The 47,657-nt window shown below is 54.6% G+C and carries 44 protein-coding genes, 1 tRNA gene and 2 pseudogenes; 18 read left to right on the plus strand and 29 right to left on the minus strand.

What is annotated here, in order from left to right:
* On the plus strand, positions 1 to 76 hold a 76-nt coding region (locus HMPREF1024_RS31690), incomplete at its 5' end, for a hypothetical protein (protein ID WP_225622900.1).
* Positions 77 to 115: 39 nt separating this feature from the next.
* Here the strand turns inward: HMPREF1024_RS31690 and HMPREF1024_RS20390 are convergent.
* The 6 genes from HMPREF1024_RS20390 to HMPREF1024_RS20365 all read right to left on the minus strand — a co-directional run bounded on the left by HMPREF1024_RS20390 (position 116) and on the right by HMPREF1024_RS20365 (position 7,695).
* On the minus strand, positions 116 to 889 hold the full coding sequence (locus tag HMPREF1024_RS20390; protein ID WP_009307867.1) for a Gfo/Idh/MocA family oxidoreductase: 774 nt from the start codon (positions 887 to 889) through the stop codon (positions 116 to 118).
* Positions 879 to 1,856, minus strand: coding sequence for a Gfo/Idh/MocA family protein (locus tag HMPREF1024_RS20385; RefSeq protein WP_009307868.1), 978 nt, complete (start codon positions 1,854 to 1,856; stop codon positions 879 to 881). The genes HMPREF1024_RS20390 and HMPREF1024_RS20385 overlap by 11 nt, the downstream gene beginning before the upstream one ends.
* A 14-nt stretch (positions 1,857 to 1,870) precedes the next feature.
* Positions 1,871 to 3,304, minus strand: coding sequence for a glycoside hydrolase family 1 protein (locus HMPREF1024_RS20380; RefSeq protein ID WP_009307869.1), 1,434 nt, complete (start codon positions 3,302 to 3,304; stop codon positions 1,871 to 1,873).
* A gap of 14 nt (positions 3,305 to 3,318) precedes the next feature.
* On the minus strand, positions 3,319 to 5,226 hold the full coding sequence (locus HMPREF1024_RS20375) for a beta-glucoside-specific PTS transporter subunit IIABC (RefSeq protein ID WP_009307870.1): 1,908 nt from the start codon (positions 5,224 to 5,226) through the stop codon (positions 3,319 to 3,321).
* 77 nt (positions 5,227 to 5,303) lie between these two features.
* Entirely contained in the window at positions 5,304 to 6,140 is an 837-nt protein-coding gene (gene licT, locus HMPREF1024_RS20370; protein ID WP_009307871.1) for a BglG family transcription antiterminator LicT, read from the minus strand.
* Between the two features lie 376 nt (positions 6,141 to 6,516).
* Positions 6,517 to 7,695, minus strand: coding sequence for an MFS transporter (locus HMPREF1024_RS20365; protein WP_223369819.1), 1,179 nt, complete (start codon positions 7,693 to 7,695; stop codon positions 6,517 to 6,519).
* 316 nt (positions 7,696 to 8,011) lie between these two features.
* On the opposite strand from HMPREF1024_RS20365, the pseudogene HMPREF1024_RS20360 reads away from it, so the two are divergent.
* The 3 genes and pseudogenes from HMPREF1024_RS20360 (at position 8,012) to HMPREF1024_RS20355 (ending at position 11,640) form a co-directional block, all read left to right on the plus strand.
* Positions 8,012 to 9,154 (plus strand): annotated as a pseudogene (locus tag HMPREF1024_RS20360) (IS3 family transposase).
* A 446-nt stretch (positions 9,155 to 9,600) separates the two neighbouring features.
* On the plus strand, positions 9,601 to 10,167 hold the full coding sequence (locus HMPREF1024_RS31540) for a hypothetical protein (RefSeq protein ID WP_009307875.1): 567 nt from the start codon (positions 9,601 to 9,603) through the stop codon (positions 10,165 to 10,167).
* Between the two features lie 342 nt (positions 10,168 to 10,509).
* Positions 10,510 to 11,640 (plus strand): hypothetical protein, encoded by a 1,131-nt coding sequence (locus tag HMPREF1024_RS20355; protein WP_009307876.1) that lies wholly within the window; start codon positions 10,510 to 10,512, stop codon positions 11,638 to 11,640.
* A gap of 109 nt (positions 11,641 to 11,749) precedes the next feature.
* Here the strand turns inward: HMPREF1024_RS20355 and HMPREF1024_RS20350 are convergent, their stop codons facing one another.
* From HMPREF1024_RS20350 to proB, 4 genes are all read right to left on the minus strand, one after another.
* Positions 11,750 to 12,919: an integrase arm-type DNA-binding domain-containing protein gene (locus HMPREF1024_RS20350; RefSeq protein ID WP_009307877.1), complete on the minus strand. Its 1,170-nt coding sequence runs from the start codon at positions 12,917 to 12,919 to the stop codon at positions 11,750 to 11,752.
* 163 nt (positions 12,920 to 13,082) lie between these two features.
* Positions 13,083 to 13,158: transfer RNA gene (locus tag HMPREF1024_RS20345), tRNA-Thr, on the minus strand.
* 113 nt (positions 13,159 to 13,271) lie between these two features.
* Positions 13,272 to 14,525, minus strand: coding sequence for a glutamate-5-semialdehyde dehydrogenase (gene proA / locus HMPREF1024_RS20340; protein WP_004147253.1), 1,254 nt, complete (start codon positions 14,523 to 14,525; stop codon positions 13,272 to 13,274).
* Between the two features lie 10 nt (positions 14,526 to 14,535).
* Positions 14,536 to 15,639 (minus strand): glutamate 5-kinase, encoded by a 1,104-nt coding sequence (gene proB / locus HMPREF1024_RS20335; RefSeq protein WP_004144574.1) that lies wholly within the window; start codon positions 15,637 to 15,639, stop codon positions 14,536 to 14,538.
* Between the two features lie 288 nt (positions 15,640 to 15,927).
* Between proB and phoE the strand changes: the two genes are divergently transcribed.
* Positions 15,928 to 16,980 carry a phosphoporin PhoE gene (gene phoE, locus HMPREF1024_RS20330; RefSeq protein ID WP_004144576.1) on the plus strand — a complete coding sequence of 351 codons (1,053 nt, stop codon included), beginning with the start codon at positions 15,928 to 15,930 and terminating at the stop codon, positions 16,978 to 16,980.
* 44 nt (positions 16,981 to 17,024) lie between these two features.
* Here phoE and HMPREF1024_RS20325 read toward each other — a convergent pair whose 3' ends face one another.
* Complete coding sequence (locus tag HMPREF1024_RS20325) at positions 17,025 to 17,591, minus strand: NlpC/P60 family protein (protein WP_004222859.1); 567 nt, start codon at positions 17,589 to 17,591, stop codon at positions 17,025 to 17,027.
* Between the two features lie 412 nt (positions 17,592 to 18,003).
* Here HMPREF1024_RS20325 and HMPREF1024_RS20320 point away from each other — a divergent pair, with 412 nt between their 5' ends.
* Together HMPREF1024_RS20320 and HMPREF1024_RS20315 are read left to right on the plus strand one after the other, a co-directional pair.
* A complete protein-coding gene (locus HMPREF1024_RS20320) occupies positions 18,004 to 18,873 on the plus strand; it encodes a DMT family transporter (RefSeq protein ID WP_009307878.1) in 870 nt (289 codons plus the stop codon).
* Positions 18,874 to 18,968: 95 nt separating this feature from the next.
* On the plus strand, positions 18,969 to 19,634 hold the full coding sequence (locus HMPREF1024_RS20315; RefSeq protein ID WP_009307879.1) for an HAD family phosphatase: 666 nt from the start codon (positions 18,969 to 18,971) through the stop codon (positions 19,632 to 19,634).
* A gap of 478 nt (positions 19,635 to 20,112) precedes the next feature.
* Here HMPREF1024_RS20315 and HMPREF1024_RS31125 read toward each other — a convergent pair whose 3' ends face one another.
* From HMPREF1024_RS31125 to phnC, 5 genes are all read right to left on the minus strand, one after another.
* A complete protein-coding gene (locus tag HMPREF1024_RS31125) occupies positions 20,113 to 20,283 on the minus strand; it encodes a LysR family transcriptional regulator (RefSeq protein WP_094986545.1) in 171 nt (56 codons plus the stop codon).
* A 543-nt stretch (positions 20,284 to 20,826) separates the two neighbouring features.
* Positions 20,827 to 21,711, minus strand: a complete 885-nt coding sequence (phnE, locus tag HMPREF1024_RS20310) for a phosphonate ABC transporter, permease protein PhnE (protein ID WP_009307881.1) — start codon at positions 21,709 to 21,711, stop codon at positions 20,827 to 20,829.
* Positions 21,708 to 22,580 (minus strand): phosphonate ABC transporter, permease protein PhnE, encoded by an 873-nt coding sequence (gene phnE, locus HMPREF1024_RS20305; protein ID WP_002890001.1) that lies wholly within the window; start codon positions 22,578 to 22,580, stop codon positions 21,708 to 21,710. The genes phnE (HMPREF1024_RS20310) and phnE (HMPREF1024_RS20305) overlap by 4 nt, the downstream gene beginning before the upstream one ends.
* Positions 22,581 to 22,646: 66 nt before the next feature.
* On the minus strand, positions 22,647 to 23,585 hold the full coding sequence (gene phnD, locus HMPREF1024_RS20300) for a phosphonate ABC transporter substrate-binding protein (RefSeq protein WP_002890002.1): 939 nt from the start codon (positions 23,583 to 23,585) through the stop codon (positions 22,647 to 22,649).
* A 22-nt stretch (positions 23,586 to 23,607) separates the two neighbouring features.
* On the minus strand, positions 23,608 to 24,450 hold the full coding sequence (gene phnC / locus HMPREF1024_RS20295; protein ID WP_004177295.1) for a phosphonate ABC transporter ATP-binding protein: 843 nt from the start codon (positions 24,448 to 24,450) through the stop codon (positions 23,608 to 23,610).
* 848 nt (positions 24,451 to 25,298) lie between these two features.
* Between phnC and HMPREF1024_RS20290 the strand changes: the two genes are divergently transcribed.
* The 6 genes from HMPREF1024_RS20290 (at position 25,299) to HMPREF1024_RS20265 (ending at position 32,093) form a co-directional block, all read left to right on the plus strand.
* Entirely contained in the window at positions 25,299 to 25,841 is a 543-nt protein-coding gene (locus tag HMPREF1024_RS20290; protein WP_004144585.1) for a helix-turn-helix transcriptional regulator, read from the plus strand.
* Positions 25,842 to 25,915: 74 nt separating this feature from the next.
* Complete coding sequence (gene ecpA, locus HMPREF1024_RS20285; protein ID WP_002890053.1) at positions 25,916 to 26,503, plus strand: common pilus major fimbrillin subunit EcpA; 588 nt, start codon at positions 25,916 to 25,918, stop codon at positions 26,501 to 26,503.
* Between the two features lie 58 nt (positions 26,504 to 26,561).
* Complete coding sequence (locus tag HMPREF1024_RS20280) at positions 26,562 to 27,230, plus strand: fimbrial chaperone EcpB (RefSeq protein WP_004144586.1); 669 nt, start codon at positions 26,562 to 26,564, stop codon at positions 27,228 to 27,230.
* 25 nt (positions 27,231 to 27,255) lie between these two features.
* Positions 27,256 to 29,781, plus strand: a complete 2,526-nt coding sequence (locus HMPREF1024_RS20275; RefSeq protein WP_009307882.1) for a fimbrial biogenesis outer membrane usher protein — start codon at positions 27,256 to 27,258, stop codon at positions 29,779 to 29,781.
* Positions 29,771 to 31,414: a fimbrial adhesin EcpD gene (gene ecpD / locus HMPREF1024_RS20270; protein ID WP_009307883.1), complete on the plus strand. Its 1,644-nt coding sequence runs from the start codon at positions 29,771 to 29,773 to the stop codon at positions 31,412 to 31,414. The genes HMPREF1024_RS20275 and ecpD overlap by 11 nt, the downstream gene beginning before the upstream one ends.
* Entirely contained in the window at positions 31,383 to 32,093 is a 711-nt protein-coding gene (locus HMPREF1024_RS20265; protein WP_009307884.1) for a fimbria/pilus periplasmic chaperone, read from the plus strand. Before ecpD ends, HMPREF1024_RS20265 begins: the two co-directional genes overlap by 32 nt.
* A 3-nt stretch (positions 32,094 to 32,096) precedes the next feature.
* Here HMPREF1024_RS20265 and HMPREF1024_RS20260 read toward each other — a convergent pair whose 3' ends face one another.
* The 4 genes from HMPREF1024_RS20260 to HMPREF1024_RS20245 are packed head-to-tail and all read right to left on the minus strand — an operon-like array spanning position 32,097 to position 35,154.
* On the minus strand, positions 32,097 to 32,786 hold the full coding sequence (locus tag HMPREF1024_RS20260; protein ID WP_004178714.1) for an amino acid ABC transporter permease: 690 nt from the start codon (positions 32,784 to 32,786) through the stop codon (positions 32,097 to 32,099).
* Positions 32,776 to 33,528, minus strand: a complete 753-nt coding sequence (locus HMPREF1024_RS20255; protein ID WP_009307885.1) for an amino acid ABC transporter permease — start codon at positions 33,526 to 33,528, stop codon at positions 32,776 to 32,778. Before HMPREF1024_RS20255 ends, HMPREF1024_RS20260 begins: the two co-directional genes overlap by 11 nt.
* The gene (locus HMPREF1024_RS20250; RefSeq protein ID WP_004151355.1) at positions 33,525 to 34,343 is read right to left on the minus strand and encodes an amino acid ABC transporter ATP-binding protein; all 819 of its coding nucleotides are present in this window, start codon (positions 34,341 to 34,343) and stop codon (positions 33,525 to 33,527) included. Before HMPREF1024_RS20250 ends, HMPREF1024_RS20255 begins: the two co-directional genes overlap by 4 nt.
* Position 34,344: 1 nt before the next feature.
* The gene (locus tag HMPREF1024_RS20245) at positions 34,345 to 35,154 is read right to left on the minus strand and encodes an ABC transporter substrate-binding protein (RefSeq protein WP_002890106.1); all 810 of its coding nucleotides are present in this window, start codon (positions 35,152 to 35,154) and stop codon (positions 34,345 to 34,347) included.
* Between the two features lie 334 nt (positions 35,155 to 35,488).
* On the opposite strand from HMPREF1024_RS20245, the gene HMPREF1024_RS30505 reads away from it, so the two are divergent.
* A complete protein-coding gene (locus HMPREF1024_RS30505) occupies positions 35,489 to 35,659 on the plus strand; it encodes a hypothetical protein (RefSeq protein WP_002890108.1) in 171 nt (56 codons plus the stop codon).
* A gap of 116 nt (positions 35,660 to 35,775) precedes the next feature.
* Here HMPREF1024_RS30505 and HMPREF1024_RS20235 read toward each other — a convergent pair whose 3' ends face one another.
* Genes HMPREF1024_RS20235 through HMPREF1024_RS20215 form a run of 5 tightly spaced genes read right to left on the minus strand, consistent with a single transcriptional unit; the run spans position 35,776 to position 40,307 of the window.
* Positions 35,776 to 36,471, minus strand: coding sequence for an ABC transporter ATP-binding protein (locus HMPREF1024_RS20235; protein ID WP_002890126.1), 696 nt, complete (start codon positions 36,469 to 36,471; stop codon positions 35,776 to 35,778).
* Complete coding sequence (locus HMPREF1024_RS20230) at positions 36,464 to 37,246, minus strand: ABC transporter ATP-binding protein (protein WP_004183132.1); 783 nt, start codon at positions 37,244 to 37,246, stop codon at positions 36,464 to 36,466. The genes HMPREF1024_RS20235 and HMPREF1024_RS20230 overlap by 8 nt, the downstream gene beginning before the upstream one ends.
* Positions 37,233 to 38,282: a branched-chain amino acid ABC transporter permease gene (locus HMPREF1024_RS20225; RefSeq protein ID WP_004144594.1), complete on the minus strand. Its 1,050-nt coding sequence runs from the start codon at positions 38,280 to 38,282 to the stop codon at positions 37,233 to 37,235. Before HMPREF1024_RS20225 ends, HMPREF1024_RS20230 begins: the two co-directional genes overlap by 14 nt.
* Positions 38,282 to 39,181 carry a branched-chain amino acid ABC transporter permease gene (locus HMPREF1024_RS20220; RefSeq protein WP_002890128.1) on the minus strand — a complete coding sequence of 300 codons (900 nt, stop codon included), beginning with the start codon at positions 39,179 to 39,181 and terminating at the stop codon, positions 38,282 to 38,284. The genes HMPREF1024_RS20225 and HMPREF1024_RS20220 overlap by 1 nt, the downstream gene beginning before the upstream one ends.
* A 19-nt stretch (positions 39,182 to 39,200) precedes the next feature.
* Entirely contained in the window at positions 39,201 to 40,307 is a 1,107-nt protein-coding gene (locus tag HMPREF1024_RS20215) for an ABC transporter substrate-binding protein (protein WP_004147267.1), read from the minus strand.
* Here HMPREF1024_RS20215 and HMPREF1024_RS31130 point away from each other — a divergent pair.
* Positions 40,300 to 40,443 (plus strand): hypothetical protein, encoded by a 144-nt coding sequence (locus tag HMPREF1024_RS31130; protein WP_020804790.1) that lies wholly within the window; start codon positions 40,300 to 40,302, stop codon positions 40,441 to 40,443. The two genes, HMPREF1024_RS20215 and HMPREF1024_RS31130, sit on opposite strands and share 8 nt — an antisense overlap.
* 439 nt (positions 40,444 to 40,882) lie before the next feature.
* Here HMPREF1024_RS31130 and eutC read toward each other — a convergent pair whose 3' ends face one another.
* Genes eutC through eat form a run of 3 tightly spaced genes read right to left on the minus strand, consistent with a single transcriptional unit; the run spans position 40,883 to position 44,433 of the window.
* Complete coding sequence (eutC, locus tag HMPREF1024_RS20210) at positions 40,883 to 41,659, minus strand: ethanolamine ammonia-lyase subunit EutC (protein WP_004183137.1); 777 nt, start codon at positions 41,657 to 41,659, stop codon at positions 40,883 to 40,885.
* Positions 41,656 to 43,044: an ethanolamine ammonia-lyase subunit EutB gene (locus tag HMPREF1024_RS20205; RefSeq protein ID WP_009307886.1), complete on the minus strand. Its 1,389-nt coding sequence runs from the start codon at positions 43,042 to 43,044 to the stop codon at positions 41,656 to 41,658. The genes eutC and HMPREF1024_RS20205 overlap by 4 nt, the downstream gene beginning before the upstream one ends.
* Before the next feature lie 9 nt (positions 43,045 to 43,053).
* Positions 43,054 to 44,433 (minus strand): ethanolamine permease, encoded by a 1,380-nt coding sequence (gene eat / locus HMPREF1024_RS20200; RefSeq protein WP_009307887.1) that lies wholly within the window; start codon positions 44,431 to 44,433, stop codon positions 43,054 to 43,056.
* Between the two features lie 62 nt (positions 44,434 to 44,495).
* Between eat and HMPREF1024_RS31135 the strand changes: the two genes are divergently transcribed.
* The 3 genes from HMPREF1024_RS31135 (at position 44,496) to mmuM (ending at position 47,035) form a co-directional block, all read left to right on the plus strand.
* Positions 44,496 to 44,624 carry a hypothetical protein gene (locus HMPREF1024_RS31135; protein ID WP_048333111.1) on the plus strand — a complete coding sequence of 43 codons (129 nt, stop codon included), beginning with the start codon at positions 44,496 to 44,498 and terminating at the stop codon, positions 44,622 to 44,624.
* A gap of 82 nt (positions 44,625 to 44,706) precedes the next feature.
* Complete coding sequence (gene mmuP / locus HMPREF1024_RS20195; RefSeq protein ID WP_002890161.1) at positions 44,707 to 46,116, plus strand: S-methylmethionine permease; 1,410 nt, start codon at positions 44,707 to 44,709, stop codon at positions 46,114 to 46,116.
* The gene (gene mmuM, locus HMPREF1024_RS20190; protein WP_009307888.1) at positions 46,103 to 47,035 is read left to right on the plus strand and encodes a homocysteine S-methyltransferase; all 933 of its coding nucleotides are present in this window, start codon (positions 46,103 to 46,105) and stop codon (positions 47,033 to 47,035) included. Before mmuP ends, mmuM begins: the two co-directional genes overlap by 14 nt.
* 278 nt (positions 47,036 to 47,313) lie before the next feature.
* On the opposite strand, the pseudogene HMPREF1024_RS20185 reads toward mmuM, so the two are convergent.
* A pseudogene (locus HMPREF1024_RS20185) lies at positions 47,314 to 47,657 on the minus strand (IS1 family transposase); the annotation flags it as partial.

Raw genomic sequence — 47,657 nt, forward strand, 5'->3', positions numbered from 1 at the left:
ACTGGCGATGTTATTCACCCTGGCCAACCTGTTTCGGGTGGACCAAATGATACGTCAGTGGGAGAGATCTCAGTAAAAACCGGAAATAACGCCAGAAATGGTGGAAAAAAATAGCCTAAATAGGCTGATTCGATGTGTTTGCGGGAAAAAAATCGGCCCAGATCCGCGAAATTTTAATCAGCGAGTCAGCTTGGGAAGAAATGACCTGCTTATTCGCACCTTCCTTAAGCCTCTTGTACATCAAGTCGATATCAAAATAATCATTCATTCGACCGGGGCCAAGAAGCTGTCTGACATCAAAATGGACATTGTCAGGTTTTCCGAAGAGTGATATGACCTGATCCAGCGTATGACAGGCATGTCCGTAAAGATAGGAATGAGCTCGACTAAACGTGGTGGATGCTTCAGGCACTTCAGGGCGAAAATAATCATAATGCATTTCCAGTTCGATTAAATCACCCAATTTTCCGCTACGAATGACCTCCTGAACCGTCAAGAAATCGCTGTCAAAACGGCGGTTCTGATAGCACTGAACCATTACGCCTTTCTCTTTAGCAAGACGGAAAAGTTCGACAGCCTGCTCAGAGGTTTCAGTAAAAGGCTTTTCGACAACACAGTTTTTACCTTTATTGATAGCCTGTTTCGCCAGCTCATAATGGAATTCAGGAGGCGTTGTTATAATTACCGCCTGAATTTCATCATCGTTCAGCAGATCATCGATATTTGTAGTATAGCTGATACCGTCTATTTTGGGCCAACCAGTATTTTCAACAGGAGAGAAAATACGCTTAACGCTAATCAGATCTTTTAATTTAAGTGAAAAAGGCAGGTGATAGCGATTGGTGCTTTTTCCATTACCGATATAACCAATGGTGAGTTTACTGGACATGCGTATTCTCCTTTGTAACCTGTTTACTTACTGTCTCAAGTATTTCAGTTGCAATAATGCTATTTTCTAACATTTTAGCGGCTTTTTGAAAATCATCGGATTCAATGATCCGAATAAATTCTTTAAATTCAGGAATAAGGCGGTGCCCGTTCCACTGTTCAGATTCAACAAACGATCCGTCGTTAAATCTGATTTTATAACCTGTCAGGGTATTCACTGGTGATTCCAGAATAATACATCCCTTGTCGCCCTGAATCGTCGATACCGCAGGTGCCTGGCAATCTTTGGCACCAATACATACGGCTTTGAATGTTGGATAATTCAACACGAGTATGCCGCTGGTATCAACATTGTTCATAATGTTTGGCATATAATGATAAGAATCAGGACGCCCGAACATCCCCACAACCAGATGCAAGTTGTAAACATTAATATCCAGCATCGCGCCGCCACCTCGTGAAGGGTCAAACGCGGGGTGAATTATACCCTGCCTGAAGTCGTTATATCTCGATGAATATTGGCTGTAATTAAGAGAAACTAATTTTAGCTCGCCGAGTTGTTTCAGGTTTTTTCTGATTAACTGTACTGGATAGAGATAATGAATATTCATTGCCTCAAGAATGAAACATTTCTGCGCTTCAGCAATATTTTTTAATGCCAGTAATTCTGCTATAGACAAGACTATCGGTTTCTCAATAATAACATGCTTCCCAGCATTCAAAGCTTTCTGAGCAAATGAGAAATGAAGATGATTAGGTAGGGCAACATAGATGACATCTACATTACTTGCAAGCATGGCGTCATAATCAAAAAAGACTTCATCAAGCCCATAACGGTCTTTTAATTCTAACGTTTCGTTTCTTGTTTGCTCTGTTCCCAGCACAGAAATATAATCAAAGCACAATTGGTCAATAACGGTAAGCAGATCTTTTACGATCATACCAGTACCCAGAATGCCTATTTTCATCTTTAGCTCCTCACTCAATATGTTATCTTTGTAGTAATATTTTCATCGTTCAATGAGGCACCGTTAGTGCTAATGACGTCTTTATACCAGTAGAAAGATTTCTTTTTATAACGTGCAAATGAACCTGAGCCATCGTTGTTACGATCAACATAAATCAGGCCATAACGTTTACTCAGTTGCGCTGTTGCTGCACTTACCAGATCAATACAGCCCCAGCAGGTGTAACCCATAACTGGCACACCATCTTTGATAGCTTCACCAATCTGAACAAGATGGTCATTCATGTAACTAATGCGATAGTCATCGTCAACAGTAAAACTGCCATCCTTAGTCTGTACTAACCGGTCTACGGCCCCAAGACCATTCTCAACAACAAATAATGGTTTCTGGTAACGATCATAAAAATGATTCAAAACGATACGCAACCCTCGCGGATCAATCTGCCATCCCCATTCACTAGCTTTCAGATAAGGATTGGGTACACCACCAAGCAAATTCCCCTCTCCAGCAGAGATAGATTTATCGGCTGTCTCACAGACGCTGACATAATAGCTAAATGAAACAAAATCAACGGTATTCAGTAATGCCTCTTCGTCACCAGGCATGAATTTGATATTTATATCATTTTCACGGAAGTAGCGTTTCATGTAGTTTGGGTATTTTCCTCTTACATGGACATCGCCAAAGAAATCATTCATATGTTCCGCTTCCATCACTGCAATCACATCTTCAGGTTTAGGGGAAAGCGGATACACAGGCATGCTGAGAATCATGCAGCCAAATTGAGCATCTGGAATAATAGCCTTACCTGCCTTGGTAGCCAGTGCACTGGCGATCAGTTCGTGATGTACTGCCTGATAGAGATCTTGCTTACTCAGTTCAGACATGGGAGTCATAATTCCGCCGCTCATCAGTGGATGATGAAGAACAGAGTTGATCTCGTTAAATGTCAACCAATATTTAACTTTATCTTTATAGCGATTAAATAACGTGGTTGCGTATGTTAAATACAATTCGACCAAGTTTCTAGATGCCCAACCATTATATTTTTTCGCCAAATTATAAGGTGTTTCATAATGAGAAATTGTGACTAAAGGCTGGATCCCATATTTCAAGCATTCATCAAATACACTGTCGTAAAACGCTAACCCTTGCTCATTCGCGATCTCATCGTCGCCATTGGGATAAATACGTGACCAGGCAATTGAAATACGAAAAACCTTGAATCCCATTTCAGCCAGAAGTTTAATATCATCCTTATAGCGATGATAGAAATCGATCCCTTCAAGCTTTAAATTATCTGGGGTTGGTGTTTCTGTCATTGGCCCCATAATACCCTTGGGCATGAGATCTTGAATACTCAGCCCTTTACCATCAACATTGTATGCACCTTCACACTGGTTGGCTGAAATCGCACCGCCCCAAAGAAAATCACTATTAAAAACCATTACATATTCTCCCATTAAGCCAGTGATAAAAGAGGTTGTCTTACATGAGCAATTTGCTCTGAATAAGTGTCTACTTTCTGATAATTCTCTGAGTTTGCAATAACCACAATCGTTGTTATGTCATAGCCAAGTGACTGAATCATCTCAATATCGAACTCGATCAACAGGTCACCTTCTTTTACCGTATCGCCATTATTTACAAATGAGGTAAATCCGTTGCCGTTAAGTTTTACGGTATCAATACCAATATGAATCAGTAATTCAATGCCAGTTTCAGAAGCCAGACCTATAGCATGTTTCGTCGGGAATATTGACAGTACAGTGCCATTGAAAGGGGCATATACGCGGCCTTCATCAGCAATGATACCAACACCTTTACCCAAGGCTTCTGTAGAAAACGTTAAATCATTTACCTTAGACAGCGGTACTATCTTACCCGTTACTGGTGAATTTAAAATCTGTCCATCGATTGTCTTGAAAGTTGAAACGATGCTTTGCGAATTTTCATTGTTTTTTCCTTTCAAGTCACTTAGCTCAATGTTTTTTTCATCAGCAGGGTCGTCAAAGCCAAGGATGAAGGTTAAAGCCATGGTCAAGAAAATCACCATAAGAGCGGCTGAACAAGCGAAGATAATATTGCTGTGGTTTTCCGGATTGATAAACATAGGTAATGCAACCAGAGAGGAAATACCGAATGCAAAGGATTTTAACTTTACCAGACAAATGAACAAGCCAGTGATACCTGATGCAATGCATGCCGCAATCATCGGTTTTTTCAACGGCAAATTGACCCCATACATGCACGGTTCGGTAAGACCTGAAAATATACAGGTAAAACCTGCCGCCAGAGATGTCTGTTTAAGTTTAGAATTACGGCTTTTGATCCCTACAGCAATACTCGCAGCACCCTGAGCCATATTTATAACCAGCATGATTGGCAGGATAAGTCCGTCACCCTGGCCTGATGCAAGAGAGCCAAGAACAATGGGTGTAAATGCCCAGTGCAGGCCAGTCATCACGATAAAAGGCATGAATGCAGCGAGCAACACCATCGTCAGAAGGTTCAAGTGCGACTGCATAAGTTCTACGCCTGAGGCTAAGCTGGTCGCTAAAAAAGTTCCTACAGGTCCAATTATGGTAAAGGCAATAGGGGCAGAAATCAGGATAATAAGCGCTGGGTTCAGAAATGTTTTTGTCATCGAGGGAGTAAAGCGATCAACAATTTTTCCGGTACAGGCAACGATCCAGGCAATCAGGATAGCGGGTATGATGGTTGAAGCGTACTGCGCTGACATCACAGGAATACCCAGGAACGTCACGTCAGTCGTTTTGGCTTCGTTCATCACCTCAATAAACTGAGGGTTTAACAGTACTGCCGTCACAACGGCTGCGAGTACCGGGTTGGCATTAAATCTTCTGGCTATTGCATAAGCAATAAAAATAGGCATGAAGTAAAAAGCAGAATGACTAATAATTGATAGAAAGCGTAATGTTGAGTTGTCTTGCCCGAGGAAGAAACTCATGATGATAACAATCATCTGGATAATCCCCGCGCCAATAAGTGCGGGGATTACTGGTGTCATTGACGAAGCAATAATTTCTATAGCACCAGTAATGACTCGTTTAACAATATTTCCTTTTTGCTCTTTTTTTACGCCTGACGAATGTTCTGAAACAGGCCCAATAATTTTTTGAATGGCGTTAAAAAAATTGACAACCTCTTTACTAATGATTAATTGATACTGCCCCCCCTGACGGACAATCCCTGTCACACCTGATATTGATTTTATTTTTTCATCATTAGCCAGACTTTCATTTTTAAGTTCAAACCGCAGACGGGTCATGCAGTTATATACGTTATCAATATTTTTGGCACCACCAACCTCATGAATAATTTTCTCGGCTATTTCATTATAATTCATATGCCAACTCCCTTGTAATAAGATAGGGTAAGTTCAGATCTATTCAGGATCCGGACAGGATAAAATAAGTTTATTGCTTAGCTATCAGATTTAATAAGTCTATTAATATGCACAACAAGATACATTGTTTCTTCTTCAGTCATTTCATGCTGATAACCATTAAAGATATAGCTCTTTATTTTTTCTGCGCAATGATATTCATTCGGATATTCACTACGTAGAACTTGATAAAAAGCACTATCTTTACTGGCATAGGTCTTATTTTCTTTAAGACGCTGCATGAAAAATCTAAGATGTGTAAGAAAACGATTATAATCAAGTCCCTGATCATCAAAAATAATATTAAAATGATATTTTATTATGTTCAGAACATCCTGTATCAAGTGAGTAACCTTAACAGTTTCGTCGAACGTCCCCCCAGCTTCAGCATTGACTATGTGGAGTGCAATAAATGCCGCCTCGTCCTCAGGTAATCGAATCCCCGTCTTATGAAAAACCATATCGAGCGCAATCATACCAAGTTTATACTCATGATAATAAAATCGCTTAGTCTCCCATAGTAGTGGATTACTCAGAATGTGCCCTTTCTTACAGCGTTCAATAGCAAAACTGAGATGGTCAGTTAATGATACATAGATGTTGTCGCTAACCGACTTACCAAGTGAGCATTTAACATAGCTAATGATTTCGTCGGCAAGCGAGATATGCTCTAACGGTATCTCAGTAACTAATCTTCTAAATTTAGTCTGAGTCTCTTCATCAATAATAGAAAAGCATTTTTCAATCTTATCCGTCACGATATTATCGCCAACAGATACACCGAAGCCAAGACCTTTGCCAACAGCGATACATTCTTTTCCATTATCATCCAGGCAAATTACCTGATTATTATTAAGTATTTTGGCTACCTGCATTTATCACCTCGCATATAGAATCTGTATAATGCAGACATAAAAAAGACCAGATCGTTTTTGCACGTATACGTGAAAAACAAACCTGGTCATGCCGACGATTATGTGTCGTAACACCCATCTAGTCTGATTGTCTTTGACAGCAACTTTACGGTTTTCACTGCCTGTTGAATGTGACGAACGTCAAAAAAAATAAACACAAGTACGAATCAAATACTATTTTCACATCGATAGGATAAGCATTAAATAGTTTGTTGATTTTTATTCAACGCCCCGTTTAACGTCATTAACGATTCCCAGTCTACTTAAAAATAGAACGAAGTTAAGCATCAATATAGATTCACACTGTAATGTTAACAAAAAACTACAACAATAATTATTATGTTGTTTTTCTCGTCATTCGTACTGATAAATACATTAAAATTAAACCGATAAAAGAAAAGCAAACTCCAACCCAACCAGTTGACACCCATGAGCCACCATAGGCAATAGCAAGCCCTCCAAAAGATGCCCCAAGCGCATTTGAAATATTGAACGCACTATGCGTCAATGATGAGGCCAGGGTTTGCGCATCTCCGGCGATATTCATCATATGCGCCTGAAGCGCAGGTACCAGGGCAAAGCCATTTCCGAGCATGAATATGGTAAATAAAACTGAACCTTTCCACTGTGCAAGTAACGCAAATAGTCCTAAAAATATTATATTCCAAACGATCATTCCATAAATTGCAGGAATCAGTGCTTTATCAGCTAATCTTCCTCCCACAATATTCCCGGTAACCATCCCCATCCCCCAAAGCACAAGTATCCAGGGAACGTGATTAAGAGAGAAACCGCTAACTTGAGTCAATGCTGGCGTTATAAAGCTATAAACGGCAAACATCCCGGCGAATCCCACTGACGCAACACCAAAGGCCATCAGTACCTGGGGACTTCGTAATGCACTGAGTTCCTTAAGAGGGGTGGCATTTTTATCTGGCGCAATCCCAGGAACAAATAGTGAGACCATTAATCCAGTCAGAACAATACCAAGACAAACGAATGTAAAGGACATGCGCCATCCCAGTTCTTGCCCAGCCCAAGTCACCAGGGGAACTCCGGCAACATTAGCTATACCTAATCCAAGCATGACATAGCCGATATACCTCGCTTTTTGGTTTTCCGGGACCATTGATGCAGCGACCAATGCTGCAACGCCATACCATGCCCCATGTGGGAGACCAGAAATAAAACGAGCAACCATAAGGGATGAATAGTTCCATGACAGGGCACTTAACGCATACCCTATGACAGCAATCACCAGTAATGTCATCAAAAGCACTTTACGAGGCCACCTGGCAGCAAGGACAGCAAGTGCAGGTGCTCCAATCACGACACCAGCTGCATAGGAGCTTATGTACGCACCTGCTGCGGGTACAGATACAGAGGTTCCTGCTGCCAGATCGGGTAAAAGACTCATGGGTGCAAATTCACCAGTTCCTATACATAATCCTCCACTGCCCAGTGCTAGCATTGCCAGTAACAAACCAGAGCTTGGTACTGTTTTTTCTTGATCCATACTTTTTGTCTGAGACAGCATTAGGCAAACATCTCCTGTTGTTCTGGGCATCGAAATCAGAGCAAACTGTCTAAACCTATGACGACATGCGTCATGTGAACATACAGATGGTTTATTTTTGATGCGCATGAGGGAATAATGTTGAGATGGATTTAACTATACATGAGTATATATGCAATAACGTTTAGATATTTCAGAAGCTCCATTGAATATAATTCATCATTAGCATTGAAAATTGAAAGTTAACTAAGTTCAGAAGCTTAGTGTAAGCCCATTTGCCAATTGATCTCCTCCCTGAAAACAGTGCCAGGCTAAACTGAAGCCTCCGGTCTTTCTTCCATCTCACGGAGAGGCACATCGCCATGAAAAGACCCGCTATACCGAAGAACAGATAGCATTTGCGCTGAAACAGGCCGAAACCGGCACCCGCGTCGGGGAAGTCTGCCGAAAGATGGGCATTTCTGAGGCCACTTTTTATAACTGGAAGAAGAAATTCGCCGGTCTGGGCGTGACCGAACTGCGGCGTCTGCGGCAACTGGAGGATGAAAATCAGCGGCTGAAGAAACTGGTGGCTGACCTGAGTCTGAACAAGGAGATGCTGCAGGAGGTACTGAAACAAAAGTTCTGAGGCCGGCTCAGAAGCGTCAGGCGGTGCATTTTCTGCGGGAGGCTTACCGTACAGTGTCCGACGGGGATGCGGACTGCTGATGCAGAGCAGAACCGTTTACCACTGGCAGAGCTGGCGGGATGATCGGGCGATAACCCTGTGTATCCGGGAAATAGCGGAAACCCGGATCCGCTACGGTTGCCCGCGTATTCATATTCAGCTGCGGCGGGAAGGCTGGCCTGTTAACCACAAGAAAACATACCGGATTTACTGTCTGGAAGGCCTCAACCTGCGCAAAAAGCGCCCCCGCAGGCATGTCAGTGCAGCACATTGTCAGCAACGTCCGGTCCTGACCGGTGTCGATCAGTGCTGGAGTATGGCTTTCGTGTCGGATAACCTGTTTAACGGACGACGTTTCCGGGCGCTGACTGTAGTGGATAATTTTAGTCGGGAGTGTCTGGCGATCCATGCCGGAAAGTCGCTGAAAGGTGAGGATGTGGTCGGTGTGATGGAAAGGTTGCGGGTGCTGGGCAAGCGCCTGCCGGTACGTATTCAGACAGATAACGGCAGCGAGTTTATCTCGAAAAGTCTGGATAAATGGTCGTATGTGCACGGGGTCACAATTGACTTCTCCCGCCCCAGAAAACCAACGGATAACCCATTTATTGAATCATTTAACGGCAGTCTGCGGGATGAATGCCTGAACATCACTGGTTTCTCTCGCTGGAAGATGCACAGGACAAACTCGACAACTGGCGCAGGGAATATAATCATGAGAGAACGCATTCATCATTAAATGACATGACTCCGGCTGAATTCATCCTAAGTATCCGGAAAGACGAAGATCTCTGATTTAGCACTGCACTGATTTGGGCCAAGGTCACCATGATGTTTCGGAAAATCAATAAATTGATCCTTACTAAAGATAGATCAAAATCTTTACCTTTATAAATTCACGTAGACACTACGAATTTTATTACATTTACTTAGGTACTTTCTCGTTACCAATAAAAAATTGAGAATATAACTTCAACATAACCATTTAAGAAGAAAAATTAATTGAATTAATAAAAAATCAAAAATTCCATCAACGTTAATCTTTAAATCTCTATTTTCGATACACTTGTTGTGATTTTCCAAGTCTTAAAAAGGTTAACGCATAAGCCGCTCAAGTCAGTAAGTGCCTCATCACATAGAATAAAAAACAACAATTGTGATATAGATCACGAAAATTGTGCATAGCGCTCATTGAATAATTACTGTAATATATTGTTATTTCAAACTTTGTGATGACGATTATGGGTGAATTTTCAAAATACGTTGGTGAAGTAGGCGAAGATATTGTCAATGATTTTCTAACTCTATTTGGTTGGCGAAACATGTGCAATAATAAAAAAGTAGATTGCTGTGTTTCAACACATGAAAAAATAACACATGGTGTCGATGCTTTATACGTATATGATTCTCTACTTCAAAAACAGACATTAGTTAGTGTTGTTGTTTCTGCTAAATACTCTGCATCATCTTACACTAGTGTCAAATCAACCTTTAGAGATCATTTTAAAGATATTGCAAACACAATTGAATGTTACAATAAATCACAACTAAAAAGAAACATTACCAAAAACTTTAAAGGCAGTTCTCGAAAAGAGGATATTGGTGTATTGTTTTATTTAAACAATGATGAGAATGAAGAAAAAGATAACATTAAAGGTACCATAGCAAATACCAGAATAGAGAGTACATTAAAATTTAATACAATTCATGTCATTGATAACGCAAGAGCTAAATTTTTATTTGAGTCATTAAACTTCATTAGAAAAAATATAAAGATTGTGATTTTTTTTGCAATAATACAACATTAAATATAGCATCTTCAAAAACACACACAAAAATCATGCCAGTAGAATATATCACATCACCAATAATCCCTATATCTGTTGCATCTGAAAATGGTCGAAGATTTATTTTGCTTTGCGATTTCGATTTTAGTAAAGAGTCCCTCATTCTTGTTTTCAATTTAGCCAGAAAATTATGCTCTGACTTTTCAAGTCACTATGAAATATACTTCAGGCAATATAACGCGCTCACCGACGATCCTATAATAGATGAAGTTAAAATGTCACAAATAAATGAAGATGATGACATCATAGAGAGCATAGATGTACAAATCTCATCTTATAATTCTAACTTCAGGAATATCAAAAATGAGAAATAAAATTGACTTCATTCCATCTGGTGACGAATTAAAAAATCTAGTTGGACAAATGAACTGCACAGCCACAATAATTAATAATATATTGCGGGAGAGAGGGGTATTCTGCTCTTCTTCAGAAAAGACTATAACAGTACCCAATCTAATAACTTCTTTTTTGAGCCCTGAAGAATCCTATGAATTACTCCAAAGCATCAAAACAAAAGAAAAATTAGATAAAGTTAATTTTCGTAATTTTGAGATTGATAATGACGCTGAACTTTTAGAAGAACTTAGTGGATGTATCGATGTTGATGATTTAATAAATAACGAATATACTAACATTGAAATTTCTGATTTTAACGATTTTACATCATTAGATGGTAAATCAAATAATTCTATAATAATGGAGTTCGAGTTATGTCGTAAAGATATATTAGATGATTGGTATATCACCGAGAAATTTTTCAGAGGTTCTGTAGAAATTAAGAAAGATTATGATGGCGAACGTGCTCAACTATTAATGAATGTTAAATTGAATCATACATCACCAGAAACAAAAGAAATATCTGAACGAATTGTGTCGTTAGTTGAAAGTAAACTCCTTAAAGATCAAATCATCAAAGATTCCCCTCATGGTGGGAAAGTACTCTTTGACGATTTTGAAAATGAATATCGTGTATCATTTTTAAGCGAACTTGCTAAACAGCACATTGGGTATGAATTTTACTATAAAAAAATTGATGATGTTCATTTCAATCCAGATAAAGATGCAGATTACTCTACACAACCTAAATTAGTAACTAATTTCCTTGAAAAAGATATTGAGCAATATCGGGTTAAAGGGGATCTTGATAAAATCATATCAATAAAATGGAAACATATTCACCCATACGTTAAAGTAACTAAAGTATTAGCTAGTTATACAATTGCACATGGTAAATATGAGGGCGATTGTAAAGTCTCATATGAATTTAGCGATTACGGACGTAAAAACTCTCATAATCCAGAATTATGCATTACTGTTGTAAACATAAAAATGAAAGGGGCCTCTCAAGAGAGGTTGAATGAAATACAAGACTTAATAATGCGACAAATCGAGACAAGAAAAGCTGAATTACTCCGTAAGTACAAAAAATCATAATCATGAAACCCCATCACTAATTAAACAGAGATGGGGTTATATAAATGTTAAAAAACTTTCTTTTGTTAAATAAAAATTTCAAAAAAAATCATCAGTAATGACATATTATTTATAACAGTTTTAAATAATCACTATACCACTGCATCATCTCTCTCCGTCCCTCCATATACTGCGCATGGTTATACGTCCCACGAATCGCGTTCTTGTCCACGTGCGCAAGTTGGGTCTCAATCCACGCAGTATTAAATCCTTCCTCATGTAAGATTGTGCTCATGGTGTGACGGAAACCATGCCCCGTTACCTTCCCCGTATACCCAATCCGCTTAAACACCTGATTAATACTCGCTTCGCTCATCGTTTTGCGGGGATCATTCCTCCCTGGAAACACAAGAGGATATTGCCCAGACATCACTTTGAGCTGCTGTACGATCTCCAGCGCTTGGGTAGAGAGGAGGACAAGGTGAGGGCGTTTCATCTTCATACGCTCCGCGGGAATTTCCCACACCGCTTTTTCAAGATCAAACTCACTCCAGAAAGCACCTCGAAGCTCGCCGGTACGAACTCCCGTAAGGATCAGCAAACGTGCGGCAAGAACAATTAACGGGCTGCCTGTATAGCCAGAGAGAGCTTTAAAGAAGTCTGGTAACTCCTCAACGGTAAGGAAGGGATAATGCTTCGATTCATGCCCTGACATCGCACTGGTTAGATCTGCAGCAGGATTGTATTCCGCGCGTCCAGTAACGATGGCGTAACGAAAGACTTCACTGCAGCGCTGACGAACCTTCTTAGCCTTCTCTGTCGCACCACGGCTTTCCATTCTACGCAGCACATTCAGCAGAACCAGTGGTTTGATTTCATTCACCGGCTGCTGGCCGATATAGGGAAAAATATCTTTATTGAAAGCTTCGATAATGTCGGAGGCATAACCCTCTGACCATCGGCTCACCTTCGTTCCGTGCCATTCAAGCGCCACAGCCTGAAATGTATTATGGAGCCGCACATCCCGAACCAGCTTTTCTTCTTTCTTGGCAAACGATGGATCGATACCCTCGGCCAGTTTTTTCTTGGCTTCATCGCGCAGTGCCCTCGCTTGTGCAAGGGACACTGCTGGATAGACTCCAAAAGCCATACGCTTCTCTTTTCCATTGAAGCGATATTTCATCCGCCAGTATCGTGAACCAGAGGGAACAACCTCAAGATACAAACCAGCACCATCTGCCAGCTTGTAGGCTTTCTCTTTGGGTTTAGCAGCATCTACCTGCCGCGCATTTAACTTCATTGGGGGCATCTCCCTGGACCGAACACAGAATGCCCCCACTTATGCCCCCAACTGTAACTTGATTCCGGTTGAGTCCCGTTGATAACAGGAGATAAAATACGGGCCAGAAACCGCAGTATACGGGCTTTAAGTTGATTTCGGTAGACTTGGGAAGAGTTTGAAATGGTGCCGATAATAGGAGTCGAACCTACGACCTTCGCATTACGAATGCGCTGCTCTACCAACTGAGCTATATCGGCCCTGCAAGAGGTGTTCACGAGGGTGAATCACGAGGCAAAAGGTTAGAACTTAGCGGGCGATGCGTCAATAGCCAGTGGAATCAACTGCCTATTTTTGCATCGCCCGTTCTCATTTACGCACGAATGGTATCGTCGCCGAAACCAATCCACTTATAGGTGGTTAACGCTTCCAGCCCCATCGGGCCGCGGGCGTGCAGCTTCTGGGTGCTGACCGCCACTTCCGCGCCGAGGCCGAACTGGCCGCCGTCGGTGAAGCGCGTGGAGGCGTTCACATATACCGCGGAAGAGTCCACTTCATTGATAAAGCGGTTGGCGTTACGCAGGGTGCGGGTCAGGATGGCGTCGGAGTGCTGGGTGCCATGTTCGCGGATATGGGCGATAGCCTCGTCCATATCAGCCACCACTTTGACGTTCAGATCCAGCGACAGATACTCGTCGTCATACTGCTCCGCTTTCACCGGCTCGACCTTCGCTGGGCCGTTTTGCAGCGCGGGGAGGGCGGAAGGGGCGGCGTGCAGGGTGACGCCGCTCTCGGCCATCTGCTTGCTCAACGCCGGCAGGAAGGTATCGGCGATGTTGCGGTGCACCAGCAGCGTTTCCACGGTATTGCAGGTGCTCGGCCGCTGGGTCTTGGCGTTGACGATGATCTTCAGCGCGGGGGCGATCTCGGCGGTTTCATCAACGAAAATATGGCACACGCCAATCCCGCCGGTGATCACCGGGATCGTTGACTGCTCACGGCATAGCTTGTGCAGGCCCGCGCCGCCGCGAGGGATCAGCATATCGATGTATTTATCCATCTTCAGCATTTCGCCCACCAGCGCGCGATCCGGGCTCTCGATAGCCTGTACCGCGGCGGCCGGCAGGCCGCACTCCTGCAGCGCCTGCTGGATCACCTTCACCGTGGCGGCGTTGGTGCGCCAGGTCTCTTTCCCGCCGCGCAGGATCGCCGCGTTGCCGGTTTTCAGACACAGGGAGGCGACGTCGACCGTCACGTTAGGACGCGCTTCATAAATCACGCCAATCACCCCCAGCGGGACGCGGCGACGTTCAATACGCAGACCGCTGTCCAGCAGCCCGCCGTCGATCACCTGGCCGACCGGATCGGCCAGATTGCACACCTGGCGCACATCGCTGGCGATGCCGCTCAGACGCGCCGGGGTCAGCGCGAGGCGATCGAGCATCGCTTCACTCAGGCCATTGGCGCGAGCTTCGGCTAAATCTTCCGCGTTGGCGCGCAGAATATCGTCGGTCTGCGCTTCCAGATAATCGGCGATCTTTTCCAGTACCTGATTCTTTTCCCGGCTGGAGAGTAACGCCAGCTGCCAGGAGGCCGCTTTGGCGGCAATGCCCATTTGTTCCAGCATTTTCAGCTCCTTAACGGATGATCATATCATCGCGGTGGACGGCCACCGGGCCGTATTCATAGCCCAGAATGGCATCGATTTGCTGCGAGTGCTGGCCGGCGATAAGGCGCAGCGCATCGCTGTTGTAGCGGCTGACGCCGTGAGCGATGTCGCGTCCTTCGCTATTGCGGATGCGGATCACTTCGCCGCGGGAGAAGTTGCCGCTGACGATTTTGATCCCTTTTGGCAATAGCGAGCTGCCTCTTTCGAGGATCGCCTGGGTCGCGCCCGCATCGACGGTGATTTCCCCCGCCGGCGGCGCGCCGAAGATCCAGCGCTTACGGTTCTCCAGCGGAGACTCCTGGGCGTGGAAGCAGGTACCTACCGGCAGGCCTGCCATGGCATGGCCGATAACGTCCGGACGGTTCCCGGCGGCGATGATGGTATCAATCCCCGCCCGGCAGGCGACGTCCGCGGCCTGCAGCTTGGTGCCCATGCCGCCGGTGCCGAGTCCGGAGACGCTATCGCCGGCGATGGCGCGCAGCGCGTCGTCGATGCCGTAAACGTCTTTAATCAGCTCCGCCTGCGGGTTGCTGCGCGGGTCGGCGGTGAACAGGCCTGGCTGGTCGGTTAACAGCAGCAGCTTATCCGCCCCGGCGAGGATCGCGGCCAGCGCGGAGAGATTGTCGTTATCGCCCACTTTGATTTCCGCGGTGGCGACGGCGTCGTTTTCGTTAATGACCGGGACGATGCTGTTATCCAGCAGCGCGCGCAGAGTGTCGCGGGCGTTGAGGAACCGTTCTCTGTCTTCCATGTCGGCGCGGGTCAGCAGCATCTGGCCAACGTGAATGCCATAGATAGAAAACAGCTGTTCCCACAGCTGGATCAGACGGCTTTGTCCCACCGCCGCCAGCAGCTGCTTGGAGGCGATGGTGGCGGGCAGTTCCGGGTAACCAAGGTGCTCGCGCCCGGCGGCAATGGCCCCGGAGGTCACGATGACAATACGGTGTCCCATGGCGTGCAACTGTGCGCACTGGCGCACAAGCTCGACGATATGGGCGCGGTTCAGGCGACGGGACCCGCCTGTTAAAACACTGGTGCCCAGTTTTACCACCAGCGTCTGGCTTTCACTCATGATTCTCTGCCGTTCAAAAGGAATATCGATATCGAGCTGATGTTGTAGCAGGAGTCGGCCCGCTTGCCAACACCCGGGGCGGCGGGCGCGCCATTTTATTGCGCGGGATCGGGCATTCTGGAGAGGGAATGTGACAAAAATATGTCAGATACATTTAAATACTCTTTTTATAAAAAGTTCCATCTTGTCATAAATATTTAATATCCCGGCGTTAAAAAACCTCCAGTTTTTGATGGGCGAGCGCCCGCAATTGAATAGCGCGTATAAATAAATCACCAGGACTGAATAATGAAAAAGAGTACTCTGGCATTAATGATGATGGGCTTTGTGGCTTCAACAGCGACGCAGGCAGCGGAAGTTTATAATAAGAACGCGAACAAGCTGGATGTGTACGGCAAGATCAAAGCCATGCACTATTTCAGCGACTATGACAGCAAGGATGGCGATCAGACCTACGTGCGTTTCGGTATTAAAGGCGAAACGCAGATTAACGACGACCTGACCGGCTATGGCCGTTGGGAATCTGAATTCTCCGGTAACAAAACCGAGAGCGACTCCAGCCAGAAAACCCGTCTGGCGTTCGCCGGCGTGAAGCTGAAGAACTACGGCTCCTTCGATTACGGTCGTAACCTTGGCGCCCTGTACGACGTGGAAGCCTGGACCGATATGTTCCCGGAATTCGGCGGCGATTCCTCTGCCCAGACCGATAACTTTATGACCAAGCGCGCCAGCGGCCTGGCGACCTACCGCAACACCGACTTCTTCGGTCTGGTGGATGGCCTGGATCTGACCCTGCAGTACCAGGGTAAAAACGAAGGCCGTGAAGCGAAGAAACAGAACGGCGACGGCGTCGGCACCTCGTTAAGCTATGATTTCGGCGGCAGCGACTTCGCCGTCAGCGCGGCCTACACCAGCTCCGACCGTACCAACGATCAGAACCTGCTGGCCCGCGGCCAGGGTTCGAAAGCGGAAGCCTGGGCGACCGGCCTGAAATATGACGCCAACAATATCTACCTGGCGACCATGTACTCTGAAACCCGCAAGATGACCCCGATCAGCGGCGGCTTTGCCAACAAAGCGCAGAACTTTGAAGCGGTGGCGCAGTATCAGTTCGACTTCGGTCTGCGTCCGTCCCTCGGCTATGTGCTGTCGAAAGGGAAGGATATCGAAGGGGTGGGAAGTGAGGATCTGGTTAACTACATCGACGTGGGCCTGACCTACTACTTCAACAAAAACATGAACGCCTTCGTGGATTACAAAATCAACCAGCTGAAAAGCGATAACAAACTCGGCATCAACGATGACGACATCGTCGCGCTGGGTATGACCTACCAGTTCTGATTAACCGCAGAACCACCCGCCGCAGCCCTGGCTGCGGCTTTTTTTTAGCGGCGATTCTTCGCCAGATGCAGGGTGTCGCTGTTCATGGTGATCTGCGCGTTATACTCCTTCGGCAGACGACGCGCCTGATAGAACGCCGATTCCCAGTAAGGGTTGTCCAGCGAAGAGCGCATCACGCCCTGGCTGCTCGAGGCGTGAAGGAAATTATGATCGGTATCGTAAAAGCCAACGTGCATCCCGGCCCGGGTGCGGAAGAACACCAGATCGCCGGGACGTAAATCCCGCTTATTGACCCGCACGCCCATGTGCAGCAGTTCGCGGGTGGTGATCCGCTCCATCGGCAGGTTAAAGCGATCCTTCAGCGTGCGCCAGACGAAACCCGAGCAGTCGACGCCGCTTTGTTCAGTACCGCCCCATTCATAGGGGGTTCCCTGCCAGGTGTGCATCTGATCATGCAGGGCCGCTACCACCGGGATCAGATCGTCCGATCCGCCGTCAATGGTCATATCCGCATGAGATTTTGTGTTCTTTGCCTGTTTCGGTGAGGAGGAGCATCCTGCCAACAACAAAAAAGGAATTAAAAAGAGAGCATGCGTCAGTTTTGGCTTCATATCGTTATTTTCGAAGTAGCAAGCAGACTGCTTTGTTTTATAGCCGATTAAAAACCACGGCTGAATAAGCCGAGGCCGCCTTTACGTTTATTTACGATTAAAAATAAACAACCTCGGGATGGATCAGCCATAAAGGGCAGTTGTCACTTCGCAACGGTCTGTGCCAGGATGCTGACAGGAACATTTCACGAGGCATTCCATGACGCATTACGCCATCTCTAGCGAGACTTTGCCCGGCGCCGCTTTCGACGCGGGGTGGATGACGTCTGCGCCTCATCATCGCTTCGCCACGCTCTGCCCACCGCCTCCCCCTCCAGACCGGGTAGTTTTCGGCGCTTAACGCCGTCTTTAGCAGGCGCTTACCTGCCGGTATGACGCTTGATACCTTGTGTTTGACGTTCTGGAGCATGCTATGCACGTTCGCTATTCTCTGCTCGCCTCGCAGGCGACAACGGCCCTTTTTGTGCTGCTGTGGGGCAGCGCGGCCATCTTCACCCGCTGTGGACTGGATAACGCCTCGCCGATGGCGCTGCTGGTCTTTCGTTTTCTGGTTGCCCTGGTCGCGCTGGCGCCGCTGGCTATCGTCCGTCGGCGCTGGCTGCCCGCGCCGGGCACCCGCCTGCAAACAGCGGCCACCGGTCTGATGCTGATTGGCGGCTATTCGGTCTGTTACTTCGAGGCGATGGCCAACGGCGTGACGCCGGGACTTATCGCCACCATCATGGGGATCCAGCCCATCCTTACGCTTTGCGTGGTGGAGCGCCGCCTGCATGGGCGGCGGCTGTCAGGGCTGCTGCTTGCCCTGGCGGGGCTGGTGCTGCTGGTGTGGCGCAGCCTGGCGGCCTCGCCGATGGCGACGGCGGGGATCCTGTTTGCGCTGGCGGCGCTGCTGCTGATGACCTTTGGCGCGCTGTGGCAAAAGCGCAGCCGTCAGGCGCCGGCGGATGTCCTGCCGCTGCAGTATGCCGTTAGTCTGGGGCTGTGCCTGCTGATTGCTCCGGTCAGCGGCTTCCGGTTTACCGTTAACGCCGGGTTGATTATTCCGGTGCTGTTTCTCGGGCTGCTGATTTCGGTGGTCGCCCAGCTACTGCTGTACCGTCTGCTGAGCGCGGGAAATATCGTCAATGTCACCAGCCTCTTTTATCTGGTGCCAGCGATCACGGCGCTGCTGGATTATCTGCTGCTGGGCAACCGGCTGCCGGCGGCGGCGATGATCGGTATGATGGCGATCGTCGGCGGGATCGTGCTGGTGTTCCGCACCGCGAAGGTCCGCGCCGGCTGATGGCGAGCCGGGCGCTGCGGCGTCCGGTTCATTTTCCTGTCATCTTTTTTACGCATGCTCCCGGCAGCTTATTTTGACCAGTAAGGGAAAGTACCATGGGCAACACGCTGACGATTTTTGATCTCGATAACACCCTGATACAGGGCGATAGCAGTACGGTCTGGAGCCAGTTTATGGTTCGCGAAGGGCTGGCGACGCAGAAGGGGCATCTTGCCCGCGAGGCGCGGCTAATGGCGGATTATGACCGGGGAGAGATGAATATCGCCGATTATGTGGCCCTGATCCAGGCGCCGCTGGCCGGAATACCGAAGTCGGACGTTGACGCGCTGGTGGCCCGCTGCGTGCGCGAGGCGATCCTGCCCCGGGTCTATCCGCAGGCGTGGGAGCTCATTCGTCGTCTGCGGGCCGAGGGAGAGCAGATGCTGATTATCTCCGCCTCGGTTAGCCTGCTGGTGCAGGCGGTGGCCGCCGCGCTGGAGATCGATCAGGCGCTGGGTATTGACGTGGCGATGGTCGACGGCGGCTACAGCGGTGAAATCACCGGGATCCCCAGCTATCAGCAGGGGAAGGTGGCGCGTCTGGCGCAGTGGCGCGAGGCGCATCCGCAGTATGACGGCGAGGTGACGTTCTATACCGATTCCATTAACGATCTGCCGCTGTGCCTGCATGCGGATCGCGTGCGGCTGGTCAATCCCTGTCCGCAGCTGCAGGCGGCCGGTGCCGGATACGGCTGGCCGGTGCTGAGCTGGCGGCTGGAATAGCGGAGCGGATAAATTTTTCTACAGGCCTGTGGGTTCAGTCGTCCCAGTCCGGATAAGCCCTGTAGGCCGGGTAAGGCGCCAGCCGCCACCCGGCAATAAAGCGGCTCCGTGCCTGATGGCATCGCCCGGTGGTGCTGCGCTTACCGGGCCTACGAGGTGTGAGCCTGTGAGAGGCCCCGGTAGGCCGGGTAAGGCGCCAGCCGCCACCCGGCAAAATAACGGCGCAACCGGAAATGTCCCTGCCCGCGCTGCGCTTAGCAGGGCTACCATCCAGGGCTATTTCCGGGCAGATTGCGCTCCCGATATGTCTTCTGCGCTATGTCACTTATGGCGCCTGGAGCGCACAGGGGGCGGCCAGTCGCCGCCGCCCCCTGTACCCCCGGGCTCCGGCCAGCAACATCGCCGCTGCGCGGTCCCTTCGACTTATCCCTGCAGGCTTCGGGTCGGGCCGAGGCAGCGTCCATGCAAAACACGGCCCTCAGCCCGCATCCATGCGGGCTGCCCCGGCCTTCCGGGAACGTCTCAGCGATGTTGAGGCCGCCAGCACCGGCAGTTTCAGCAGCCCCAGCGCCAGTGGTGATTTGGGGTTGTAGGCCGGGTAAGGCGCAGCCGCCACCCGGCATAAAAGCAGCTCCGTGCCTGATGCCATCGCCTGGCGGCGCCGTTGCTTGCCGGGCCTACAGACAGTCGGAGCCGGACGAGTAGGCCGGGTAAGGCGCAGCCGCCACCCGGCATAAACGCAGCTCCGTGCCTGATGCCATCGCCCGGCGGCGCCGTTGCTTGCCGGGCCAACAGACAGTCGGAGCCGGACGAGTAGGCCGGGTAAGGCGTAGCCGCCACCCGGCATAAACGCAGCTCCGTGCCTGATGCCATCGCCCGGCGGCGCCGTTGCTTGCCGGGCCTACAGACAGTCAGAGCCGGACGAGTAGGCCGGGTAAGGCGCAGCCGCCACCCGGTATAAACGCAGCTCCGTGCCTGATGCCATCGCCCGGAGGCGCCGTTGCTTGCCGGGCCAACAGACAGTCGGAGCCGGACAAGTAGGCCGGGTAAGGCGCAGCCGCCACCCGGTATAAACGCAGCTCCGTGCCTGATGCCATCGCCCGGCGGCGCCGTTGCTTGCCGGGCCTGGAGACAGTCAGAGCCGGACGAGTAGGCCGGATAAGGCGAAGCCGCCATCCGGCGCAAATGTGCGCTAGCGTCCGCCCTGATACAGTGGCACCGCGGCGCCGCCGATATAACGACGGCGCAGCCAGGCGGAAAGGGTGTCCATGATCATTACCACCGCCACCAGCAGCAGGGTGATAAACATCACCACATCCCAGTTCCACAGACGCATATTCTCGGCATAGATAAGCCCGATACCGCCGGCGCCGACGAAGCCCAGCACCGCCGCGGAGCGGGTGTTGGATTCAATCTGATACAGGCTAAGCGCGAGGAAGGTCGGGAACGACTGGGTAAAAATGCCAAAGCGATGCTTTTGCAGGCCATTCGCGCCCACGGCGGTCAGCCCGCGCCCGGGAGATCGGTCCACGGCTTCGTGTCCTTCCGCGTACAGCCGTCCCAGCAGGCCGGTGTCCTGCATGATGATCGCCAGCACCCCTGCCAGCGGCCCGAGGCCGACCGCACGCACGAAAATCAGCCCCCAGATAGCCATGTCGATCCCGCGCAGCACATCAAACAGGCGGCGCATCAGCAGAGCGAGGGTCCCCAGCACCACGCCGCGCATGATGTTGCGGGCGGCGAAGAAGGAGAGCAGCAGCGCCAGCACCGTGGCGGTCAGCGTCCCGGCGAAGACGATGGCCAGGGTGACGCCGATTTGCGTAAAGTAATAGCCGAACGGCCAGTTCCAGAAGTCGTGCCAGACGAACATCCGCGCCAGGTAGCGGCCAATCTGCTGCAGGCCGGTGGTCAGCTGCTTGCCGCTGATACCAAACTGCAGAAAAAACCAGACGTAATAGAGCAGGCAGGCCAGCGCCACCAGCCCGACGTAGCGCAGGTAGCGCCCCTGGACCTGATAGAGCTGCTTATGCTGCCGCCGGCTGGCGGCGATATCCGGTTGCATGTGCCAGACGCTCATTTTTTTCCCTCCAGTACCCACAGGCGCAGACGACCGGACAGCATGTCCAGCGCCGACACCACCAGAATGATCAGCAGCAGGGTGATGCTCACCTGATCGTAGCGGTCGAGCTTGATGTTGGTCATCAGCTCCTGACCGATGCCGCCCGCGCCCACCAGCCCGAGAATGGTCGACGAGCGGAAGTTGATTTCAAGCCGCATAAAGCCGTAGGAGAGAAACAGCGGTTTCACTTGCGGCCACAGGGCGAAGCGAATTTTCTGCAGCGGGGACGCGCCGCAGGCCGCCAGGCCGCGTACCGGTTTGTTTTGCGCGCTTTCCACCGCCTCGTAGAACAGTTTGGTCAGGCTGCCGACGGTATGCAGCATCAGCGCCAGAAAGCCCGGGATCGCGCCGATGCCGAACGCCATCACAAAGATCACCGCCCACGCCAGCTCGGGCATGGTGCGCAAAAACGCCACCAGCACGCGAATGGCAAAGCGCACCGGCGCCGGGGACCAGGCGTTATTGGCGGCAAGAAACGCGAAAACCGTGGCGATGGCGACCGCCACCAGGGTCGAGGCCAGCGCCAGCTGCAGGGTTTCCCAGATCAGCGGCAGCTGGATCGGCAGGCGATAGCCCCACCAGGCCAGCGACCCTTTGGTCTGCACATCGGCGAACAGGTTGCCAGCGCTCAGGGGCGGAATGGTCTCTGCCATATAGTCAAAGAAGTGGGGCAGCGAGTGCCAGATAGTCAGCAGATTAAATTCCGCGGCGCTGCCGGCGGCAAAATAGAGCGCCAGCAGCAGCAGCGACCAGCAGACGGCATCGCGCTTTTGCCGCGAGCGTACCTGCTGGTAATAGCGTTCAAATTCGGTGTGGGTTGTCTTCATGCGTCGGGGATCTTCAACGTAGCGCCGCCGCTTACCCTGGGGCAAGCAGGCGGCGTTGAGGCAGGATTAACGCGCGCTCACCAGCTCGCGTTTCATATCAATAATCTGCTGGAAGTCAGCCACGCTGCCCGGGCCGATGTGCTGAGTACCGCCCATCGCTTTGATAAAGCAGGCGTGATCCTCGGTGTCCAGCTTTTTCACTGCCGCCACGACCTTCGCTTTAAAGTCCGCCGGCAGCGCATTGCTCACCAGGATCGGGCCGTTCGGGATCAGCGGCGATTGCCAGATAATGCGGATCTGCTTCATCAGATCCGGATGATCCATGCGAATCAGGCGGTTGAACGCGCCGGTAGTGTAGCCGGTGTTGTAATCGCCAACCATCGAGGCCCACGTGACCGCGCCCGCGAACTGGCCATTCAGCACGCCGAGGATGTCCTGCTCATGGCCGCCGGAGAAGGTGACGCTGGAGAAGGTGTTGTTGTATTTGTTGTCGGCGTTACCGCCAAATTTTTCTTTAAACGCATGGTTAGGGATCAGATACCCGGAAGTGGAATCCGGATCGGCGAAGCCGAAGGCTTTGCCTTTTAAATCGTCCAGCGTTTTGTAGGGGGAGTCGGCTTTGACGATCACCACTGAGTGATAGCCGCGAGACTGATCTTTGTCGTCCACGGCGATGCCGACGATATCCACCGCTTTCGGATTATTGAGATAAACCGAGGCGTAGGAGGAGGGGGACATGCTCAGCACCACGTCGACTTTGCCCCCCAGCAGGCCCTGGATCACCCCGGAATAGTCGGAAGAGTTGCGCAGTTTGGTATCCACGTTCAGCTCTTTATCGAGGAAGGCCTTCACGCACTGGTTATCGCCGATTTGCTGGGTGGCGTTCTGGCCGCCGAGAATGCCCAGATTGAGCTCTTTCGGCTGCGCCGCCGCTGCCTGCCATGCCATCATCATGCCCGCGACCATTGCGGATAAACGAACTGCGCCAGTCATATATTTTTTCATTATGTTGCCCGTGTGAGTGAAATTAATGCAATTGGCTAACTTCATCGCCGTACAGCCGCTGCAGCACATCCTGCGTCAGCCGGGAGGGGTGATCGTCAAAAATAAGCTGGCCGCTGGCGACGCCGATAACCCGGGTGCAGTAGGCCCTGACCAGCTCCACCGAATGCAGGTTTACCATCACGCTGATACCCTGCTCGCTAATCTCGCGCAGCACATCCATGATGCGCTGAGTGTTTTTCGGATCCAGCGAGGCGACAGGCTCGTCGGCCAGCAGGATCCCGGGGTTTTGCATCAGCGCCCGGCAGATCGCCACCCGCTGCATCTGCCCGCCGGAGAGGTTCTCCGCCCGCTGCAGCGCGTGCGGCAGCATGTTCATCCACTCAAGCAGCGCAATGGCGCGCGCCCGGTCGGCTGCGGGAAAGATTTTAAACAGCGATTTCAGGGTTGAAGTCTGGCTGAGGCGGCCCAGCAGGACGTTGGTGAGCACGTCGAGGCGCGGCACCAGGCAGAAGTCCTGAAAAATCATTCCGCAGTGGCTACGCCAGGCATTGAGCGCGCGGCCTTTCAGCTGTGAGACATCGTGCGGGGTACCGACTTCCGGGTAGCTAAGAATTTCTCCGCCGCTGGCGCTGTGGGTGCCGTTGAGGACATGCAGGAGCGTCGATTTACCGGCGCCGGAGCGGCCAATGACCCCGACCATTTCCCCGGCGTGCAGATCAAAGCTGATGCCGTCCAGCACCTTGTGCTGGGCTTGATAAGCTTTACTCAGATTACGCACGCTTAAGACCTTCCGCTGCCGGCCGGCAGCGAGATCGGTGAACGGCTGGAAATCAGTTTCGGCCACCGCGGCAAGAGAGCTGTTCATAAGAGTGTCCAGGTTCGTCATTAACTGGCCACTATTAATAGGTCTTTATATGAAATTTCGATGACGGTATTGCGAACAAAGCGTGAACTGGCGTGAAAGAGCGACGGCCAGCGGCTCAACGCGTGCGGCATGCTGGCGGCTGGCGAAGCGCCGAAAAGCCGCTATGCTTTGGAGGGCGCGGAGACAGACCGGTTCGTAGGCGTAGGCAGCCTTCGGCAATCTTCGCTTAATCTTGATGAAGAAGACTGTTTAATCGAATAGATAATGCGTCTGCCTTTGTTTAGCATTCAACATCCCGCATGTATTAACATATACATAACTATTTTGTGCGGCAGGTTAATCTATTCATGAGTCTTATGTGTTGGTGAATCATCCTGGTTTTTGTTTATTTGTAGATTTATATCCTTTCTTTTGTGCTAAATCCGGTTTATTTGATAAGCCATTCAAGAGTTCCATTAAGAATATTCCTAACATAATAGGGCGAAGATCCTGGATAATATAAAGCGCAGATAAGAATTGACGGTTATATTACCAATAACCTTATGAAAATAAATGTCTTTTTCTGGCGCTCAAAAATTTGATATTTTCAGTTTTTGTAAATATTGACCTGGGCGCGAAATTCATTGCCTTTCCGCATGTTGACACTCCATAGGAAAAAACTTAAATTCAACGCCAAGCAGAAAATAATTATAGTTTAATCCCCCGCTTATCCAATATTGATAAGTAATGCGTGTCTTATTTAATGGCGATTTATTAAAGGAAACGAATACGCCAGTAAACTTTATAGGCCTGGCAAGCAGTGACGTTGTAAAAATGATTACTTCAAGGACTATGAGGTTAAAAACTATATGGAATATAAAAGCTGTTCCGATAAGTATATTTGGTCTGCCGATGACTCCTATTTCTATAAAGGACTGTCCGAACTGATTGTAGACATCGACGAATTAATTTATCTCTCACTGGAGAAAATCAGAAAAGATTTTGTGTTTATCAATCTCAATACGGCTTCATTAAACGAATTTATCAGGCGCGACAGCGAATGGCTATCCGCGGTAAAGGGGAAACAGGTCGTATTGATTGCGGCTAGGAAATCAGAGGCCTTAGCGAACTACTGGTATTACAATAGCGATATTCGCGGGGTGGTATATGTTGGTCTGAGTCGCGATATTCGAAAAGAACTGGCCTATGTAATTAATGGCAGGTTTCTCCGCAAAGATATTAAGAAAGATAAAATTACAGATCGGGAAATGAAAATTATCCGCATGACCGCCCAGGGCATGCAGCCGAAATCGATCGCCAGAATTGAAAATTGTAGCGTGAAGACAGTGTATACCCATCGGCGTAATGCTGAGGCCAAACTGTATTCCAAAATATATAAGTTAGTTCAGTAACACCCAGGCAATTCTGTTTTTTAAATGGTTCACCGGGACATCATGTCCTTAATTCAACTCAGGATGAAAAAGCGATGAAAAAAAAGGTTCTGGCAATAGCTCTGGTAACGGCGTTTACCGGTATGGGCGTGGCGCAGGCTGCTGACGTAACGGCTCAGGCTGTAGCGACCTGGTCTGCGACCGCTAAAAAAGACACCACCAGCAAGCTGGTTGTGACCCCGCTCGGCAGCCTGGCGTTCCAGTACGCCGAAGGCATTAAAGGCTTTAACTCGCAGAAAGGTCTGTTTGACGTGGCGATTGAGGGGGACACAACGGCGACCGCCTTTAAGCTGACCTCGCGTCTTATCACCAACACCTTAACCCAGCTGGATACCTCCGGCTCCACGCTGAGCGTGGGCGTGGATTATAACGGCGCCGCGGTGGAAAAAACTGGCGATACCGTGATGATCGATACCGCCAACAATATTATGGGCGGCAACCTCAGCGCGCTGGCTAATGGCTACAACGCCAGCGGCCGTACCACCGCGCAGGATGGTTTCACTTTCTCCATCATCAGCGGCACCACCAACGGCACCACCGCCGTGACCGATTACAGCACTCTGCCGGAAGGGATCTGGAGCGGCGACGTCAGCGTACAGTTCGACGCCACCTGGACCAGCTGATCCTTCTGATGCACCAGCAGGGGGATCCCCCCCTGCTTTTTTCACGGACGGAATTGTTATGAAAAAGCACCTTCTGGCCCTCGGGCTGCTGCTTGCCGGGGTGTCGCCGGCGCAGGCGCTGGATGTCGGCGATATTTCATCCTTTATGAACAGCGGCAGCAGCACGCTGAGCAAAACGATCAAGAACAGCACAGACAGCGGTCGACTGATCAATATCCATCTCGAACGGCTCTCTTCCCCGCTGGACGGCGGGCAGGTTATCCCGATGGACAAACCGGATGAGGTATTGCTCACTCCCGCCAGCCTGCTGCTACCCGCCCAGGCCAGCGATGTGATCCGCTTCTTCTACAAAGGCCCGGCGGATGACAAAGAGCGCTACTACCGCATTGTCTGGTTCGATCAGGCGCTCAGCGATGCCCAACGCGATAACGCCAACCGCAGCGCGGTGGCCACTGCTTCCGCCCGCATCGGCACCATCCTGGTGGTGGCGCCCCGGCAGGTGAACTATCGCTTTCAGTACGCCAACGGCTCTCTGACCAACACCGGGAATGCGACGCTGCGGATCCTCGCCTACGGCCCCTGCCTGAAGGCCGCCGATGGTAAGGAATGTAAAGAGAATTACTACCTGATGCCGGGTAAATCGCGCCGTTTTACGCGCGTGGACACGGCGGATAAAAAAGGACGGGTGGCGCTTTGGCAGGGTGAGCAGTTTGTTCCCGTGAAATAGACAGCTGTGCAGATGGATAACGACGATGCCTCTACAACGGATTACCCCAGGACTGAAAACGCGACTTGCCTTCGGCATGATCTTTTTGTTCGTTCAGCCCGACGTCAGCGCTACCGCCGCAGGCGCGCAGCAGATTGGCGGGGTGATTATTCCGCAGGCCTTCAGCCAGGCGCTGCAGGACGGCATGAGCGTCCCGCTCTATATTCATCTCGCCGGCAGCCAGAGCACCCGGGACGATCAGCGGATCGGCAGCGCCTTTATCTGGCTGGACGGCGGCCAGCTGCGCGTTCGGCAGATCCAGCTGGAGGAGAGCGAAGGTAACGCCAGCGTCAGCGAGCAGACCCGCCAGCAGTTGATTGGCCTGGCCAACGCCCCGTTCAGCGAGGCGCTCACCATTCCCCTGACCGACAGCGCACAGCTGGATCTCAGCCTGCGCCAGCTGCTGCTGCAGCTGGTGGTCAAGCGCGAGGCGCTGGGCACCGTCCTGCGCTCGCGCAGCGAAGATATCGGTCAGTCCAGCGTCAACGCTCTCAGCAGCAACCTGAGCTATAACCTCGGCGTCTATAACAACCAGATGCGTAACGGCGGGAGCAACACCTCCAGCTACCTGTCGCTGAACAACGTCACGGCGCTGCGGGAGCATCACGTGGTGCTCGACGGCTCGCTGTACGGCATCGGCAGCGGTCAGCAGGACAGTGAATTATATAAGGCCATGTATGAGCGCGATTTCGCCGGCCACCGCTTTGCCGGCGGGATGCTTGACACCTGGAACCTGCAGTCCCTGGGACCGATGACCGCTATTTCGGCCGGTAAGATTTACGGCCTTTCCTGGGGGAACCAGGCCAGCTCCACCGTCTTCGACAACAGCCAGTCCGCCACGCCGGTGATCGCCTTTCTGCCGGCGGCGGGCGAGGTGCATCTCACCCGTGACGGTCGGTTGCTGAGCGTCCAGAACTTCGCCATGGGCAACCATGAAGTGGATACCCGCGGCCTGCCGTACGGTATTTACGACGTGGAAGTGGAGGTGATCGTCAATGGTCGGGTGGTCAGCAAACGCACCCAGCGGGTCAATAAGCTGTTCAGCCGGGGACGCGGCATCGGCGCGCCGCTGGCGTGGCAGGTATGGGGCGGCAGTTTCCATATGGATCGCTGGTCGGAAAGCGGAAAAAAGACCCGGCCGGCAAAAGAGAGCTGGCTGGCGGGCCTTTCGACCTCCGGGTCGCTCAGCACCCTGAGCTGGGCGGCTACGGGCTATGGCTACGACAACCAGGCGGTGGGTGAAACCCGCCTGACGCTGCCGCTGGGCGAGTCGATCAACGTTAACCTGCAGAATATGCTGGCCAGCGATAGCTCCTGGAGCAGCGTCGGCAGCATTAGCGCCACGCTGCCGGGGGGCTTCAGTTCAGTGTGGGTCAACCAGGAGAGAACCCGCATTGGCGATCAATTGCGGCGCAGCGATGCCGACAACCGGGCGATCGGCGGCACCCTCAACCTGAACGCGCTGTGGTCGAAGCTGGGGACGTTCAGCGTCAGCTACAACGATGACCGCCGCTACAACAGTCATTACTACACCGCGGATTACTATCAGACGGTCTACAGCGGCGCCTTTGGATCGCTCGGCCTGCGGGCGGGGATCCAGCGCTATAACAATGGCGACAGCAGCGCCAACACCGGGAAATATATCGCCCTCGATCTCTCGCTGCCGCTGGGTAACTGGTTCAGCGCCGGGATGACCCATCAGAACGGCTACACCATGGCGAACCTCTCAGCGCGCAAGCAGTTTGATGAAGGCACCATTCGCACCATCGGCGCCAATCTGTCGCGGGCCATCTCCGGCGATACCGGGGATGACAAAACCCTCAGCGGCGGCGCGTATGCTCAGTTCGACGCCCGCTACGCCAGCGGCACGCTGAACGTCAACAGCGCGGCGGACGGCTACGTCAACACTAACCTCACCGCCAGCGGCAGCGTCGGCTGGCAGGGCAAAAACATCGCCGCCAGCGGACGAACCGACGGTAACTCCGGAGTGATCTTCAACACCGGGCTGGAGGACGATGGTCAGATTAGCGCCAGGGTTAACGGGCGGATCTTCCCGCTCAGCGGCAAGCGTAACTACCTGCCGCTCTCTCCCTATGGTCGCTATGAGGTGGAGCTGCAGAACAGCAAAAACTCGCTCGACAGCTACGACATCGTCAGCGGGCGCAAGAGTCATCTGACCCTTTATCCGGGCAACGTCGCGGTGATTGAGCCAGAGGTGAAGCAGATGGTCACCGTCTCCGGCCGTATTCGTGCAGAAGACGGCACGCTGCTGGCGAATGCGCGGATTAACAACCATATCGGCCGTACCCGCACCGATGAAAACGGCGAGTTTGTCATGGACGTGGATAAGAAATACCCCACTATCGATTTCAGCTACGGCGGCAATAAAACCTGCGAAGTGGCGCTGGAGCTCAGCCAGGCGCGCGGCGCCGTCTGGGTGGGGGATGTGGTCTGCAGCGGCCTCTCGTCGTGGGCGGCGGTGCAGCAGTCAGGAGAAGAGAATGAAAGTTAATGCACTGATGGCGCTGGCGATCCTCGCGCTGCTCTGGCCGGCAGCAGCGCTCAGGGCGGCGGTGACCAAGACCACCTGGTCGGATGCGCCGGCGCGCGAGTTTGTGTTTGTGGAAAACAACTCCGACGACAACTTTTTCGTCACCCCCGGCGGGGCGCTGGATCCGCGTATGACCGGCGCTAACCGCTGGACCGGCTTAAAATACACCGGCTCCGGGACCATCTATCAGCAGAGTCTCGGCTATATCGATAACGGCTACAACACCGGGCTCAATGCCAACTGGAAGTTTGATATGTGGCTGGAAAACTCACCGGTTTCACACCCCTTAACCGGCCTGCGCTGCATCAACTGGTACGCCGGGTGCGATATGGCTACCAGCCTGATCCTGCCGCAGACCACCGACGCCAGCGGGTTTTACGGCGCGACGGTGACCAGCGGCGGCGCGAAGTGGATGCACGGCATGATGTCGGACGCCTTCTATCAATATCTGCAGCAGATGCCGGTCGGCGGCAGCTTTACGATGACCATCAATGCCTGTCAGACCTCGGTGAACTACGATGCCAGCAGCGGCGCGCGCTGTAAGGATCAGGCCTCCGGTAACTGGTATGTGCGCAACGTCACCCACACCAAAGCCGCGAACCTGCGGTTGATTAATACCCACTCGCTGGCGGAGGTGTTTATCAACAGCGATGGCGTGCCGACCCTCGGGGAAGGGAACGCCGACTGCCGGACGCAGACCATCGGCAGCCGCTCAGGATTAAGCTGTAAGATGGTCAACTATACCTTGCAGACCAACGGCTTAAGCAACACCTCGATCCATATTTTCCCGGCGATCGCCAACTCGTCGCTGGCCTCGGCCGTCGGGGCGTACGATATGCAGTTCAGCCTCAACGGCAGCTCATGGAAGCCGGTGAGCAATACCGCCTATTACTACACCTTCAACGAGATGAAGAGCTCAGACTCGATCTATGTTTTCTTCTCCAGCAACTTCTTTAAACAGATGGTGAACCTCGGGATCAGCGATATCAACACCAAGGATCTGTTCAACTTTCGCTTTCAGAACACCACCTCGCCGGAGTCAGGCTGGTATGAGTTTTCCACCTCCAACACGCTGATTATCAAGCCCCGTGATTTCAGCATCAGCATTATCTCCGACGAATATACCTCGGCGCCGTCGCGCGAGGGGTATGTCGGCAGCGGCGAACCGGCGCTCGATTTCGGCTACATCGTCACCACCAGCGGTAAAACGGCCGCCGATGAAGTGCTGATCAAGGTGACCGGACCGGCGCAGGTGATTGGCGGGCGTTCCTACTGTCTCTTCAGTTCCGATGACGGTATGGCGAAAGTGCCGTTCCCGGCGACGCTCTCTTTTATCACCCGCAGCGGCACGACTCAGACCTACGATGCCGGGTGCGATGACAGCTGGCGGGATATGACCGATGCGCTGTGGCTGACCACGCCGTGGACCGATATCTCCGGCGAAGTGGGGCAGATGGATAAGACCACGGTGAAATTTTCGATTCCGATGGATAACGCCATTTCGCTGCGGACGGTAGACGATAACGGCTGGTTTGGCGAAGTCAGCGCTTCAGGAGAGATTCATGTCCAGGCGACGTGGCGCAACATTAACTAAGGCCCTGCTGACGGTGGGCTGCCTGCTGGCAGCGCCGCTGGCGCAGGCGATCTCGGTCGGCAACCTGACCTTTTCCCTGCCGGCTGAAGCGGATTTCGCCAGCAAACGGGTGGTCAACAATAATAAAAGCGCGCGGCTGTACCGCATCGCCGTCAGCGCCATCGATCGCCCGGGCGGCAGCGAAGTCCGCTCCCGGCCGGTGGATGGCGAACTGCTGTTCGCCCCCCGCCAGCTGGTGCTGCAGGCAGGTGAGAGCGAGTATTTTAAATTTTACTATCATGGGCCGCGGGATAACCGCGAGCGCTACTATCGGGTCTCGTTTCGCGAAATCCCCACCCGCAACCTGACGAGGCGCAGCCCGACCGGCGGCGAGGTCAGCATGGAGCCGGTGGTGGTGATGGATACCATTCTGGTGGTGCGCCCGCGCGAGGTACAGTTTAAATGGTCTTTCGATAAGGTGGCCGGGACGGTGAGCAACACCGGCAATACCTGGTTTAAGCTGCTGATTAAGCCCGGATGCGATTCGACCGAAGAGGAGGGGGACGCGTGGTATCTGCGTCCCGGGGACGTGATTCGCCAGCCGGCGCTGCGCCAGCCGGGGAACCACTATCTGGTCTATAACGACAAATTTATTAAGATCAGCGATACCTGTCCGCTGAAGCCCCGTCCCGCGGAGTGAGCCTTATCTGGTGGTCGCGCGGCGGGTAAAGCGCCGGCTGGCCAGCAGGCTCAGACCGCAGCACAGCAGGTAGTACACCGCGCCGGTGAAGACGAAGATCGCCAGGGGATAGATCTGCACCCGGTTGTTGACCTGGCCGGCCACGGTGGTCAGCTCCGGGACGTTGACGATAAACGCCAGCGAAGTGTCCTTCAGCAGGCCGATAAAGATCCCCACCAGCGACGGCTGAACGTTGCGCAGCGCCTGCGGGAGCAGCACCAGGCGCAGCGTTTGCCCGGGAGCGAACCCCTGGGTCAGCGCCGCCTCATACTGTCCTTTCGGCAGCGACTGCAGCCCGGCCAGCACCGAGTGCATCACCGAGGCGGCGGTAAACCACGCCAGCGCCAGGGTCACGGTCACCGCGCCGGGCAGATCGCCGCCGGTCAGCATCGGCAGCAGATACCACAGCCAGAAGATGACAAATATCAGCGGGATGCCGCGGATAATTTCCGCCCACAGAAACAGCAGACGCCGCACCAGCCCGCCGTAGCGCCAGGCCAGGCCCGCCAGCGCAATGCCTCCCGGCAGCGCCAGCAGGGTGGCGCCGATGGCCATCAGCAGGGTCAGCGCCACGCCGCCGGGCTGGCCCTCCGCCAGTCGGCCCCACAGCAGGTAATCGAGGTTATCGGCGATCACCGCCAGATTAGCGTTCATGTCGGGCGCTCCGTTGCAGTTTTCTTCCCGGGCCGAGACGCGTGAGCGCCACGCCCATCGCCACCCCCAGCGCCAGGTACAGCGCGGTGCCGACGGCAAACGCCTCCAGGGCGTGCGCGTTATAGCTCTCAATCTGCCGCACCTGATAGGTCAGTTCCGCAAAGCCGATGCCGCTGGCCAGCGATGAGAGTTTCATCAGGTTAAGATACTGGCCGACAATCGGCTGCCAGGCGTTGGCCAGCCCCTGCGGCAGGAGGATAAAGCGCAGCTCCTGCCACGGCGTAAAGCCCTGCGACAGCGCGGCTTCCCGCTGCCCGTGGCTGACGGCGCGCAGTCCGGAGGCGATCTCTTCCACCAGAAAGGCGGAGGTAAAGACCCCCAGCCCCCACATCGAGCAGAGGAACTCCGGCGTCAGCCACCAGACGTTGCCCGGCAAAATGGACCAGGCGTGTTCGTCGTTCACCACCTCCTTCACCGCCAGCGGCAGCAGGTTCCAGGCGGCAAAGTACCAGAACAGCAGCTGGACCAGCAGCGGAGTGTTGCGAAACAACGAGACCCACGCGGCCACCAGTCCGCGCCCCGCGCGTCCGCCGCCGAGGCGCAGGGCCAGCAGCAGGACCGCCAGCAGGGTGGCGAGCAGGATCCCGGCGACGCTGACCCAGATGGTGGTGAGAAAACCAGAGATAATCCATTGCAACGGCTGCCCGCTCAGGACGCCGTGCCAGTCAAGCATCGGCGTCACTCGAGGCTCTCCTGGTGCAGCGGATCCAGCACCTTCTGCAGAAAACGCCGCGCGCGGGCATGCTGCGGATGGGCGAAAAACTCAGCCGGCGGGGCGACTTCGAGGATGTCGCCGCCGTCGATAAACACCACCCGGTCGGCAATTTCGCGGGCAAACTGCATTTCGTGGGTCACCACCAGCATGGTGATCCCGCTGTGGGCGAGGGTTTTCATCACCTGCAGCACTTCGCCGATCATCTCCGGGTCGAGCGCCGAGGTGGGCTCATCGAACAGGATAATCTGCGGCGAGGAGGCCAGGGCGCGGGCGATGGCCACCCGCTGCTGCTGGCCGCCGGAGAGCTGCGCCGGCATCTGCTGCGCTTTTTCTTCCAGTCCGACCTGACGCAGCAGCGCCAGCGCCCGCGCCTGAGCCGCGCTTTTTTCCCAGCCATGAACGCGCTCCAGCGCCAGAGTGATGTTCTCCTGCGCCGTCAGGTGGGCATAAAGGTTGAACTGCTGGAAGACAAAGCCGACGCGGCTGCGCAGCTGGCGCAAGGCGCTGCCGCTCAGCCGGCTGGTGGGTTTGCCGTCGATCAGGATCTCGCCGCCGCTTAAGGATTCGAGCTGGTTGATCAAGCGGATCAGCGTCGATTTTCCCGAACCGGAAGGGCCGAGGATCGCCACCACTTCGCCGGGCTCGACCTGCAGGTTGATGGCGTTAAGTACCTGATGATCGCCGTAGCGCTTGGCCACATCACGGAACGTAATGCTGGCGCGCTGCAGACGTGAAAAATCCGCGGCCGGAGCCGCGGAGTGGGAGAGTAAACCCGAGAACATATTATTTCGCTTCTATGGTAAAGGCGCGCGGCTGCGGCGTTTTGGTGGCAGGGCCAAACCAGACATCGTAAATTTTCGCGGCTTCGCCGGTTTTCTCCAGCTTCACCAGCTCATCGTTGACGGCCTTCAGCAGGGCCGGTTCGCCTTTCTTCACGCCCACGCCAATCTCTTCTTTGCTGAGCAGGTCGGGCAGAATTTTAAACTTGGCTTTATCCGGCGCTTCCGCCAGCAGACCGGCGAGGATGGTGCTGTCCTGGGTGATGGCCTGGACGTTGCCGTTGCGCAGGGCGGTCAGGGCCAGCGGAATATCGTCATAGGAGAGGACGCGAGCCTGCGGGAAACGCTGGTGCAGGGCCTGTTCGCCGGTGGTGCCTTTCACCGCGCCGATGCGCGCTTTGCTGTACTCATCGAGCTTATCCGGAGAGCCGGCCGGCACGAGGAACTGCTGGCCGGTGACGAAATACGGCGTTGAGAAATCAATAACCTGGGCCCGCTCCGGGGTGATGGTAATGTCGGCGACGATCAGGTCGGCTTTGCCGGACTGCAGCAGCGGAATACGGTTGGCTGGGTTGGTGGCCACCAGCTCGAGTTTGACGCCGAGCGCTTTCGCCAGCGCCTGGGCAAAGTCAACGTCGTAGCCGACGATATGGTGGGTTTTGGCGTCCACGGAGCCGAACGGCGGGTTGGCGTCGAAGGTGGCGACTTTTACGACGCCGGCGGCTTTGATGTCAGCCAGCTGGTCCGCCTGTGCCTGCGAGGCGAGCAGCAGCATACCCAGCGCCAGTGCGATTTTTGTGGTTTTATTGCGCATAGTTTTTCCCCTGAATCCCTGTTTTGTTTTGTGGACATCACGCTCCCACAAATTGCCCGTCGGCGGCAAAGAAGAAAAAATTCTTATCTATAACCAAAAAGAACTTAACAAACCTATGGGTATTCTTTATGCGTCGCTGGCGTTTTACGAGGACGACAACGACTGCCGGGCGGTCCCCTCTCCCTCAGGGAGAGGGCCAGGGAGAGAGTGATAGGACCGGGGGTAATATGCGCCAGCCAGGATTGCAAATTCGGAATTAATATTTCCCGCGCCCGGCCAACTGTGGTTGAAATAGACCCAGGCGATTCGCTTCCCGACAGAGGAGAAAACGAAAGTGGCATTGTGGCAACGGTTAACGGGCTGGCTGGCTTTTTTGTCCAACGGTGAAGCCGGACAGCAGGATACCCAGCGCGTCATGGAGGCGATCCTGCCGGTAGCCAGCCTCTACGGCGTGGACATTGGCAACGTGGAAACCCGGTGGTTCCGTCATGATAAGACATACTGAGCGACGCAGGACGCGAGAAGCCTACTGGAACGAGGTGTGCTTTGTGTAGCAAGAGACTGCCTGAGGTTGCGGCCTCGCAGGAGGCGCCGCCGCAGCCCAGGCAGTTTTGACCATGCCTATCCCCCCAGATACATCCGCTTAATTTCCGGATTAGTCAGCATCTCCCGCGCCGCGCCTGACAAGGTGATCCGGCCATTCTCCAGGACATACGCCCGATCGGCGATCGCCAGCGCGGCCGTCGCATTCTGCTCCACCAGCAGCACCGTCATATTCTCTTCGCGCAGTTGCTTAATGATGCCGAACAGCTCGCCGACAATTTTCGGCGCCAGCCCGAGGCTCGGTTCATCCAGCATCAATAACACCGGCTCGCTCATCAGCGCCCGGGCGATGGCCAGCATCTGCTGCTCGCCGCCGCTCATGGTGCCCGCCATCTGATGGCGCCGCTCCTTGAGCCGCGGAAAGAGGGCGTACATGCGATCGCGCAGGCGGGCGTAGCCGGCGAGATTATTGTAAGCGCCCATGCGCAGGTTCTCTTCGATGGTCAGGTTGGTAAAGACGCGCCGTCCCTCCGGCACCAGCGCCAGCCCGCGACGCACGATCTGGTGGGTCTGGCTGCGTGAGATATCGTCGTTGAGGAAGCTGACGCGCCCACTGGAGCGCACCAGGTTGACGATCCCGTTCAGGGTGGAGGTTTTACCGGCGCCATTGCTGCCAATCAGGGTGACGATTTCCCGGTCATAGACGTCGATATCGACGCCCTTCAGACCCTGGATCACGCCGTAAAAGACCTTCAGTTCCCGGGCGTTAAGCATAATTGGCTTCTCCCAGATAAGCGGAAATGACGTCCGGATGCTGGATCGCCTCGGCCATCAGGCCGCTGAACAACGGCTTACCGTACTCCAGAACCATCACCCGCTCGCACAGGCGGTTGACGAAGGGCATATCGTGCTCGATTAACAGGACGCTTAGCTGATAGTCATGGCGCATGCGGAAGATCAGCTCCGCCAGATCCTCGGTCTCCTTCGGGTTCATCCCGGCGGCCGGCTCATCGAGCAGGAGCAGCTTCGGCGCGGTGGCCAGCGCGCGGGCGATCTCCACTTTGCGCTGGTTGCCATAGCTTAGGTTTGTGGCCTGCATATGGGCGAAGTGGGCGATGCCGATATCCTCCAGGATGGCCATCGCTTTGGCTTTCGCCGCCCGCTCGGCCGGAAAGTAGCGACCAATATGCAGGGCCGCCTCCAGCAGCGAGTAGCGGCTGGCGCGGTCGAGCCCGACCATCACGTTCTCCAGCACCGTCATGGAGTTAAACAGGCGGATATTCTGGAAGGTGCGGGCGATCCCGGCGTTCACCACCTGGTTGGGCTTCAGCCCCTTCAGCGACGTGCCCGCCAGGGTGACGCTGCCGCTGGTGGGTTTATAGTTGGCGGTAATGACGTTAAACAGGGTCGTTTTGCCCGCGCCGTTAGGGCCGATAAGGCCAAAGATCTCCGACTCGTCAACATGGAAGCTGACGTTGTCGATGGCCCGCAGGCCGCCGAACTGCATGGTGACGTCCTGCACCTGCAGGATAACGTTATTTTCCGCCATAGCCGCCGCTCCTTCTTCCGGTCTGCCAAATCTCTTTTTTCCCCAGCAGCCCCTCGCGGGCGAAGAGCATGATGATCAGCAACAGCAGGGAGAAGACCACCATTCGCAGGCCCGGGTACGCGCCGAGATCGTGACCGAAGAACTGCAGCGGCTGATCGAGGAAGCGCAGCCACTCGCCGCTGCCGACCACCAGCACGGTGCCGAGCAGGGCGCCGGTGGTGCTGCCGAGCCCGCCGAGGACGATAATAATCAGCAGCTGGAAGGTGAGCATAAAGTCGAACAGTCCCGGGGAAATGGTGGTCAGCAGGGAAGCCAGCAGACCGCCGCCGATCCCTTCGAAGAAGGCGCTGGTGGCGAAGGCGCAGGTTTTAATGCGGAAGGTGTTGACCCCCATAGCGATCGCCGCATCTTCATCGTCGCGAATAGCTTTCATCATCCGGCCATACTTCGACCACACCAGCTGGAGGATCATGCCGGTGGCCAGCAGGGCGAACAGTCCGCACCAGAACAGGAGATGCGGCTGCTGCGGAATATCGTTCAGCCCGATGGCGCCGTTGGTGATTTGCGGGTTGTTAATGGCGAGGATCTTGATGATAAACCCAAAGCCGAGGGTGACAATGGCCAGGTAGTCGCCACGTACCCGGAAGACCGGCACGGCGAGGCACACCGCCAGCGCCGCCGCGCACAGGCCGCTTATCAGCAGGGCAGGGAGGAAGCCCGCGTGCAGGCTGAGGATCCACGGGCTGGGGGCGGCCATTTCAAACATGTCTACCTTGCTGTCGCTGGAGAGGATCAGCAGGGCGGTGACGTAGGCGCCCACCGCCACGAAGCCGTTCGGCTCCAGCGACAGCTGGCCGGTCACGCCGTTGATCAGGTTGTAGCTGACCGCGAGGATCATAAAGATAAAAATGGTGCTGATGACACGAACAATGTAGTCATTGAAAACCACGTTGATTCCGGCCAGCAGCGCGATACAGATGACAATAATGACCAGGTTGCGCAGCTGCGCCCCGGCGGTCGTCGTCGCGTTGAGCATCAGAAACGGCTCCTTTCCAGACGTTCGTCGCCCATAATGCCGACCGGGCGGAACAAGAGGACCAGAATCAAGAACAGGAAGGCGAAAGCGTCTTTATAGCCGCCCAGTTCGGGGAAGATCGCCACGGCGACCACCTCGGTAAAACCGAGGATAAAGCCGCCCAGCACCGCGCCGGTGACGCTGCCGATCCCGCCCAGCACGGCGGCGGCGAAGGCCTTCAGGCCGATAAGCACGCCCATCAGGGGATCGATCGTCGGGTAGCTGATGGAGTAGAACACGCCGCCGAGCGCCGCGAGACTACTGCCGAGGGCGAAGACCAGGGAGATGATCCGGTTGGCGTCAATGCCCATCAGGCGCACGGTGTTGACGTCAAAGGCCACCGCGCGGATCGCCATCCCATAGCGGGTGCGGTACAGCAGCCAGAGGATCGCCAGCAGCAGCAGGACGGTGATCAGCGGCACAATCCACGCCACGTTGGTAATGATGACGCTGCCGAAGGCCCGGGTCTGGTTGAAAAAGTCAGGGGCGGAGAAGAAGCGCGAGCTGCCGCCAAACAGTACGTTAAACAGGTTTTCGAGAAAGAAGCTGACGCCGATGGCGGTGATCAGCATGGAGATTTTCGAGGCCTGACGCAGCGGACGATAGGCGACCCGGTCAATCAGCATACCAAACAGGCCGCACAGCCCGAGGGTCAGGAAAACGGCTACCCCGAAGGGTAGCCCAACCGAAGAAAATAAAAACAGCGTACTAAACGCGCCGACCATCATCACGTCCGCATGGGCGAAGTTGATCAGCCGCAGCACGCCATAAACCATCGTATAACCGATGGCAATCAGGGCGTACATGCCCCCAAGACTCATTCCATTGACCACTTGCTGGAGAAAAATGGCGCCGTCCATTTTGTAGCCTCGTCACAACTTAAGGGTTAACCACGGTACGAAACGCCAGCTTGCCATCTTTCACTTCGTTGATGACCGCGCTGCGAATGGCATCGCCGTTCTGTAACGTCAGCGTGCCGGTCACCCCCTGGAAATCTTTGGTGGCGCGGATTTTTTCATTCACGCAGACCCGATCGTGGGGATCGCTGCACTGGTTCATGGCGTTGACGATGACGTTATAGGCGTCCGCCGCCATTGCGCCCCAGGTATGGGTCGGCTGCTGGTATTTGGCTTCCCAGGCTTTGATGAAGGTTTCCCCCGCCGGGGTCTGCTCTTTGGCGTTCGGCGAGTAATAATCGGTGGTCATATAGCCGTTGACCGCGTCTTTACCGACATCGAAGAAGACCTGATCCGCGGCCAGACCGTCGCCGCCCACCACCGGTTTGTTGAGCCCCAGTTGTTTAGACTGCACGGCAATCAGCGCCCCTTCGGTGTAGTAGATCGGCATGTAAATCATGTCGACATTCTTCGCCTTGACGCTCGCCAGCTGGGCTTTAAAGTCCTTGCTGCCGCCCGGGGCCTGGACCTCGATGGGAATGGTGCCGCCGTTTTTCAGGAACTGGGTGCGGAACGCTTTCGCCAGGCCGACGGAGTAGTCGTTGCTGCTGTCAAACACGATGGCGGCGGTTTTGGCTTTCAGATCGCGGGAGGCCAGATTGGCCCCGACCACCCCCTGGAAGCTGTCCGAGAAGCAGACCCGGCTGACGTAGGGATGGTTGCGGGTGACGCGGTCGTTGGTGGCGGTGGAGGAGACCAGCGGCGTTTTGCTGTCGTCGGCGATTTTGGTCATCGCCAGGGTGTTGGAGGAGGTGACTTCCCCGATCACGGCATCCACTTTATCGCTGGAGACCAGGCGCTGCATGGCGTTGGCTGCTTCGACTTTGTCGCTTTTATCATCGATAACGATAAGCTTGATGGTATCGCCATTTTTTAACGTTGGGGTGATGGCCTGAATAATGTCCAGCCCTTTCTGCGACGGCTGGCCATAGCCGCTGAGGGCGCCGCTCAGGGGTAATACCACCCCGATTTTAATTTCCGCTGCCTGCGCGCTGCTGGCGCCGACCAGCGCGGCAACCAGCGTGGCCATTAAAGATGCTTTCCCGGAAAACGATTTCATTGATATTTCTCCGTCGGTCGATTATTTATCTTTAACCATCAATGACTGCATAACATTGAGGAATAATGCGCCAGCGTATCCGGCGAATTATTGGCTGTTATGTTGAATAGATAACGAGATATATACCCTAAATAATTCGAGTCGCATGAAGGCGGCAAGTAAGCGAGTCTCCAGGCGCTTACAGAAGTAAGTGACTGGGGGAGAGAACGCAGCCAACGCACATGCAACTTGAAGTATGATGGATATTTTTAATGCGCTGATTTACCTTACAACGTCCGTTTCGTTTTTACTCATGCAATATTCTTATTACCTGCAGGGAAGGGCATAAGGCTGGCGACAACACGGTTTTTGGTACGGTGAAAGCATTTTGCCGGGGGGCGACTGGCGCCTTACCCGGCCTGAAAAATACGCCATATAAACCGCTGGCACGGCTTCCGTAAACCCGTACCAGCGAAGCGCCGCCGGGCAATTTCAGCACGCGGCGGAATATAAAGTCAGGTGCACAAGATAATATTAAAAATCTATTCTGCTGCTCGCGTGACTTATTATTTTAAAGGGGGCAACGGTTTTATTTTACCATGCAGCGCCGGATTATCGCTTTCATCTTTCAGACCCACCCCGGTAAGCCGGCGCAAAAAAGCCTGCTCCAGCAGCCAGGCCAGTTTAAAGGCGGCGGCGTCATGGCTTAATCCCTCCGGCCGAATATTGGAGATACAGTTGCGCTCAGACTCCAGGCGCTGACGATGAGGCTGCCAGGTGAGGTAGACGCCGAGGCTGTCCGGCGAGGAGAGACCCGGTCGTTCGCCAATCAGGATCGCCACCGCGCGGGCTTTCAGGGTTTCGCCAATATCATCTCCCAGCGCTACCCGCGACTGATGCGCCAGCACCACCGGCGCCAGGCCGATACCCAGCGTCTGCAGATAGGGCAGCAGGGCGCGGATCAACGGCACCGCCTGGCGCTCTACCGCCCAGGAAGAGAGGCCGTCGCCGATCACCAGCAGCAGGTCGGCGGGGCGGACGCCGCTGGCGGCGAGGTCGGCGCGACTCTCATCGGCGAGCTGCCGCCCGAGATCCGGGCGCCGCAGATAGGTATGACGGTCCGGCGCGGCGCTGTGCACCGTCAGGGCCTCGAGGCCGAGCGCCGCCAGCGGCGCCACCAATTGTTGGCTGGCGAACGGCTGATGAATGGCATCCCGCGCTCTGGCATGGGCCAGACCAAAGTTGAGGACTTCGCGGGTCGGCAGACTGGCGCCGCTGCGCCCCAGGGCGATCCGCGCATCGGTAAATTCACGCAGCGGGTTCCAGGCATCGGGACGGTTCATACGGAGGCTCCTTGCGGCAGGACGGACAGCAGCGGATGGCGGGCGTCGGTGAGCCGCAGCGCGCCGTGCGGATCGATAATCTGCATCTTCGCCAGCCAGTCGGCGAACTCCGGGGCATGCTTTAAGCCCAGCAGACGACGGGCGTACAGCGCGTCATGGAACGAGGTGCTCTGGTAATTGAGCATGATATCGTCCGCTCCGGGCACGCCTATCAGGAAGGTGAGCCCGGCGGCGCACAGCAAGGTCAGCAGGGTGTCCATATCATCCTGATCCGCTTCCGCGTGGTTGGTATAGCAGACGTCGCAGCCGATCGGCAGGCCCATCAGCTTGCCGCAGAAATGATCCTCCAGCCCGGCGCGAATAATCTGCTTGCCGTCGTAGAGATACTCCGGACCGATAAAACCGACCACGGTATTGACCAGTAGCGGTTCAAAGTGGCGGGCGACGGCGTAGGCCCGCGCCTCACAGGTTTGCTGATCGACGCCGTGGTGGGCGTTGGCCGACAGGCAGCTTCCCTGGCCGGTCTCAAAATACATCACATTGCTGCCGAGGGTACCGCGCCTGAGGCTGAGGGCCGCCTCGCGGGCCTCCTGCAGCAAGGCAAGATTGATGCCGAAGCCGCTGTTGGCCGCTTCGGTACCGGCCACCGACTGGAACACCAGATCCACCGGCGCGCCGCGCTCAATCAGCTGCAGCGTATTGGTCACATGGGTCAGAATGCAGGACTGGGTAGGGATGGCGAAGCGCTGAATAATATCGTCCAGCATGACGTTCAGCTGCGCCAGCACCGGTAAGCTGTCGCTGGCCGGGTTGATGCCGATCACCGCGTCCCCGGCGCCGTACAGCAGCCCGTCGAGCATACTGGCGGCGATGCCTTTCAGGTCGTCGGTGGGATGGTTGGGCTGCAGGCGTACGCTGAGGTGGCCGGGCAGGCCGATGGTGTTGCGAAAGCGCGTCACCACCTGGCATTTGCTGGCGGCAAGGATCAGATCCTGATTGCGCATCAGCTTACTGACCGCCGCCGCCATCTCCGGGGTGATGGCGCGGGCGACCCGCTGCAGCGTGGCGGTATCGGTAGCATCATCCAGCAGCCAGTCGCGAAAATCGCCGACCGTCAGGTGACGCAGGGCGGCAAAGCCCTGCGCATCATGGGTGTCGAGGATCAGGCGAGTCACTTCGTCCTGCTCGTAAGGGATAAGCGGGTTGTCGAGAATGTCGGTCAGCGGCACCTCGGCGAGGGCCATTTTCGCCGCCATCCGCTCTTCGGCTGAGGTGGCGATAACCCCTGCGAGGGCGTCGCCGGAGCGGGCTGGCGACGCTTTCGCCATCAACGTTTTCAGACTATCAAAGCGCCATACCTGGCCCGATAGCGTGGTTTTATACATGCCGCCTCCTCAGGAGACCGTGCGCAGTTGAGGATCCACTGGCGCCCGTTCACGGGCCGCTGCGGTTTTGCGGAACCACAGGTAGCCGCCGAGCATCATCGCCGCGAAAATCAGCGCCAGCAGCAGGTTATACCAGACCATCGCCACCAGGCAGAGCACCGCCATGCCGAGGGCAAAGGCCGGCGCCAGCGGGTAGAGCGGGGCGCGGAACGGACGGATCAGCTTCGGCTCGCTACGGCGCAGTTTGAACAGCGCCGCCATGGAAGTGATATACATAACAATAGCCCCAAATACCGACATGGTGACGATGCAGGCGGTCAGCGGCATGCCGCTGATGGTGATCAGCGAGTCGGAGAAGATCGCGGCGATACCGACCACGCCGCCGGCGAGGATCGCCAGATACGGGGTGCGCGTGCGGCGGTTGAGGGAGGCCAGCCCGGCGGGCAGATAGCCGGCGCGGGCGAGGGAGTAGATCTGCCGCGAGTAGCCCATAATGATGCCGTGGAAGGAGGCGACGAGGCCAAACAGCCCCAGCCACACCAGCATATGCAGCCAGCCGCTGCCGTTGCCCACCACCGTTTTCATCGCCTGGGGCAGCGGATCGTTAATATTGGACAGCGCGCGCCAGTCGCCGACGCCGCCGGCGAAGACCATCACGCCGATCGCCAGCACCGTCAGCGTCAGAATGCCGCCGCCCAGGGCGCGGGGAATGGTGCGCTGCGGATCTTTGGCCTCTTCGGCCGCCATGGAGGCCCCCTCAATGGCGAGGAAGAACCAGATGGCGAACGGAATGGCGGCGAACATCCCCGGCAGCGCCAGGCCGCTGAAGCTGTCCGCGCCCGCCCAGCCGTTAGTGGTGAAGTGGCTCCAGGAGAAGCCGGGGGCGACCACGCCCATGAACACCAGCAGCTCGAAGATGGCCAGCAGGGTGACGATCAGCTCGAAGGTGGCGGCGATGCCGACGCCGAGAATATTGAGCGTCATAAAGATCACGTAGGCGCCGCAGGCGACCCATTTCGGATCCAGCGCCGGAAACTGCACGTTGAGGTAGGCCCCGATGGCCATGGCGATGGCCGGCGGGGCGAAGACGAATTCAATCAGGGTGGCAAAACCAGCGATAAAGCCGCCGGTGGGCCCGAAGGCGCGGTAGGCGTAGGCGAAAGGGCCGCCAGCGTGCGGGATGGCGGTGGTCAGCTCGGTAAAGCTGAAAATAAAGGCGCAGTACATGGCGGCGACCGCCAGGGCGACGACCATAAACCCCATCGTGCCCGCCTGCGACCAGCCGTAGCTCCAGCCGAAGTACTCCCCGGATATCACCAGTCCGACGGCGATCCCCCATAAACGAAAACTGCCGAGCGTTCTTTTTAAGGTGGTGGTGTGCTCTGTCATACGTATTGCCTCGCCAGATAGAAAGGTGCTGAACGACAGGCTGCAAAGAGAGTGCCAGAACGTTGCCTGCCGCGATAAGGCGTCAGTCCGTGGCGCGCCCGCTGGCGCTGCGCAAAAATGGGGCAGGCTGCACGCTGTCGGCGCGCGCCCTGGTGCAGCGGCTTTGCTTTTTCAACGGCGGCACGGTATAACACTTCTTCTTTTGGATGTTTAGATGTCTATGCGTTTATACGCATCATGACCCGGGCAAGCGGGCTGGCGTGAGAAAATAAAATGCAAAGCACAACACAACAACAAGGTGGGCAGCTGAAGCGCACCATGAAAACGCGCCATCTGATCATGCTGTCGCTCGGCGGCGTGATTGGCACCGGCTTATTCTTCAATACCGGCTATATCATCTCCACCACCGGCGCGGCCGGGACGCTGCTGGCGTATCTGATTGGCGCCCTGGTGGTCTGGCTGGTGATGCAGTGCCTTGGCGAACTGTCGGTGGCGATGCCAGAGACCGGCGCCTTCCACGTTTACGCGGCGCGCTATCTTGGCCCGGCGACGGGCTATACCGTGGCGTGGCTCTACTGGCTAACGTGGACGGTGGCGCTGGGGTCGAGCTTCACCGCGGCGGGATTCTGCATGCAGTACTGGTTCCCGCAGGTGCCGGTCTGGATCTGGTGCGTGGTGTTCTGCGCAGTGATCTTCGGCCTTAACATCATTTCGACGCGCTTCTTCGCCGAAGGCGAGTTCTGGTTCTCGCTGGTGAAAGTGATCACCATCGTCGCGTTTATTATTCTCGGCGGCGCGGCCATTTTCGGCATCATTCCGATGCAGGATGGCTCCCCGGCGCCGGGCCTGCGCAATATCACCGCCGAAGGCTGGTTCCCGCACGGCGGCCTGCCGATCCTGATGACCATGGTGGCGGTGAACTTCGCCTTCTCCGGGACGGAGCTTATCGGCATTGCCGCCGGAGAGACGGAAAACCCGCATAAGGTTATTCCGGTTGCCATCCGCACCACCATCGCCCGGCTGATTATTTTCTTTATCGGCACCGTGTTTGTGCTGGCGGCGCTGATCCCGATGCAGCAGGCGGGAGTGGAGAAAAGCCCCTTCGTGCTGGTGTTTGAGAAGGTGGGCATCCCTTATGCGGCGGACATGTTCAACTTCGTGATCCTGACGGCGATCCTGTCGGCGGCTAACTCCGGCCTGTACGCTTCCGGGCGGATGCTGTGGTCGCTGTCGAACGAGAAGACGCTGCCGGCCTGCTTTGCCAAAGTCAATAAACGGGGCGTGCCGGTGACCGCCCTGTCGGTGAGTATGCTGGGCGGCGTGCTGGCGCTGTTCTCCAGCGTGGTGGCGCCCGATACGGTGTTTGTCGCGCTGTCGGCGATCTCCGGTTTTGCGGTGGTGGCGGTGTGGTTGAGCATCTGCGCCTCGCACTTTATGTTCCGCCGCCGCCATCTGCAGCAGGGTAAGGCGCTGAGCGATCTGCAGTATCGCGCTCCCTGGTATCCGGTAGTGCCCGTTCTGGGCTTTGTGCTGTGCCTGGTGGCCTGCGTGGGCCTCGCTTTTGACCCGAGCCAGAGAATTGCGCTGTGGTGCGGGATCCCCTTTGTGGCCCTGTGCTATGGTGCCTGGTATCTTACTCGTTCACGGAATATGACTCAGGAGCCCCAACATGTCGCAGACTAATCCGTTTACCGCCCTGCTTGCCGCCCAGCCTTTCGTGCTGCTGGACGGCGCCATGGCCACCGAGCTGGAGGCCCGCGGCTGCGATCTGGCCGACAGCCTGTGGTCGGCGAAAGTGCTGCTGGAGAACCCGCAGCTGATCCGCGATGTGCATCTCGACTACTTTCGCGCCGGGGCGCAGGTGGCGATCACCGCCAGCTATCAGGCCACTCCGGCGGGCTTTGCCGCGCGCGGGCTGGATGAGGCGCAGTCCCGGGCGCTGATCGGCAAAAGCGTCGAACTGGCGCGCAAAGCGCGCGAGGCGTACCTCGCCGAGAACCCGCAGGCCGGCACGCTGCTGGTGGCCGGTTCGGTAGGGCCGTATGGCGCGTTTCTCGCCGACGGCTCGGAGTATCGCGGCGATTATCAGCGCAGTGCGGCAGAGTTCCAGGCTTTCCACCGCCCGCGCGTCGAAGCGCTGCTGGATGCCGGCGCCGACCTGCTGGCCTGTGAAACCCTGCCGTCCTTCGCCGAGATCCAGGCGCTGACGGCGTTGCTGCAAGCGTATCCCCGCGCCCGCGCCTGGTACGCCTTTACGCTGCGCGATGCCGAACATCTCAGCGACGGCACGCCGCTGCGCGAGGTGATGACCGCCCTGGCGGATAACCCGCAGGTGGTGGCGGTGGGGATCAACTGTATCGCGCTGGAAAATACCCCCGCGGCGCTGGCGCATCTGCACAGCCTGACGGCCCTGCCGCTGGTGGTCTATCCTAACTCCGGCGAACATTATGACGCGGTGAGTAAGACCTGGCATCATCATGGCGAAGCCTGCGCCAGCCTGGCGGATTATCTGCCGCAGTGGCTGGCGGCCGGGGCGAAGCTGATTGGCGGCTGCTGCCGCACCACGCCGAAGGATATTGCTGAGCTTAACGCGAAGCGCTGAGTTTTGTGCCGGGTGGCGCTGCGCTTACCCGGCCTACACTTTGCGCGAACCGGAGGCCGGGTAAGGCGTAGCCGCCACCCGGCGCCAACCCTCTGCCACTCATCAACCGCACAAAACCAACTATCCTTTCCCGCTTTTGTTCTAAAAACGATTCGCTATTAGCCAGAATTTTTAATTACTTCATCTCCCTCCTGATGCCGGAAATACTGCACCTATAACAACTCAGGGGAAGCAGACATTATGGCATTCACATCGCGAATTACGGTAATGACTCCAACTTACTGATAGTGTTTTATGTTCAGATAATGCCCGATGACCTTGTCATGCAGCTCCACCGATTTTGAGAACGACAGTGACTTCCGTCCCAGCCTTGCCAGATGTTGTCTCAGATTCAGGTTATGTCGCTCAATGCGCTGAGTGTAACGCTTGCTGATAACGTGCAGCTTTCCCTTCAGGCGGGATTCATACAGCGGCCAGCCATCCGTCATCCATACCACGACCTCAAAGGCCGACAGCAGGCTCAGAAGTCGCTCCAGTGTGGCCAGAGTGCGTTCACCGAAGACGTGCGCCACAATCGTCCTCCGTATCCTGTCATACGACGTAAAACNGCCAGCGCTGACGT

The sequence above is a fragment of the Klebsiella sp. 4_1_44FAA genome, assembly GCF_000238715.1.
In the GTDB taxonomy this organism is placed as follows: domain Bacteria; phylum Pseudomonadota; class Gammaproteobacteria; order Enterobacterales; family Enterobacteriaceae; genus Klebsiella; species Klebsiella pneumoniae.

Bases quoted from the DNA above. Each gene is read 5' to 3' on its own strand.
- HMPREF1024_RS20390 (WP_009307867.1), bottom strand. From the start codon at position 889: ATGTCCAGTAAACTCACCATTGGTTATATCGGTAATGGAAAAAGCACC.
- HMPREF1024_RS20385 (WP_009307868.1), bottom strand. From the start codon at position 1,856: ATGAAAATAGGCATTCTGGGTACTGGTATGATCGTAAAAGATCTGCTT.
- HMPREF1024_RS20380 (WP_009307869.1), bottom strand. From the start codon at position 3,304: ATGGTTTTTAATAGTGATTTTCTTTGGGGCGGTGCGATTTCAGCCAAC.
- HMPREF1024_RS20375 (WP_009307870.1), bottom strand. From the start codon at position 5,226: ATGAATTATAATGAAATAGCCGAGAAAATTATTCATGAGGTTGGTGGT.
- licT (WP_009307871.1), bottom strand. From the start codon at position 6,140: ATGCAGGTAGCCAAAATACTTAATAATAATCAGGTAATTTGCCTGGAT.
- HMPREF1024_RS20365 (WP_223369819.1), bottom strand. From the start codon at position 7,695: ATGGATCAAGAAAAAACAGTACCAAGCTCTGGTTTGTTACTGGCAATG.
- HMPREF1024_RS31540 (WP_009307875.1), top strand. From the start codon at position 9,601: ATGGGTGAATTTTCAAAATACGTTGGTGAAGTAGGCGAAGATATTGTC.
- HMPREF1024_RS20355 (WP_009307876.1), top strand. From the start codon at position 10,510: ATGAGAAATAAAATTGACTTCATTCCATCTGGTGACGAATTAAAAAAT.
- HMPREF1024_RS20350 (WP_009307877.1), bottom strand. From the start codon at position 12,919: ATGAAGTTAAATGCGCGGCAGGTAGATGCTGCTAAACCCAAAGAGAAA.
- proA (WP_004147253.1), bottom strand. From the start codon at position 14,525: ATGCTGGAACAAATGGGCATTGCCGCCAAAGCGGCCTCCTGGCAGCTG.
- proB (WP_004144574.1), bottom strand. From the start codon at position 15,639: ATGAGTGAAAGCCAGACGCTGGTGGTAAAACTGGGCACCAGTGTTTTA.
- phoE (WP_004144576.1), top strand. From the start codon at position 15,928: ATGAAAAAGAGTACTCTGGCATTAATGATGATGGGCTTTGTGGCTTCA.
- HMPREF1024_RS20325 (WP_004222859.1), bottom strand. From the start codon at position 17,591: ATGAAGCCAAAACTGACGCATGCTCTCTTTTTAATTCCTTTTTTGTTG.
- HMPREF1024_RS20320 (WP_009307878.1), top strand. From the start codon at position 18,004: ATGCACGTTCGCTATTCTCTGCTCGCCTCGCAGGCGACAACGGCCCTT.
- HMPREF1024_RS20315 (WP_009307879.1), top strand. From the start codon at position 18,969: ATGGGCAACACGCTGACGATTTTTGATCTCGATAACACCCTGATACAG.
- HMPREF1024_RS31125 (WP_094986545.1), bottom strand. From the start codon at position 20,283: ATGGCATCAGGCACGGAGCTGCTTTTATGCCGGGTGGCGGCTGCGCCT.
- phnE (WP_009307881.1), bottom strand. From the start codon at position 21,711: ATGAGCGTCTGGCACATGCAACCGGATATCGCCGCCAGCCGGCGGCAG.
- phnE (WP_002890001.1), bottom strand. From the start codon at position 22,580: ATGAAGACAACCCACACCGAATTTGAACGCTATTACCAGCAGGTACGC.
- phnD (WP_002890002.1), bottom strand. From the start codon at position 23,585: ATGAAAAAATATATGACTGGCGCAGTTCGTTTATCCGCAATGGTCGCG.
- phnC (WP_004177295.1), bottom strand. From the start codon at position 24,450: ATGAACAGCTCTCTTGCCGCGGTGGCCGAAACTGATTTCCAGCCGTTC.
- HMPREF1024_RS20290 (WP_004144585.1), top strand. From the start codon at position 25,299: ATGGAATATAAAAGCTGTTCCGATAAGTATATTTGGTCTGCCGATGAC.
- ecpA (WP_002890053.1), top strand. From the start codon at position 25,916: ATGAAAAAAAAGGTTCTGGCAATAGCTCTGGTAACGGCGTTTACCGGT.
- HMPREF1024_RS20280 (WP_004144586.1), top strand. From the start codon at position 26,562: ATGAAAAAGCACCTTCTGGCCCTCGGGCTGCTGCTTGCCGGGGTGTCG.
- HMPREF1024_RS20275 (WP_009307882.1), top strand. From the start codon at position 27,256: ATGCCTCTACAACGGATTACCCCAGGACTGAAAACGCGACTTGCCTTC.
- ecpD (WP_009307883.1), top strand. From the start codon at position 29,771: ATGAAAGTTAATGCACTGATGGCGCTGGCGATCCTCGCGCTGCTCTGG.
- HMPREF1024_RS20265 (WP_009307884.1), top strand. From the start codon at position 31,383: ATGTCCAGGCGACGTGGCGCAACATTAACTAAGGCCCTGCTGACGGTG.
- HMPREF1024_RS20260 (WP_004178714.1), bottom strand. From the start codon at position 32,786: ATGAACGCTAATCTGGCGGTGATCGCCGATAACCTCGATTACCTGCTG.
- HMPREF1024_RS20250 (WP_004151355.1), bottom strand. From the start codon at position 34,343: ATGTTCTCGGGTTTACTCTCCCACTCCGCGGCTCCGGCCGCGGATTTT.
- HMPREF1024_RS20245 (WP_002890106.1), bottom strand. From the start codon at position 35,154: ATGCGCAATAAAACCACAAAAATCGCACTGGCGCTGGGTATGCTGCTG.
- HMPREF1024_RS20235 (WP_002890126.1), bottom strand. From the start codon at position 36,471: ATGCTTAACGCCCGGGAACTGAAGGTCTTTTACGGCGTGATCCAGGGT.
- HMPREF1024_RS20230 (WP_004183132.1), bottom strand. From the start codon at position 37,246: ATGGCGGAAAATAACGTTATCCTGCAGGTGCAGGACGTCACCATGCAG.
- HMPREF1024_RS20225 (WP_004144594.1), bottom strand. From the start codon at position 38,282: ATGCTCAACGCGACGACGACCGCCGGGGCGCAGCTGCGCAACCTGGTC.
- HMPREF1024_RS20220 (WP_002890128.1), bottom strand. From the start codon at position 39,181: ATGGACGGCGCCATTTTTCTCCAGCAAGTGGTCAATGGAATGAGTCTT.
- HMPREF1024_RS20215 (WP_004147267.1), bottom strand. From the start codon at position 40,307: ATGGCCACGCTGGTTGCCGCGCTGGTCGGCGCCAGCAGCGCGCAGGCA.
- eutC (WP_004183137.1), bottom strand. From the start codon at position 41,659: ATGAACCGTCCCGATGCCTGGAACCCGCTGCGTGAATTTACCGATGCG.
- HMPREF1024_RS20205 (WP_009307886.1), bottom strand. From the start codon at position 43,044: ATGTATAAAACCACGCTATCGGGCCAGGTATGGCGCTTTGATAGTCTG.
- eat (WP_009307887.1), bottom strand. From the start codon at position 44,433: ATGACAGAGCACACCACCACCTTAAAAAGAACGCTCGGCAGTTTTCGT.
- mmuP (WP_002890161.1), top strand. From the start codon at position 44,707: ATGCAAAGCACAACACAACAACAAGGTGGGCAGCTGAAGCGCACCATG.
- mmuM (WP_009307888.1), top strand. From the start codon at position 46,103: ATGTCGCAGACTAATCCGTTTACCGCCCTGCTTGCCGCCCAGCCTTTC.